Source organism: Bradyrhizobium sp. CB82 (assembly GCF_029714405.1).
Taxonomy (GTDB): Bacteria; Pseudomonadota; Alphaproteobacteria; order Rhizobiales; family Xanthobacteraceae; genus Bradyrhizobium.
This window is the reverse complement of the sequence record NZ_CP121650.1, coordinates 2458416-2515761: the sequence shown is the minus strand read 5'-3', so window position 1 is coordinate 2515761 and position 57346 is coordinate 2458416. Positions and strand designations below refer to the sequence as shown.

General features: G+C 65.1%; 48 protein-coding genes, 1 other RNA gene and 2 pseudogenes (1 of these 51 running past the window's edge). 20 read left to right on the top strand and 31 right to left on the bottom strand.

Annotated features, from left to right (window positions below):
* Positions 1-185: 185 nt before the first annotated feature.
* Positions 186-1604: an FAD-linked oxidase C-terminal domain-containing protein gene (locus QA640_RS12185; RefSeq protein WP_283040863.1), complete on the bottom strand. Its 1419-nt coding sequence runs from the start codon at positions 1602-1604 to the stop codon at positions 186-188.
* A 215-nt stretch (positions 1605-1819) separates the two neighbouring features.
* Between QA640_RS12185 and QA640_RS12180 the strand changes: the two genes are divergently transcribed.
* Positions 1820-2326, top strand: coding sequence for a thioesterase family protein (locus QA640_RS12180; protein ID WP_283040862.1), 507 nt, complete (start codon positions 1820-1822; stop codon positions 2324-2326).
* 153 nt (positions 2327-2479) lie between these two features.
* Here the strand turns inward: QA640_RS12180 and QA640_RS12175 are convergent, their stop codons facing one another.
* Positions 2480-2653 (bottom strand): DUF1328 domain-containing protein, encoded by a 174-nt coding sequence (locus tag QA640_RS12175; RefSeq protein WP_254103724.1) that lies wholly within the window; start codon positions 2651-2653, stop codon positions 2480-2482.
* Positions 2654-2907: 254 nt separating this feature from the next.
* On the opposite strand from QA640_RS12175, the gene QA640_RS12170 reads away from it, so the two are divergent.
* The 6 genes from QA640_RS12170 to QA640_RS12145 all read left to right on the top strand — a co-directional run bounded on the left by QA640_RS12170 (position 2908) and on the right by QA640_RS12145 (position 9061).
* Positions 2908-5481, top strand: a complete 2574-nt coding sequence (locus tag QA640_RS12170; RefSeq protein ID WP_283040861.1) for a UvrD-helicase domain-containing protein — start codon at positions 2908-2910, stop codon at positions 5479-5481.
* 91 nt (positions 5482-5572) lie between these two features.
* Positions 5573-5989: a hypothetical protein gene (locus QA640_RS12165; RefSeq protein WP_283040860.1), complete on the top strand. Its 417-nt coding sequence runs from the start codon at positions 5573-5575 to the stop codon at positions 5987-5989.
* Positions 5989-6651: an OmpA family protein gene (locus QA640_RS12160; RefSeq protein ID WP_283040858.1), complete on the top strand. Its 663-nt coding sequence runs from the start codon at positions 5989-5991 to the stop codon at positions 6649-6651. Before QA640_RS12165 ends, QA640_RS12160 begins: the two co-directional genes overlap by 1 nt.
* A gap of 170 nt (positions 6652-6821) precedes the next feature.
* Entirely contained in the window at positions 6822-7340 is a 519-nt protein-coding gene (locus QA640_RS12155) for an Mpo1-like protein (RefSeq protein ID WP_349253746.1), read from the top strand.
* Positions 7341-7372: 32 nt separating this feature from the next.
* Positions 7373-8404 (top strand): NAD-dependent epimerase/dehydratase family protein, encoded by a 1032-nt coding sequence (locus QA640_RS12150; protein WP_283040856.1) that lies wholly within the window; start codon positions 7373-7375, stop codon positions 8402-8404.
* 30 nt (positions 8405-8434) lie between these two features.
* Positions 8435-9061: an isoprenylcysteine carboxylmethyltransferase family protein gene (locus tag QA640_RS12145; protein WP_283040854.1), complete on the top strand. Its 627-nt coding sequence runs from the start codon at positions 8435-8437 to the stop codon at positions 9059-9061.
* A gap of 237 nt (positions 9062-9298) precedes the next feature.
* Here the strand turns inward: QA640_RS12145 and QA640_RS12140 are convergent, their stop codons facing one another.
* Positions 9299-10261 (bottom strand): LysM peptidoglycan-binding domain-containing protein, encoded by a 963-nt coding sequence (locus tag QA640_RS12140; RefSeq protein WP_283040853.1) that lies wholly within the window; start codon positions 10259-10261, stop codon positions 9299-9301.
* A gap of 290 nt (positions 10262-10551) precedes the next feature.
* Between QA640_RS12140 and QA640_RS12135 the strand changes: the two genes are divergently transcribed.
* On the top strand, positions 10552-11679 hold the full coding sequence (locus QA640_RS12135) for a threonine synthase (RefSeq protein ID WP_283040852.1): 1128 nt from the start codon (positions 10552-10554) through the stop codon (positions 11677-11679).
* A gap of 38 nt (positions 11680-11717) precedes the next feature.
* Here the strand turns inward: QA640_RS12135 and QA640_RS12130 are convergent, their stop codons facing one another.
* On the bottom strand, positions 11718-12437 hold the full coding sequence (locus QA640_RS12130; protein ID WP_283040851.1) for a hypothetical protein: 720 nt from the start codon (positions 12435-12437) through the stop codon (positions 11718-11720).
* Between the two features lie 278 nt (positions 12438-12715).
* On the opposite strand from QA640_RS12130, the gene QA640_RS12125 reads away from it, so the two are divergent.
* From QA640_RS12125 to QA640_RS12115, 3 genes are all read left to right on the top strand, one after another.
* Positions 12716-13639, top strand: coding sequence for an ABC transporter ATP-binding protein (locus tag QA640_RS12125; protein ID WP_283040850.1), 924 nt, complete (start codon positions 12716-12718; stop codon positions 13637-13639).
* The gene (locus tag QA640_RS12120; protein ID WP_254103712.1) at positions 13636-14397 is read left to right on the top strand and encodes an ABC transporter permease; all 762 of its coding nucleotides are present in this window, start codon (positions 13636-13638) and stop codon (positions 14395-14397) included. Before QA640_RS12125 ends, QA640_RS12120 begins: the two co-directional genes overlap by 4 nt.
* A 297-nt stretch (positions 14398-14694) precedes the next feature.
* Positions 14695-15474, top strand: a complete 780-nt coding sequence (locus QA640_RS12115) for a L,D-transpeptidase (protein ID WP_283040849.1) — start codon at positions 14695-14697, stop codon at positions 15472-15474.
* On the opposite strand, the gene QA640_RS12110 is transcribed toward QA640_RS12115, so the two are convergent.
* On the bottom strand, positions 15465-15626 hold the full coding sequence (locus tag QA640_RS12110; RefSeq protein WP_283040848.1) for a hypothetical protein: 162 nt from the start codon (positions 15624-15626) through the stop codon (positions 15465-15467). The two genes, QA640_RS12115 and QA640_RS12110, sit on opposite strands and share 10 nt — an antisense overlap.
* Positions 15627-15817: 191 nt before the next feature.
* Here QA640_RS12110 and QA640_RS12105 point away from each other — a divergent pair, with 191 nt between their 5' ends.
* Complete coding sequence (locus QA640_RS12105; protein ID WP_283040847.1) at positions 15818-16753, top strand: glycerophosphodiester phosphodiesterase; 936 nt, start codon at positions 15818-15820, stop codon at positions 16751-16753.
* A gap of 131 nt (positions 16754-16884) precedes the next feature.
* Here the strand turns inward: QA640_RS12105 and QA640_RS12100 are convergent, their stop codons facing one another.
* Positions 16885-19164 (bottom strand): fused MFS/spermidine synthase, encoded by a 2280-nt coding sequence (locus QA640_RS12100; RefSeq protein ID WP_283040846.1) that lies wholly within the window; start codon positions 19162-19164, stop codon positions 16885-16887.
* Between the two features lie 164 nt (positions 19165-19328).
* Here QA640_RS12100 and QA640_RS12095 point away from each other — a divergent pair, with 164 nt between their 5' ends.
* Positions 19329-20936: an NAD(P)/FAD-dependent oxidoreductase gene (locus QA640_RS12095; protein ID WP_283040845.1), complete on the top strand. Its 1608-nt coding sequence runs from the start codon at positions 19329-19331 to the stop codon at positions 20934-20936.
* 202 nt (positions 20937-21138) lie between these two features.
* Entirely contained in the window at positions 21139-21699 is a 561-nt protein-coding gene (locus QA640_RS12090; RefSeq protein WP_283040844.1) for a sugar O-acetyltransferase, read from the top strand.
* A gap of 147 nt (positions 21700-21846) precedes the next feature.
* On the opposite strand, the gene QA640_RS12085 is transcribed toward QA640_RS12090, so the two are convergent.
* Entirely contained in the window at positions 21847-22011 is a 165-nt protein-coding gene (locus QA640_RS12085; RefSeq protein ID WP_283040843.1) for a Flp family type IVb pilin, read from the bottom strand.
* A gap of 160 nt (positions 22012-22171) precedes the next feature.
* Here QA640_RS12085 and QA640_RS12080 point away from each other — a divergent pair, with 160 nt between their 5' ends.
* Complete coding sequence (locus QA640_RS12080; RefSeq protein ID WP_283042775.1) at positions 22172-23068, top strand: 50S ribosomal protein L11 methyltransferase; 897 nt, start codon at positions 22172-22174, stop codon at positions 23066-23068.
* Positions 23069-23170: 102 nt separating this feature from the next.
* Here the strand turns inward: QA640_RS12080 and QA640_RS12075 are convergent, their stop codons facing one another.
* Positions 23171-23353 carry a hypothetical protein gene (locus tag QA640_RS12075; RefSeq protein ID WP_283040842.1) on the bottom strand — a complete coding sequence of 61 codons (183 nt, stop codon included), beginning with the start codon at positions 23351-23353 and terminating at the stop codon, positions 23171-23173.
* A gap of 186 nt (positions 23354-23539) precedes the next feature.
* On the opposite strand from QA640_RS12075, the gene QA640_RS12070 reads away from it, so the two are divergent.
* Positions 23540-25366 (top strand): aminopeptidase P family protein, encoded by a 1827-nt coding sequence (locus tag QA640_RS12070; RefSeq protein WP_283040841.1) that lies wholly within the window; start codon positions 23540-23542, stop codon positions 25364-25366.
* A gap of 159 nt (positions 25367-25525) precedes the next feature.
* Positions 25526-25744, top strand: a pseudogene (locus tag QA640_RS12065) (MFS transporter); the annotation flags it as partial.
* 196 nt (positions 25745-25940) lie between these two features.
* On the opposite strand, the gene ligA reads toward QA640_RS12065, so the two are convergent.
* On the bottom strand, positions 25941-28094 hold the full coding sequence (ligA, locus tag QA640_RS12060) for an NAD-dependent DNA ligase LigA (protein WP_283042774.1): 2154 nt from the start codon (positions 28092-28094) through the stop codon (positions 25941-25943).
* A 121-nt stretch (positions 28095-28215) separates the two neighbouring features.
* Between ligA and QA640_RS12055 the strand changes: the two are divergent.
* Positions 28216-28458, top strand: a pseudogene (locus QA640_RS12055) (GIY-YIG nuclease family protein).
* Positions 28459-28608: 150 nt separating this feature from the next.
* On the opposite strand, the gene recN reads toward QA640_RS12055, so the two are convergent.
* The 18 genes from recN to rsmH form a co-directional block, all read right to left on the bottom strand.
* Positions 28609-30297 carry a DNA repair protein RecN gene (recN, locus tag QA640_RS12050; RefSeq protein ID WP_283040840.1) on the bottom strand — a complete coding sequence of 563 codons (1689 nt, stop codon included), beginning with the start codon at positions 30295-30297 and terminating at the stop codon, positions 28609-28611.
* A gap of 16 nt (positions 30298-30313) precedes the next feature.
* Entirely contained in the window at positions 30314-31213 is a 900-nt protein-coding gene (locus tag QA640_RS12045; RefSeq protein WP_283040839.1) for an outer membrane protein assembly factor BamD, read from the bottom strand.
* Positions 31214-31456: 243 nt separating this feature from the next.
* Positions 31457-32419 carry a UDP-3-O-acyl-N-acetylglucosamine deacetylase gene (lpxC, locus tag QA640_RS12040; RefSeq protein ID WP_283040838.1) on the bottom strand — a complete coding sequence of 321 codons (963 nt, stop codon included), beginning with the start codon at positions 32417-32419 and terminating at the stop codon, positions 31457-31459.
* 360 nt (positions 32420-32779) lie between these two features.
* On the bottom strand, positions 32780-34567 hold the full coding sequence (gene ftsZ, locus QA640_RS12035) for a cell division protein FtsZ (protein ID WP_283040837.1): 1788 nt from the start codon (positions 34565-34567) through the stop codon (positions 32780-32782).
* An 87-nt stretch (positions 34568-34654) separates the two neighbouring features.
* Entirely contained in the window at positions 34655-35974 is a 1320-nt protein-coding gene (ftsA, locus tag QA640_RS12030; RefSeq protein WP_283040836.1) for a cell division protein FtsA, read from the bottom strand.
* Positions 35971-37020 (bottom strand): FtsQ-type POTRA domain-containing protein, encoded by a 1050-nt coding sequence (locus tag QA640_RS12025; RefSeq protein ID WP_283040835.1) that lies wholly within the window; start codon positions 37018-37020, stop codon positions 35971-35973. Before QA640_RS12025 ends, ftsA begins: the two co-directional genes overlap by 4 nt.
* 346 nt (positions 37021-37366) lie before the next feature.
* A complete protein-coding gene (locus QA640_RS12020) occupies positions 37367-38353 on the bottom strand; it encodes a D-alanine--D-alanine ligase (RefSeq protein ID WP_283040834.1) in 987 nt (328 codons plus the stop codon).
* Between the two features lie 123 nt (positions 38354-38476).
* Positions 38477-39394 carry a UDP-N-acetylmuramate dehydrogenase gene (murB, locus tag QA640_RS12015; protein WP_283040833.1) on the bottom strand — a complete coding sequence of 306 codons (918 nt, stop codon included), beginning with the start codon at positions 39392-39394 and terminating at the stop codon, positions 38477-38479.
* Between the two features lie 8 nt (positions 39395-39402).
* Positions 39403-40806 carry a UDP-N-acetylmuramate--L-alanine ligase gene (gene murC / locus QA640_RS12010; protein ID WP_283040832.1) on the bottom strand — a complete coding sequence of 468 codons (1404 nt, stop codon included), beginning with the start codon at positions 40804-40806 and terminating at the stop codon, positions 39403-39405.
* Between the two features lie 150 nt (positions 40807-40956).
* Positions 40957-42057, bottom strand: a complete 1101-nt coding sequence (murG, locus tag QA640_RS12005; protein WP_283040831.1) for an undecaprenyldiphospho-muramoylpentapeptide beta-N-acetylglucosaminyltransferase — start codon at positions 42055-42057, stop codon at positions 40957-40959.
* Between the two features lie 114 nt (positions 42058-42171).
* On the bottom strand, positions 42172-43323 hold the full coding sequence (ftsW, locus tag QA640_RS12000; protein WP_283040830.1) for a putative lipid II flippase FtsW: 1152 nt from the start codon (positions 43321-43323) through the stop codon (positions 42172-42174).
* Positions 43324-43564: 241 nt separating this feature from the next.
* Positions 43565-44965 carry a UDP-N-acetylmuramoyl-L-alanine--D-glutamate ligase gene (gene murD, locus QA640_RS11995; protein WP_283040829.1) on the bottom strand — a complete coding sequence of 467 codons (1401 nt, stop codon included), beginning with the start codon at positions 44963-44965 and terminating at the stop codon, positions 43565-43567.
* Between the two features lie 7 nt (positions 44966-44972).
* A complete protein-coding gene (gene mraY, locus QA640_RS11990) occupies positions 44973-46076 on the bottom strand; it encodes a phospho-N-acetylmuramoyl-pentapeptide-transferase (protein ID WP_283040828.1) in 1104 nt (367 codons plus the stop codon).
* A 144-nt stretch (positions 46077-46220) separates the two neighbouring features.
* Positions 46221-47600, bottom strand: a complete 1380-nt coding sequence (gene murF, locus QA640_RS11985) for a UDP-N-acetylmuramoyl-tripeptide--D-alanyl-D-alanine ligase (RefSeq protein WP_283040827.1) — start codon at positions 47598-47600, stop codon at positions 46221-46223.
* The gene (locus tag QA640_RS11980) at positions 47597-49069 is read right to left on the bottom strand and encodes a UDP-N-acetylmuramoyl-L-alanyl-D-glutamate--2,6-diaminopimelate ligase (protein WP_283040826.1); all 1473 of its coding nucleotides are present in this window, start codon (positions 49067-49069) and stop codon (positions 47597-47599) included. The genes murF and QA640_RS11980 overlap by 4 nt, the downstream gene beginning before the upstream one ends.
* Before the next feature lie 56 nt (positions 49070-49125).
* A complete protein-coding gene (locus QA640_RS11975; RefSeq protein ID WP_283040825.1) occupies positions 49126-50889 on the bottom strand; it encodes a penicillin-binding protein 2 in 1764 nt (587 codons plus the stop codon).
* On the bottom strand, positions 50886-51278 hold the full coding sequence (locus QA640_RS11970; protein ID WP_283040824.1) for a hypothetical protein: 393 nt from the start codon (positions 51276-51278) through the stop codon (positions 50886-50888). The genes QA640_RS11975 and QA640_RS11970 overlap by 4 nt, the downstream gene beginning before the upstream one ends.
* A 3-nt stretch (positions 51279-51281) precedes the next feature.
* Positions 51282-52271, bottom strand: coding sequence for a 16S rRNA (cytosine(1402)-N(4))-methyltransferase RsmH (gene rsmH, locus QA640_RS11965; RefSeq protein ID WP_283040823.1), 990 nt, complete (start codon positions 52269-52271; stop codon positions 51282-51284).
* A gap of 512 nt (positions 52272-52783) precedes the next feature.
* Here rsmH and QA640_RS11960 point away from each other — a divergent pair.
* The gene (locus QA640_RS11960; protein WP_283040822.1) at positions 52784-53566 is read left to right on the top strand and encodes an N-acetylmuramoyl-L-alanine amidase; all 783 of its coding nucleotides are present in this window, start codon (positions 52784-52786) and stop codon (positions 53564-53566) included.
* A gap of 204 nt (positions 53567-53770) precedes the next feature.
* On the opposite strand, the gene QA640_RS11955 is transcribed toward QA640_RS11960, so the two are convergent.
* Positions 53771-55003 carry an RNA polymerase sigma factor gene (locus QA640_RS11955; protein WP_283040821.1) on the bottom strand — a complete coding sequence of 411 codons (1233 nt, stop codon included), beginning with the start codon at positions 55001-55003 and terminating at the stop codon, positions 53771-53773.
* A 21-nt stretch (positions 55004-55024) separates the two neighbouring features.
* Positions 55025-55378: a YciI family protein gene (locus QA640_RS11950; RefSeq protein ID WP_283042773.1), complete on the bottom strand. Its 354-nt coding sequence runs from the start codon at positions 55376-55378 to the stop codon at positions 55025-55027.
* 148 nt (positions 55379-55526) lie between these two features.
* Here QA640_RS11950 and rnpB point away from each other — a divergent pair.
* Positions 55527-55958, top strand: an RNA gene (gene rnpB, locus QA640_RS11945) — RNase P RNA component class A.
* Positions 55959-56120: 162 nt separating this feature from the next.
* Here rnpB and QA640_RS11940 read toward each other — a convergent pair.
* Positions 56121-56837, bottom strand: coding sequence for an alpha/beta hydrolase (locus tag QA640_RS11940; RefSeq protein WP_283040820.1), 717 nt, complete (start codon positions 56835-56837; stop codon positions 56121-56123).
* A 78-nt stretch (positions 56838-56915) separates the two neighbouring features.
* A protein-coding gene (locus QA640_RS11935; RefSeq protein ID WP_283040819.1) for a DUF983 domain-containing protein crosses the window boundary here: on the bottom strand, positions 56916-57346 show its 3' portion. The gene runs 10 nt beyond the window's last position; only the last 431 of its 441 coding nucleotides appear in the window; its start codon lies beyond the right edge, outside the window; it ends in the stop codon at positions 56916-56918.

Here is a 57346-nt window from a genome sequence, read left to right as displayed (position 1 = left end):
TTCCCGAACGCCGGCGGAGCATGCCCTTTCCTAGGCCTGCGGAGTCGCAAGACCCTCATGGTGAGGAGCGCGGAACGCGCATCTCCGGACGGTGCTTCGCATCGCCGGGCGAACCATGAGGCCCGGATCTCACCCGCGGCCATCCTTCGAGACCCCCGCTTGCAGCGGGCTCCTCAGGCATAGAGTTACGCCGCCGGCACGATCTTGCCGGGATTGAAGATGTTCTGCGGATCGAGCGCCTTCTTCAGCGCGCGCATCGCGTCGAGCGCTTCGGGACCGAGCTCGGCCTTGAGGTATTTCTGCTTGCCCTGCCCGATGCCGTGCTCGCCGGTGCAGGTGCCGCCCATCGCTTGCGCACGCTCGATCAGGCGGTGCATGAACTCCTCGCCGCGCGCCATCTCGTCGGCATTGTCGACGTCGCAGAGCAGCGAGCAGTGGAAATTGCCGTCACCGACATGGCCGACGATCGGCGACAAGAGGTTGAGCCGCTTCAAATCCTCCTCGGTCTCGGTGACGCAATCCGCAAGTCGCGAGATCGGCACGCAGACGTCGGTCGCGACCACGCCGGCGCCGGGGCGCAGCGCTTTCACCGACCAATAGGCATCGTGCCGCGCCTGCCACAGCTTGGTGCGATCCTCGGGCTTGGTGGTCCAGGAGAATTCGCCGCCGCCGCAATCCTTGGCGATCTCGCCGAAGGCTTTCGACTGCTCGGCAACCTCGATCTCGCTGCCGTGGAATTCGAGCAGCAAGAGCGGCGTCTCCGGCAGCGTCAGCTTCGAATAGGCGTTGCACGCCTTCACCTGCGCGGCGTTGAGCAGCTCGATGCGCGCCACGGGAATGCCGGTCTGGATCGCGAGGATCACCGCCTGGCAGGCGCCATGCACGGTTTCGAAGGAGACGGCGCCGGCCGCGATCATCTCGGGGATGCCGCGCAGGCGGATGGTGAGCTCCGAGATGATGCCGAGCGTGCCTTCGGCACCGATGAAGAGATGCGTCAGGTCGTAGCCTGCGGAGGATTTCTTCGCGCGCGTGCCTGTCGTGATGATCTCGCCGTCGCCGCGCACGACTTTCAGCGCCAGCACACTCTCACGAATGGTCCCGTAGCGGACCGCATTGGTGCCGGAGGCGCGCGTCGAGGCCATGCCGCCGAGCGAGGCATCCGCGCCAGGATCGATCGGGAAGAACAGGCCCTGGTCGCGCAGATGCTCGTTCAGCGCCTTGCGCGTCACACCGGGCTCGATCACGCAGTCGAGGTCCTCGGCATGCACCGCAAGCACCTTGTTCATGTCGCGCAGGTCGATGCAGATGCCGCCCGCCGGCGCGTTGACCTGGCCCTCGAGCGAGGTGCCGGTGCCGAACGCGATCACGGGCACGCCGTTCTTGGCGCAGATCCGCACCACGTCCTGGATGTCTTTGGTCTCCTGCGCCATCACCACGCCATCCGGCGGCTGGTTGGCGAGCCAGGTCGTGGTGTGACCGTGCTGCTCGCGCACGGCCTGCGAGGTGATGAAGCGATTGCCGAAGCGCGCGGTGAGCGCTTCCAGCGCGCCGGCCAGGGCTTTCGGCTCAGGCCGCGGCGGATTATTGGTGATGGTCGTACCCACGGACATTCCTCCCGACTAACTAAAGCGCGATGAAATCAGGATGAATCGTCATCGCGCTTTCGGTTATTGTTTGAGCATGATCTCCGCGCAAACGCGTTCCGCGTTTGTCGCGAGGGAAAACCGCTGCACACTTTTCCGGATCATGCTCCAAGGACCGTGGCAAAGGACATATGACCGGTCAAGTCAAGCGACCGGATGCATGGCAGGAAGGACAGATGACAAAGCCTGTCGCTCACGCGCCCAAGATCGAGCCGTTCCGTTCCTCGATCATGCAGATCGAGCCGCAATGGATTGACTATAACGGCCACCTCAACATGGCCTATTACAACGTGATGTTCGACCGGGCGATCGACCAGCTCTGGCTGAAGCTCGGGATCGGGCCGACCTATATGAAGGAGCGTCACGGCTCGACCTTCACCGCCGAGTGCCATGTGCGCTACTTGCGTGAAATCCACCTCGGCGATCCCGTGCAGATCGCGGTATGGCTGCTGGACGCCGACGACAAGCGGCTGCATACCTTCGAGGAGCTGCGCCATGCCACCGAGGGCTGGGTTTCCGCCACGTCCGAGAACATGTCGCTACACATCGACATGGCGTCACGAAAGGTGGCGCCCTTCCCGGCCGACATTCGCCAACGCATCGCCTCCGTGGTCAAGGACCACAGCGCGGTGCCGCGGCCCGAGGGCATCGGCAGAAACGTCGCGATGCCCTCGAAACGGTAAGCGCGCGGCACCTACTGCCTCATACTCTAACTCCTCATCCTGGGAGCCCGCGAAGCGGGCGTCTCGAAGGATGTAGGCCAGGGTTCGGGCCTCATGGTTCGAGACGCGCTTCGCGCGCCTCACCATGAGGGGCTTATGACGCGATAAAGCCACCTAGACCCTGGTGCGGCCGCGGGCCAATCCGAACACGGCCGAGATCAGGAACAGCACGACCGCAATGAAGAAGATGACCTTGGCGATTTCGATCGAAGCGCCGGCGATGCCACCGAAGCCCAGGATACCGGCGATCAGTGCGATAACCAAAAACGTCACAACCCAGCCAAGCATGGTCAAAACCTCCGTCTCGATGTTTGTCCGCGATCCGGCGCGGGCCTCGCGCCACGCCTCGTTTGGACAGACAATCTCGGGCGCGAAACGAAGGTTCCTGGCTGAGGGGGCGGAAATTCGCCCGGAGGGCAGGAACAAATCGGCCCTTGGCGCACGTGGAAAACCCCTCGCCGCCGCCCCATATTGGGGCTAATCCCTGTTATGAAGGCTCCCTTCCGCCACCCCGCGGTGCCATCGTGGGGCCACTGATTCGCATGACCGAGCCGAGCAAAATCACCTCTCACGGCGTTCCCGACCACCAGCCCGCGGCCGGCGGCATTGCCGCGCGCGCCCGTGCCTCGGTAGGCCCGAAATATCTGAGCGGCCTCAATCCCGAGCAGCGCGACGCCGTGGAGACGCTGGACGGCCCCGTGCTGGTGCTCGCCGGCGCCGGCACCGGCAAGACGCGCGTGCTTACCACGCGCATCGCCCATATCCTGAGCCAGGGCCGCGCGCGCCCCGGCGAGATCCTGTCGGTGACCTTCACCAACAAGGCCGCGCGCGAGATGAAGCACCGCCTCGGCCAGATGCTGGGACAGGCGGTCGAAGGCATGCCGTGGCTCGGCACCTTCCACTCGATCGGCGGCCGGATCCTGCGGACACACGCCGAGCTCGCGCAGCTCAAGTCGAATTTCACCGTGCTCGATGTCGACGATCAGGTGCGGCTGTTGAAGCAGCTCCTGCAAGCCGAAAACATCGACGACAAGCGCTGGCCGGCGCGCATGCTGGCCGGCCTGATCGACGGCTGGAAGAACCGCGGGCTGAACCCGACGCAGGTGCCGTCGGGCGAAGCCGCGATGTTCGCCAACGGCAAGGGCGGCAAGCTCTATGCGAGCTATCAGGAGCGGCTGAAGATCCTGAACGCTGCCGATTTCGGCGATCTGCTGCTGGAGAACATCCGCATCTTCCGTGAGCACCCGGATATCCTCCGGCAGTACCAGCAGCGTTTCAAATACATCCTGGTCGACGAATACCAGGACACCAACGTCGCGCAGTATCTGTGGCTGCGGCTGTTGTCGCAGGCGCCGGCGGCGAAGCCATCCCCACAAGCCGTCATTCCGGGGCAGGCCGAAGGCCTGAACCCGGAATCTGGAAATGAGTCCACCGATCGAGATTCCGGATTCGATGCTCCGCATCGCACCGGAATGACGGTGGCGGCGGCGGCGCCCACCAAAAACATCTGCTGTGTCGGCGACGACGACCAGTCGATCTATGGCTGGCGCGGCGCGGAGGTCGACAACATCCTACGCTTCGAGCACGATTTTCCTGGCGCCAAGGTCATCCGCCTCGAGCGCAATTACCGCTCGACCGGCCACATCCTTGCCGCCGCCTCGCATCTGATTGCGCACAACGAAGGCCGGCTCGGCAAGACGCTGCGCACCGAGGATGAGGACGGCGAGAAGGTCACCGTCACCGGCGCCTGGGATTCGGAAGAGGAGGCCCGCGGCATCGGCGAGGAGATCGAGCAGCTCCAGCGCCAGGGCGAGAAGCTCAACGAGATCGCGATCCTGGTCCGCGCATCCTACCAGATGCGCGAGTTCGAAGATCGTTTCGTCACGCTCGGCCTGCCCTATCGCGTGATCGGCGGCCCGCGCTTCTATGAGCGCGCCGAAATCCGCGATGCGCTCGCCTACTTGCGCGTGATCAATTCGCCGGCCGACGATCTCGCCTTCGAGCGCATCGTCAACACGCCGAAGCGCGGGCTAGGCGATGCCACCGTGCAGATGCTGCATGACCACGCCCGCAAGCGCCGCATTCCGCTGTTCGAGGCGGCGCGCGCCGTGGTCGAGACCGACGAGCTGAAGCCGAAGGCACGCGGCTCCTTGCGCGATCTCGTCACGCAATTCGACCGCTGGCGCGCCCAGCGCGAGGTGACCACACACACCGATCTCGCCCAGATCGTGCTCGACGAGAGCGGCTATACCGAGATGTGGCAGAAGGACCGCTCGGCGGACGCCGCGGGCCGGCTCGAAAACCTCAAGGAGCTCGTGCGCTCGATGGAGGAGTTCGAGAACCTGCAAGGATTCCTCGAGCACATCTCGCTGGTAATGGATCGCGACGGCGGCACCGAGGAAGACGCGGTGTCGCTGATGACTCTGCATTCGGCCAAGGGGCTCGAATTCGACAACGTGTTCCTGCCGGGCTGGGAGGAAGGCCTGTTCCCGAGCCAGCGCACCCTCGACGAACAGGGCCGCGCCGGCCTGGAGGAAGAGCGCCGGCTCGGCCATGTCGGCCTGACCCGCGCCCGCCGCCGCGCAAAACTCTATTTTGCGACCAACCGCCGGATCCACGGCACCTGGTCGACCACGATCCCCTCACGTTTCCTCGACGAATTGCCGGCGGCCAATGTCGAGATCACGGAATCCAAGGGCGGATCGGCCTGGGGCGGCACCGGCGGTTACGGCGCCTCGCGGTTCGACGACATGGAAGCGTTTGGCTCGAGCTATTCGACGCCGGGCTGGCAGCGCGCCCAAGCTCATCGCGACCGTGGCCAGGGCGGCCGCAACGGCGGCGGTCGCGGCGGCTTCGAGGAAGAGCCCTCGCCGTTTTCCTCCGCGCCCGATTTCGGCGGCAGTTTTTCGTCGCGCCGCCGCGGCCCGATGACGATCGAGGGCGAGCTGGTGGCAAAATCCACCGGCACGACGTCCGAATTCTCGATTGGCGACCGCGTCTTCCACGAGAAATTCGGCTACGGCCGGGTTGCCAAGATCGACGGCAACAAGCTCACCATCGCTTTCGACAAGGCCGGCGAGAAGAAGGTCGTGGACAGTTTCGTGCAGCGGGCGTGAGGCCGCGCCCTGTTGCGGCGGCGTTACGCCGCCGGCTTTCCTTGCTCCACGCCCCTTGACCATGGCGAACTTCCCCGTATCAGATGCGGCCATGGCCCGGGGCTTCATTACACTCGCCGTACTTGGATTTGGCATGCCGTCGCTGGCGACGGCGGAGACGATGAGCTTTGGCGATGCGATCGGCATGCTGGCCAAAAGCTGCGGTGCGGAGATCGTGGCCAATTGCCGCGGCGTGAACCCGGATTCGACGCGGCTGAAGGAATGCCTGTCGCGCAACCGGGATGTGCTGTCGCCGCAGTGCCAGACCGATTATCTCGCGGCCTTCGACGCCATCCAGAAGCGGGTCGCCGCCCGCGTGACCGTGGCGAATGCGTGCCAGCGCGAGATCGTCAAGGTGTGCGGCGGCTCGACCAAGGAGACCAGCAAGTCGATTCCCTGCCTGATCTCGACGCCCAAGGGGGTCAGCAACAACTGCCTGAAGGCGGTGGACGACGCGGGGTATCGCTGATGCGCGCGGCCGGGCTCACCCTGCAATCGATCGGCTTCGCGCTCGCCCTGGCGCTCGCGGCAGTCCCCGTGGGCGCGCAGACGGCGCCGCCGACCCGCGACGACATCGTCGCCAAGCTCAACCATTTCGAAACTGCCCCCGATCTCGACCTCGCGGCGCTGAAGCCGCAGGTGATGGAGAGGGCCAAGACGCGGATCAAGAACGATCCGGGCCCGGTGAATCGTCCGCTGATCGCGCCTGACCTTGCGAGCCTGCCCGCTTTCAATACGCCAATCCAGTTCGACGACGACACGCCGATCATCCAGCCCTCGTCCTACCAGACGGTCGGCCGTATCGCGGATGCGCTGGTTCACGCCTCGCTGCTGCCCTACACCTTCCTGATCGTCGGCCATGTCGAATCCAATTCGAAGACGCGGGAAGCCAATGCGATCCTGAGCCAGCGCCGTGCGGATGCGATCCGCGACGTGCTGGTCAACACGTTCAAGATTTCCGCCAAGCGCATCCAGTCGATCGGCCTTGGCGAGGAGCAATTCCTCGACCGCGCGCGCCCGACCTCGGCCGCAAACGGGCAGATGCAGATCCTGACGCTTGCAAAACTCCCCGACGAGCCTGCGGTGCCCAAACCTGCGGCACCGGCCAAGAAGCCGGCCAAAAAGCGCTAATCGATCGCGTCTGGGGCATGCTCGGAACCCCTTGAACCCCTGACTGTTTTTACGCGCACTCGCCGCCTCGAATGCCTGCTCTGCGCGACAAATGGGCCGGTTTGTACAGGGGACAAGCAGATGCTATAGGCTTGTCGCTTCCTCCGACCTGCATCCTCAGTGAGACCAAGATGGGTGGCTTTTTTCAGCGCCAACTTGCCGTTTATGTCGAGTACCATCGCGATCCCCGGAACACGGCGATGCATGTGATCGGTATCCTCCTGCTGTTCACGGGTGCCGTGATGCCGCTGACGCTGGTGAAGGTCCCGCTGTTCGGATTCGACCTCAGCCTTGCGGTGATCCTGGCGTTGCCGGTCCTCATTTATTGGCTGCTGCTGGATGTGGCGCTCGGCACAGGCATTCTGGCCGCGTCCATCGTGCTGTTTTCAATCGCGACGACCATTGCGGCGCAAGTCAGCACACTGACGATGTGGGCGATATTCGCCACGCTGGTGGCGCTCGGCTTCGCCGCGCAGGCCATCGGCCACAAGGTTTTCGAGGGGCGCGAGGCCTCGCTGTTCACCTTTCCGTCTCATCTTTTGCTCGGACCGATGTTTGTAATGGCAAAATTGTTCATTGCGTTGGGTTTTCGTCGTGACCTCGCCGCGATTCTCGCGCCTCTTCCGGCCAACTCCCTTTCAACCCGATAAGATTCCAGAGCGGAACAGCAGCAACCTTCTTCATGACTCTCGTACTGGTTACCGGTGGCAGCGGCTTCATCGGACATCATCTTGTAGAAGCGCTCCGCGGCAGGGGGCAGCGGGTGCGCGTTCTCGATGTGCGGCCGCCGGCCACGCCGTGTGCTGACGTCGACTACGTCGCGGGCTCGGTGCTCGACGGCGACGCGGTCGATCGCGCGCTCGCGGGCGTCGATCAGGTCTATCACCTCGCCGGCCTGCCTGGCATGTGGGTCGCCAACAAGCAGGATTTCCACGAGGTCAATTGCCGCGGCACCGAGGTCGTGCTGACGGCCGCGCAACTGCGCGGCGTATCGCGCTTCCTGCACTGCTCGACGGAATCGATCCTGTTCCCCTACTCGCAGCTCGCGGGCGTTCCTGCCGAGGAGGCGCTGCAGCCGGCCGACGCGATGCCGGGCGCCTATACGCGGTCGAAGTCGCTTGCCGAGCATTGCGCGGCAAAGGCCGCGGCGGCGGGCTTCCCGCTCGTCATCGGAACGCCGACAATGCCGATCGGGCCGGTCGATCACGATCTCACGCCACCGACCGCGATGCTGTGGTACTTCCTGCAAAAGAAAGTGCAGCCGCACATCAACTTCCTCGTCAACCTGGTCGATGTGCGCGACGTCGCCATGGGCCTCGTGCTCGCGATGGAGCGCGGCCGCATCGGGCAGCGCTATATTCTCGGCGGCGACTGCGTCCGGCTCGGGCAGATCCTGCGCATGATGTCGGTGATCAGCGGCCGCAAGCAGTACCCCATCGCGGTACCCGGCAGGCTCGCCGAGCTTTCGGCGATCATGCTGGAATACATCTCCGACCACGTCACACACCGGCCGCCCAACGGCACGGGCGAGGGCGTGCGCATCGCACTTGCCGCCAGCGACCTCTCGATCGACAAGGCGCGCACCGAGCTCGGCTATGCGCCGCGCCCGATCGAGCCGGTGCTGCGCGAAACCATCACCCATCTGCTCGCACGCGGCGGCCTGCAAACGCCGGCCGGCATCGAGCGTCACGCGCTCAGCTCGCGCGCGAGCTGAGCCCAAGCCCAGAAGCAAGAACCTTTCCGCATGTCCTTTGATTTCAGCAAGCTTCTCTCTTTCGCCTGGGGTGGCTGGACCACGACCTGGCCGACCAAACTGCTGGCGCTGATCTGGCTCGCCTGGCTTGCGAGCTGGGTGGGAGCATCGTTCTGGCAGGGCCGCACCAAGAAGCAGGTGATGACGCTGGACTCGCAACGCTATCGCCTGCCGATCCTGATCGGCGGCATCCTGTTCACGCCGTGGACCGCGGAAGTGCTGAACGAGAAACCGCTGTGGGTGTTCGGCGACACCGGCGTCTACATCGCAGCGCTCGTCGTGCTCGGCGGAATTTCCTTCACCTGGTGGGGACGTCTTCATCTCGGCAAGTTCTGGTCGAACACGATTACCCACAAGGAAGACCACCGCGTCATCGACACCGGCCCGTATGGCATCGTGCGTCATCCGATCTACACCGGCCTGATCGCCGGCATGCTCGCGACCGGTATCGCGGTCGGCACGGTGACGGCGATCCTCGGCGCCATCCTGATCTCGCTCGGCATGTGGCAGAAGGGCCGGATGGAAGAAGTCTTCCTGTCGAAGGAGCTCGGCGAAGACGCCTACGGCGCCTATTGCCGCCGCGTCCCGATGATCATTCCGTTCCTGTCGCCGCGGTAACATCTGCGCGCCGGCCGGCCGCCCGACATTCGGTTCCGACGGAACGAAGCACAACGAGGACGGCAGTCGCGAGATACCGTCATCCATCACGACAACGACTGACGAGAAGGGCCGCGGACCGGGCCCCTTTTTTTCTGCAGCCTTTTCGCGAGCGTCAGCTTACTGGCTCAGCGTATTGAGCTCAACGTACTGAGCTCAACGTACTGAGCTCAACGTACTGAGCTCAACGTACTGAGCTCAACGTACTGACTTGGGCGGGACTGACTTGGGCGGGGTGGCGGCGGCCTGCGCCGGCATGGCCGGCAGCAGATGGCGCGGGATGATGACGTCCTGAGCGGCGGCAAGCGGCGTGCTTTCGTACAACCCGTTGGCCTGTGCGATCGACCACACCGGCACGTGATATTGCGTGGCGATCCGCTCGAGCGTGTCCCCGGCCCGCATGGGCAGCTTCACGCCCGAGTCCCACAACTCAACCAGCGAGTCGCCGGGAACGAGATAGCGCAGTGGCACGGGATCGCCCTGTGCCTGCGCGGGCACGCGCGGCAATTGCGCGACCATGTCGACGATCTGGCGGTGGATGTCTTCAGACTTCTCGATGTTGATGTGCGTGACGCGCTTGTTCTGCTTCAGGTCGAAGCTCGCATAATGGCCGCGATAGCCGGGCTCCGCGACCACGTCGCCGCCGCCGAGCACGCTGTCGGACAGATAGATGTTGATGAAGCGCTCGACGTTGAGCGGCACGTTTCCGGTCGCATGCGCGGGATCGATGGTGATCACGAGGCTGACCGGAATCTTCTCCTCGGCAAACATCTCGGCAAAGATGATCGAGCACAGCCCGCCCATGGAATGCCCGATCAGCACGACCGGCGCAGGCTCTTCGCGGTAGGTGGAAATCGCACGCTGGGCCACCAGGCGGCAGATCGTGAATTCGTAGACGTCGGCCTTGAAGCCGGCTTCCGTCAGCCGCTCCGCGAGGCGGTCCATGCCGGTCGAGAAGATCGGCCCCAGCGCGCCTCGGAAGAGATAGACGCGCGGCGGTACCGGCTCGGCTTCAGTCGGCAGCGGCGGCGGCTGCGGCAGTGACGGTGCCACGATCGCGGCCGCCTTCTTCGGCTTGGCCGGCGAAGCGACCGCCATGGCTGTCGAGACGGCGAGCAACACGCCGGCCGCCAGCAGGACCACTCGCTTCAAAACAACCATTCGTCCTGCAACCCCACCGCGGAAAGGCGGACGCCTTCCCTATTCCGGCCTTACTGACCGCCGATTTGGCAGAATTTGGGGCACAAAGCTTGCCCAATTGCGCGCCGGGTTCGGCTCGCTATCGAGGCCGACGTCCCGCCTGGAGCAGCCATCCAGACGCGCCTTCCCGCAAATTGACAGCGATATCCGGTTTCGGCACCTAGAATCATTCAATCGAGCGGCCATCACGGGTCGCACCCGATGATCTGACCACGCGATCAGCGCCATCAAGCTCGCGCACGAGGCCACATATGACAAAGCCATCCTACATCGAACCGCTCAGCGGCACGCTCTATCCGCTGGACCAGCCGCGCTGGTGCTCCGACGACCGCAAGCCGCTGATGGTGACGCCGCTGCGCGGCATCTCGCGTGACGAGATCGATCGCAGCGTGCGCTCGCTGTGGCGCTATCGCGCGGCGCTGCCGGTCGATATCGCGAGCCCGATTTCCATGGGCGAAGGCTGCACGCCCATGGTCCAGAAGGAGTGGGGCGAGTTGAGGCCCTACTTCAAGCTCGAATGGTTCAACCCGACCGCCAGCTTCAAGGATCGCGGCACCACGGTGATGCTGTCCTTCATCCGCCAGCTCGGCGTGAATGCAGTCCTCGAGGACAGTTCGGGCAATGGCGGCGCGTCCGTGGCGGCCTATGGCGCGGCCGGCGGACTGAAGATCAAGATCCTGGCGCCCGCGTCGACCTCACCGATGAAGATCGCACAGGTGCGCGCTTACGGAGCGAACATCCAGCTCGTGGAAGGGCCGCGCGAGGAGTCGGAGGCGGAGGCCATCCGCCAATCCACCGAGACGTTCTATTCCAGCCACAATTGGCAACCCTTCTTCCTCGAAGGCACCAAATCTCTCGCCTACGAGATGTGGGAGGATTTCGGCTATTCGCCCCCCGACAACGTCGTCGTCCCCGTCGGCGCCGGCAGCAGCCTGCTCGGCTGCTATCTCGGCTTCAAGGAGCTGCTCGCGGCAGGGCAGATCGCACGGATGCCAAAACTGTTCGCCTCGCAGCCGCTGAACTGCTCACCTCTCGATGCGAGCTTCACGGCGGGTGTCGATACGCCGGTGGCGCGCGAGGTCCGCAAGACCATCGCCGAGGGCACCGCGATCAAGAGCCCGCTGCGGCTGCGTCAGATGGTGGCGGCACTGAAGGCAACGGGCGGCGGCACGGTGGCCGTCCCCGAAGAGGGCATCATCGCGGGGCTGAAGAAGCTCGCCATCACGGGCCTGTTTCCCGAGCCAACATCGGCAAGCGCCGCCGCAGCGCTCGACGAGCTTGCGCAGCGCGGCGCCATTCGTCCGAACGAGCGCACCGTCGTCGTCATCACGGGGACCGGGATCAAGGCGGCGTCGCTGATCACCGAGATCCTCGGCTAGCGCCGAGGCAGCGGAGCGAGACGCCCCGCGGGGCTCGCCTAGTTCCGCGCCGGCGCGGTGGCCGCGGCCGAACGCGCGACCGGCTTTGACATACCCGGCTGTGCCGTCGGGGCCGCGGGCGCACGCGAGCGCATCACCACGGCGTCGATCTCGGCGATCACGCGGCGCTGGATCATCTCGTTCTTGTCGATCGTGATGTGGCCTGCGCCGGAGCCGCGCACGTCGACATTGTCGAGCTTGCCGCGGAAGCCATCCGCTGCGCGCACCGGCTCGCCGGGACCATCGCCGATATAGAGGTTGATGTAGCGCTCGGCGCCGGTCGAGAGCTTGGTCTTGAACACGGAATCGAGGCCGATCGCGAGCTTCACGGGCACGCCGAGATGATTGAGCTTGGCGATCATGTCGGGCAGCGCGGTGGCGCCTGAGGAATGACCGACCAGGATGATGGTCCTCAGCCGGCCGGCCTTGTAGGCAGTGGCGGCCTCATCCGCGAGCGAGGACCAGGAGACGAAGTTCGCAACCGTCACCGGGATGCCCTGCGCCTCGAGCCGCGCGCCGATGGTGTCGAGACCGAGCGAGAAGATGTTGAGCACGCCGCGCAGCAGATAGACATGTGTGGTCGCGGCTGCCTGGCTCGGCGCTGCCTTGACGCTCGTCGGGCTCATGGCAACAGCTGACAGCAGGAGCAGGCACGTCGCCCACACACGGATGGCGGACAACTGGCTGACGCCGGCTGCGTAACGGCCGTTCGGTCTCATCGATTTCTTCCCTGGGAACAATACGCTTCGCAATCGGCCGGAATCGTAGCCATGGCCTGCTCGCAGACGCAACAAAGAGCCGCGTGAGCGATCATCTTAACCGCAGTCCGTGACTGTTGCGCAACAGTTGCCCGAAACCTGCCACTGAAGGGGCTGTTTTGGGACCATTTTTCCAAGGGGAATTGCGGCCGGGCAAGGGCGTTCTTATTTCAGAGCTCCGCTGACCAGCCCTCCAGGGGCGGGTTCCAGCTCCCCCCTCCCCCAGCCCTCCGGCAATCATGTCCTCCATCATCTCCGTCGCCAACCTGTCGAAGACCTATGGGTCCGGTTTCAAGGCGCTGAAGAACGTCGATCTCGACATCAAGCGCGGTGAGATTTTTGCACTGCTCGGCCCCAACGGCGCCGGCAAGACCACGCTGATCTCGATTATCTGCGGCATCGCCAATTCGAGCGAAGGCAAGGTCATGGTCGGCGGCGAGGACATCGTCAGCTCCTGGCGCAAGGTGCGCTCGCTGATCGGCCTGGTGCCGCAGGAGCTGCACACCGACGCATTCGAGAGCGTGTGGGCAACGGTGAGCTTTTCCCGCGGCCTGTTCGGCAAGCCGAAGAACCCGGCCCATATCGAGAAGGTGCTGAGGGATCTGTCGCTCTGGGACAAGAAGGACAACAAGATCATCACGCTCTCCGGCGGCATGAAGCGCCGCGTGATGATCGCCAAGGCGCTGTCGCACGAGCCGCAGATCCTGTTCCTGGACGAGCCCACCGCCGGCGTCGACGTCGAACTGCGCAAGGGCATGTGGGAAGTGGTGCGGACCCTACAGCAGTCCGGCGTCACCATCATCCTCACCACCCACTACATCGAGGAAGCCGAGGAGATGGCCGACCGCATCGGCGTCATCAACAAGGGCGAGATCGTGCTGGTCGAGGACAAGGCCACCCTGATGCAGAAGCTCGGCAAGAAACGGCTGACGCTGCATCTGCAGAACAAGCTCAGCTCGCTGCCGGAAAGCCTCGCCCATTACAAGCTCGACCTCTGCGACAGCGGCGCGACACTCGTCTACGACTACGACACCAAGGGAGAGCGCACCGGCATCACCAGCCTGCTCGGCGACCTCCGCAGCGCCGGGATCCGCTTCTCCGACCTCGACACGACGCAATCGTCTCTCGAGGACATCTTCGTCGACCTCGTGAGGACGTCATGAATTTGCACGCCGTTCGCGCCATCTATCTGTTCGAAATGGCGCGCACCTGGCGCACGCTGCTGCAAAGCATCGTCTCGCCAGTGGTCTCGACCTCGCTCTACTTCGTGGTATTCGGTGCTGCGATCGGCTCGCGCATCGACCATGTCGAGGGCGTGAGCTACGGCACGTTCATCGTGCCGGGCCTCGTGATGCTGTCGGTCTTGACCCAGAGCATCGCCAACGCCTCCTTCGGCATCTACTTCCCGAAATTCGTCGGCACGATCTACGAGATCCTCTCCGCGCCGATCTCCTATTTCGAGATCGTACTCGGCTATGTCGGGGCGGCCGCGACCAAGTCGATCATCCTCGGCCTGATCATTCTCGCAACCGCCGGGCTTTTCGTACCGCTGCATATCCACCATCCGATCTGGATGCTGACCTTCCTTGTGCTGACCGCGGTGACCTTCAGCCTGTTCGGTTTCATCATCGGCATCTGGGCCGACGGCTTCGAAAAGCTCCAGATGATTCCGATGCTGGTGGTGACCCCGCTCACCTTCCTCGGCGGCAGCTTTTATTCGGTCAACATGCTGCCGTCGGGTTGGCGCACGGTCGCGCTGCTCAATCCGGTGGTCTATCTGATCTCCGGCTTCCGCTGGAGTTTTTACGAGATCGCCGATGTCAGCGTCGCCTTGAGCATCGGCATGACTGCCGCCTTCCTGGTAATCTGCCTGGTCATGATCGGCTGGATCTTCCGCACCGGCTATCGGCTGAAGAATTGACCCGAAGAGCCTCGAAGGCTGGAGCCGGAAGGTAAACGCGGTCGCGTTGATGTGAACCTTGTTCATCTTGATTGGTTGGCGCCGACGGCGGACGAGGCGCGCCTGCCGCGACCGGCTCGCGAAAATGTCAGCGCCGGCGGCGCGGATTTGTCATGCCGCAGCCTTGCTTACGCCCGGCGCCGCGTTAACGATCGCTCGGGCAGGCCACTGGAACCAAAACCTGATTGCGGGCATAGTACATGCCGGGGGACGGAGAGCCGCGGCGCTTGCGCGAACAGGCCGGAGGCCAGAAGTAGAATGCGTACCTTGTTTATTGCAATCACCTCATTGATGCTTTTCAGCGCGAGCATCGCGCAGGCCAAGGTCGACATCACCATCGACAAGGACAATCAGCGGATGACCGTCGCGGTCGACGGCGTCACGCGCTATCACTGGCCGGTCTCCACCGGCATTCCCTCCCGCGAGACGCCGAGCGGCAGTTTTCGCGCCTTCCGCATGGAAGAGGATCACTACTCCAAGGAGTTCGACGACGCGCCGATGCCGCACTCGATCTTCTTCACCAAGATCGGGCATGCGATCCACGGCACCGACTCGGTCGGTCGGCTCGGCACGCCGGCGTCCCATGGCTGCGTGCGGCTGTCGCGCGAGAACGCCTCGACGCTCTACGCGTTGGTGCAGGAGCAGGGCGTGCTCAACACTACGGTGACGCTGACCGGCTCGGCGCAGGTGGCCTTGATGCGCAACCCGCACGGCCGGGGCACCGATACGGTGGCGCGCGCGGCGCTGCCGAACGGCGACCAGTACAGCGCGGTCGGCGAGCCCGTCGACCTGACGCCGCAGGCGCAGCCTGGCCGCCGCGTCATGCTGCAGGACGACGGCTATATCTATCCGGCCGATGGTAGCGACACCGGCGCGCGCTATCCGGCGCCGCGCGGCTCGCGCCAGGTCTATGGTGCGCAGGTCTATCAGCCGCAGCAACAGTACCAGACCTACGATCCAAGCTACGGCCAGCAGGGCTACTATTATCAGCAGCCCCGCCAGTATTATCAGCCGCGCACCTACTATTATCAGAACTGACGGCCGAGGCGGCGGGCCGCTACCTGAACGCGCCTTCGCCGCGCGCGATCATCCTGCGCAACCTGTCCGCAAAGGCGCGCGACCGGCTCGAGGATCTCGGGGCCGGTCGCAGCGACGTCGTCCTCGCGGCGCGTGGGAAGTGCGATTGCCACCAGCCGCTTCGCGGTAACACGCTATCTGGCCGGCAAGCGCACGGCCGCGTAAGCTCGCGAAATCCTGTACTGGTCCCGCCTGCCGAAAGGTGGTTCAAACGTTCCGTTTCCCCCTTGCCCTGCGTGCCCCGATGGCATCCCCTGCTCTGACGATCCTGACGGCTTTTTGTGCTCTCATCGCTGGACGGGCCATGGCACTCGATTCGACCTTCGATCTCGAAGCGCATCGCGGCGGGCGCGCGCTGCTGCCGGAAAACACCCTGCCCGCCTTCGCCAACGCGCTGTCGATGGGCGTCGACACGCTGGAGCTCGACGTCGGCATCACAGCGGACGGCGAGGTCGTCGTGTCGCATGAGCGCGGCCTCAATCCGGATCTCGCGCGCGACGCTCAAGGCGGCTACATCGCCGCGCCCGGCACGCCGTTCGTCAAGCTGCGGCTCGACGAGGTCAGGACGTATGACGTCGGCCAGATCCGCCCCGACAGCGCCTATGCCAAGCAGTTCCCCGAGCAGCGCGCGGTGCAGGGGACGCGGATTCCGATCCTGAAAGAGGTGTTCGCGCTTGTCGAAAAATCCGGCAACACGCGCGTGCGCTTCAACATCGAGACCAAGATCGATCCGAACCATCCGGACGAGTCGCCCGATCCACAGGCCTTTGTCACGCGGCTCCTCGGCGTTATCGACGCCGCGGGGTTTTCGGGCCGCGTCATGATCCAGTCCTTCGACTGGCGGACGCTGCTTCTGGTCCAAAAGCAGGCGCCGAAAATTCCGACGGTCTATCTGACGCTGCAGCGCGGCTCGGCGCCGACCCATGCGCTCGACAGGGCCACCGACTGGACGGCGGGCTTCAATCCGGCCGATCACGGCGGTTCGCTGCCGCGCACGATCAAGGCGGCCGGCGGCGCGGTCTGGTCACCCTATTTCGGCGACGTGAACGCGGGGCAAGTGGCAGAAGCTCACAAGCTCGGCTTGCGCGTCGTGGTCTGGACCGTCAACAAGGCGGACGACATGGCGCGGATGATCGAGATCGGCGTCGACGGCATCATCTCCGATCGCCCCGACCTGTTGCGGCGAGTCGCCGGCGAAAAAGGCATCGCGCTGCCCGCAGGGACGCCGGTTAGTCCGTAAGTTCGCATGAACTCGCGTCCCGGACGCGCCGCGTCATGAAATGACGCGACGCGGAGCCATAGTGCGTCGTAGCGCGCGTGAACGCGCTTATGGCGCTGCATTGCGTTCGGGGCACGAGTCTTGCGGCCGCGCTATTCTCCATCCCGCAGACGCCGATACAGCGCGCCGATGATGTTGGAGTAGTCATCGGTCCAGACCCGCACCTTCTCGTCGGCGTCGGTCTCCTCCCATTGTTTGGAGGAGGCCAGCTTGCCGACATCGGCCTCCTCGCGCGCGGAGATGACGACGTCGGTCGAGAAGATGTAATCGGCGTCGCGCCCGGAGTCCTCGTTGTAGACCCAGCTCTTGAGATCGTTGGCATCGGCAATGCCGACCACCACCGGCTCGAGATCGAGATGACGGTTGGAGATGTGCATCACGACCGCGCCGTGCGGGGCGAGCTTGTCCTTGTAGATCTTCATCGCTTCTTCGGTCGCAAGATGGATCGGGATCGCGTCCGAGGAGTAGGCGTCGACGATGATGAGGTCGTAGAGGCCGTCGGGCTCCCTGGCGAAGGTCAGCCGCGCATCGCCGATCACCGGCTTCAGGCCCGGCGCGCAGCTCGAGATGTAGCGAAAATATTTGGGATCGCTCGCGGTATCGACCATGGTCTGGTCGATCTCGAAGAACTTCCAGCTTTCGCCCGGCTCGGCGGCACAGGCGAGCGTGCCGGAGCCGACGCCGATCGCGGCGACCTTCAGCGGCGCGCCCTTGCGCTCGCGTAGAGCGGTGATGGCCTGACCGATGCCGCCGTCATTGTGGTAGTAGGTGATCGGCTCGGGCCGCCCCTCGACCGGCGTGCCGTCATTGTTGCGGAAGCGCTCGGCACCATGGATCGTGGTGCCATGCATCAGCACGTGGAAATAGCCGCCGGGCGTTACCACGATCTTGTGCACGCCGAAGAAGCTGCGCACGGTCTCGACGCGGCCTTCATCAGCGGGATAGACGCGGGTCAGCGCCAGCGCGAGCACGATCGTCGCAAAGATCTTCCAGCGGTTGGCATTGAGCGCGAGCGCCAGAAGCGCTGCGAGTAGGCCGACGCCGCCGGCGATCCAGACGCGGTGATCCTCGAACCAGGTCGTGACCTCGCCGGTTGAATAGGACGGCGCCACCAGCGCGAGCGCGGCCGCGGCGAGCACGAGCCAGTACCACTTCATGACCGGAGCAAGCCGCTCGCCAGCCGATGGCCGGCATAGAGCGGCGAGCGCGATCAGGATCGGATATTCGGCGACCCAGGAGAAGGTGAAGGGCGCAACGAGACCTGCGAACAGGCCGCCGATCATGCCGCCGAACGACAGCGCAACATAGAATCCGGTGAGATATTTTGCGGCAGGCCGGGTGCGCGCCAGCTCGCCATGACAGGCCATCGCGATGAGGAAGAAGCAGAGTTGGTGGCCGCCGAGCGTCAGCAACAGGTTCTGCTCGCCGCCGAAGGCCAGCAGCATCACGGCGCCGGCAATCGCCAGCGGCTGGAGCATCAACATCCATTTGTGCGGCAACAGCGGCCGCGACTGGAACACCAGCACCCAGGTCAAGAGGTAAAGCGATAGCGGCACCACCCAGAGAAGCGGTGCGGCGGCGACGTCGGTCGAGATATGCGCGGTCACCGCGATCAGCAGGCCGGAAGGCACCGCGGCAAGGAAGATCCAGCGCGCGCGAACGGACCAGCTTGGCGCCGGCGAACTTGTGTCCTCGGTTCGCGCATCGGCCGCGGCCAGCGCCGGCGAGCGCAACAGCAGCACGCCGCAGCCCGCGATCAGCAGGATCAAGAGACCATAGCCACCGGTCCAGAGCCAATTCTGGATGCGCAGCGTGAACATCGGCTCCAGCAGCACCGGATAGGACAACAGAGCCAGGAAGCTGCCGATGTTGGAGGCCGAATAGAGGAAATAGGGATCGGGGCCATCAGGGTGGCCGGTGCGGACGAACCAGGCCTGCAAGAGCGGATTGTTGGCTGCGAGCGCGAAGAACGGCAGCCCGATCGACACAGCGAACAAGCCGAGCAGCCAGAACGCATAGCCCGAGGTCGGCGGCTCGCCGAACGAATGCGCGATCCCGAGCGGCAGCGTCAGCAGCGCCACCGCCAGCAGCACGAGATGGATGGCGACCGGAATCGCGCGGTTCCTGATCTGCATCAGGAAATGCGCATAGGCGTAGCCCGCGAGCAGCAGCGACTGGAAGAACACCATCGCCACCGACCACACCGCAGGCGAGCCGCCGAGCCGCGGCAGCACCATTTTCGTGAACAGCGGCTGCACCGAGAACAGCAGCAGCGCGCTGACGAAGATCGCGGCGGTGTAGACCGTCAGCACCAGCCGGCTGCGCGAGGCGGACGGCTGCTCGGTGACGGCGGATGGCACGATCGAATCCATGAAAGCTCCGGCAAAGCTCCGGCGGGCGCCGGAGGCGCGCAATGGAGCACAAGGCGCATGAACGGGCAATAAATGCTGGGACTGTCGCGACAGGGAATGCCTGATATACAGGCGTCATTTCCTGGACCGCATCCGCGGCGACAGTGGACAATGTTGAAGCTTTCATGACCGAAACCGACGTCGTCATCATCGGCGCTGGCCATAACGGCCTCACCTGCGCGGCCTATCTCGCGATGGCGGGGCTACGGGTGGCAGTTGTCGAGCAGCGCAAGGTGGTGGGCGGTGCGGCGGTGACCGAGGAGTTCCACCCCGGTTTCAGGAATTCGGTTGCGGCCTATACGGTGAGCCTGCTCAATCCGCAGGTCATCAGCGATCTCAAGCTCGCCGAACAGGGCCTGCGCATCGTCGAACGGCGAGCGCAGAATTTTCTGCCCGCGGCCGATGGCAGCCATCTCCTCACCGGCGAGGGCCGAACGAAGGATTCCGTGGCGCGGCTCAGTGCGCATGATGCCGAGGCGCTTGACGGCTTTTCGCGCGAGCTCGAGACCATCGCCGACGTGCTGCGCCAGTTCGTGCTGCGCGCGCCGCCGAATCTGCTCGACGGCTTCGGTCCGGGCGCGATCCGCGAGAGCGTCAACGCGCTGCAAAGCGCCAACATCCTGCGCCGCTTGAGCCTGGAGCAGAGCCGCAGCCTGCTCGACCTGTTCACGCGGTCAGCCGGCGAGATGCTGGACGAGCGTTTCGAACACGATCTCGTCAAGGCGCTGTTCGGCTTCGACGCCATCGTCGGCAACTACGCAAGCCCTTATGCGGCCGGCTCGGCCTACGTGATGTTGCACCACGCCTTCGGCGAGGTGAACGGCAAGAAAGGCGTCTGGGGTCACGCCATCGGCGGCATGGGCGCGATCACGCAGGCCATGGCGCGCGCGGCACGCGACCGGGGCGTCGCGATCCAAACGGATGCCGGCGTGCGCGAGGTGATCGTCGAGCGCGACCGCGCCGCGGGCGTCGTGCTCGAGAACGGCGAGAGCATCCGCGCGAAGTACGTTGCGTCGAACGTCAATCCAAAGCTGCTCTACACGCGCCTTGTCGCGGCGGACGCCCTGCCTGCCGACTTCCTCGCCCGCATCCGGCACTGGAAGAACGGCTCCGGCACCTTCCGCATGAACGTGGCGCTCGACCGCCTGCCGTCGTTCACGGCACTCCCCGGCGAGGGCGATCATCTGACCTCCGGCATCATCATCGCGCCGAGTCTCGCCTATATGGATCGCGCTTATCTGGATGCGCGTGCGCAGGGCTGGAGCAGCTCGCCCATCGTGGAGATGCTGATCCCCTCGACGCTCGACGACACGCTCGCGCCTGAGGGAAAACACGTCGCCAGCCTGTTCTGCCAGCACGTCGCACCGGAACTCCCCAACGGCAGGTCCTGGGACGACCACCGCGAGGAGGTCGCCGACCTCATGATCGCGACGGTCGACAAATACGCGCCGGGCTTTGCGGCGAGCGTCCTCGGCCGCCAGATCCTCTCCCCGCTCGACCTCGAGCGGCAATTCGGCCTGCTCGGCGGCGACATCTTCCACGGCGCGCTGACGCTGAACCAGTTGTTCTCGGCCCGCCCGATGCTGGGACATGCCGACTACCGCGGGCCGCTGAAGGGCCTTTATCACTGCGGCTCCGGCGCCCATCCCGGCGGCGGCGTGACCGGCGCCCCCGGCCACAATGCTGCGCGGGTGATCCTGAGAGATCACCGCTCGCTGTTCCCAAGCCGTTGATAGGCGTGTGGATAGCCTGTGCACAGGCCTGTCCGGCATGCGGGGAAAAGTAGCGCGAGGGTCGCAAAAGCCCTGAGGACCAAGCCGGGGATAATCTGAGGGCAAATTCGGGATATCCCTGTGGACCAATCGGTGGACAAACCGTGGATCGAGACAGGGAATCCTATGGGCATGCTCGACTGTAGACCGGGGGAAACAACGCATGGCGCATGACGACGGCACCAGGATCGTTTATCGGCGGACGCCGGAATCAGCGGCCATGTCGGCAAACATCAAACGCGCGATGGCGATCACCGCCAGGCTCAACCGTTTGACGTTCAACGACGCAGACGAAGTCCGGGCCCTGTTCAGTGAACTCACCGGCAGGAAGGTGGACGACGGCTTCTTGTTGATCCCACCATTCTATACCGCCGGCGGGGACGAAATCCGCGTCGGGCGAAATGTCTTCGTCAATCAGAACTGCACGTTCTACGACCTTGGCGGCCTCGACATCGCGGACGATGTGATGATCGGGCCGAACGTGAGCATCATCACGACGGGCCATCCCCTCGATCCTACGCAGCGCCGCGCCGCTACGATCGGAAAGCCCATCGTGATCGAGAGAAACGTCTGGATCGCGGCAGGAGCAACTGTCATCGGCGGGGTGACAGTCGGCGAAAACTCGGTTGTGGCCGCGGGGGCGGTCGTCACCAGGGACATTCCTCCGAATACCCTTGTCGCCGGAAATCCGGCCCGGGTCATTCGTTCGATCGGCCATGACTGAAGGAACTCCGCCAGCGGCCGTGAGCGAAGCGTCGGACCGAGACACTGCCGCCGCCAAAAACGACTTCGCCCGCAAGGGGCATTCCCCGCGGGCGTCGGCCGCTGTCTTGAATGAAAAAAGCCCCCGCTCGGAAAACGGAGGCGGAAATTACTTCAAGGAGCTGCTTACTGAACCGAACTTGTCATTGATGCTGGTGCCCAGGCCGTTGACCACGGTAATGATCGCCAGGGCAATGCCGGCTGCGATCAGACCGTATTCGATCGCGGTGGCGCCGGACTCATCGGACCAGAACTTTTGAACCATGCGCTTCAAGATTTGCCTCCAATTTCCAATTGCGTTGGCTGCACCCAACATCCGGCAATCTACGGAGCAGAACCTAAAGTTGAATAAACGCAGCCATCACAAGTTTTGAGATGAAGCGCGACGAAAACGTGTCAAATTGGACCGAATTAAGCGAGTAGATCTGAAGCCAATGTCCCCCACCCCCACCCCAACTCACCGGGCGAGCCTTGCGATCGGCGACGAGGCTGCCGCCAAGCGCGTCGTCGACGTCCTGACCGAGATCTTTTTCGATGGCGACGCGGCGGTCGCGGCATTCGAGCAGCCGGACGGGCGCTGGGACGTCACGCTGCACTTCGCGGATGCGCCGGATCAGGAGTTCCTTAAGGGGATCATCACTGAAACGGCCGGCCCCGGGATTGCGGACACGCTGGTGTTCGACAGCGTCGAGGCCAAGGATTGGGTCAAAGCAAGCCTTTCGGATCTGGTGCCCGTTCCGGCCGGACGCTTCGTCGTCCATGGCGGCCACGACCGCGACCGCGTGCCGCCGAACAAGCTTGCCATCGAGATTGAGGCGGCCCTGGCCTTCGGCACCGGCCATCACGGCACGACGCGCGGCTGTTTACTGTTGCTTGACCACGTTTTGAAAGGTTCCCGGCCGAAGCGCATGCTCGACCTCGGCACAGGGACCGGCGTGCTGGCGATCGCGGCGGCCAAGGCGCTGCATCGCGCGGTGCTGGCGAGCGACATCGACCCGCCCTCGGTGCGCGTGGCTCGCGAGAACGCAGGTCTGAACGAGGCCGGTCACCACGTGCATGCGATTCGTGCTACCGGCTTTGCCGCGCCCGATTTTGCCAAGTGGGCCCCGTTCGACCTGGTGCTGGCCAACATCCTCGCCAATCCCCTGCGGCAATTGGCGGGCCCGATGGCGCGGCACCTTGCACCTCGCGCACACGTCATCCTGTCCGGGCTCCTGACGCCCCAGGCCCCCGCCGTCATCGCCGCCTACCGCGCGCGCGGCCTCGTGCCGGTGCGGCACTTGCGGATCGAGGGCTGGAGCAGCCTGCTGCTGCGGAAGTGTAGCTTGTAGGGCGGGCAAAGCGAAGCGTGCCCCCCAATTCTGCCGAGGTCGGGGAAAAATGGTGGGCACGGCGCTTCGCGCCTTTGCCCACGTACGTCGATGCGTCGCTCGCTATTCCGCCGGCTTGTCGTCGCGGCGGATGGGCGCGCGCTCCTCGCGCAAGATCCGCTTGGCGCGGCGCTCGGCGAAGCGATCGATCAGCTGGTAGAGGACGCCGCGCGGCTTCTCTGGCTCAGAGGATGACGGTCCGCGGCGGACCGGAGGTGAGATCTTTTCAAACGAAAACGCAGGCATCGTGTGTCCCCTCGCCGTTGAGATGAACCACTTGCTCATTTTGCCCTGTCAACCGGACGAAGCGCGGAAGCCGCATCCTTTACTCCACTCGACGCGAATGGAACTTCGCAAGCACAGCCTATGCCAATGCACGGCGATTGCGTCCACATTGCGGAGCAATCCCCGTCACCCTAAGATAGTCACAGCATGTTCGAAGCTCACTTCCAGACATTCGAGGAGCCGGAGGCCGGCGTCGCATTGAGCGCGCGGCTTGCGGCATTTCGCGAAGAACTCGCCCGCCGCAAGCTCACCGGCTTCGTCGTTCCGCGCGCCGACCAGCAGCAGAATGAATATGTGGCACCGTCGGAGGAGCGGCTGGCCTGGCTCACCGGCTTCACCGGCTCGGCGGGACTGGCGGTCGTGCTGCCGCAAGAGGCGGCGGTGTTCGTCGACGGCCGCTATACGCTGCAAGCGGCCAAGCAGGTCGATGCAAAGGCCTGGGCGGTCGAGTCGCTGATCGAACCGCCGCCGGAAAGCTGGCTGTCCGCACATCTGAAGTCCGGCGACCGCCTAGGATTTGACCCGTGGCTGCACACTTTTGCGGCAGCCGAGCGCCTGTCCGCCGCCTGCGCCAAGGCCGGCGCCGAGCTGGTGGCGGTCGACTCGAATCCGGTTGACGCCGTCTGGCAGGACCGGCCGCCCGCGCCGATCGCGCCGGTCGTGGTTCACGCCCTGCAACATGCAGGGGTCGCGGAGGCGGAGAAACTCTCCCAGATCCGCGGCGAGATCGGCAAGCTCGGCGCCGATGCGCTGGTGCTGTCCGACAGCCATGCGGTGGCGTGGAGCTTCAACATCCGCGGCGGTGACGTCGCGCACACACCCTTGCCGCTGTCCTACGCCTTGGTGCCGAAGGACGGCCGGCCGACCGTGTTCATCGACCACCGCAAACTCTCCAACCTGACACGCGACCATCTCGAACAGTCCGCCGACGTGCGCGAGCCGGATGCACTGACGCCGACACTGATGGCGCTCGCCACGAGCGGCGCGGCGATCGCGCTGGACAATGCAACAGCCGCCGACGCGCTCAGCCGGCTGATCGCGAGCAGCGGCGGCAAGCCGTTGCGCGGCGCCGATCCGGTGACGCTGCTGAAGGCGGTCAAGAACAGCACTGAGATCGCAGGCACGAAGACCGCGCACCGGCGCGACGCGGTGGCGCTGGCGCGTTTCCTCGCCTTCATCGATCGCGAGGCGCCCTCGGGCAAGCTCACCGAGATCGACGCCGTGGAGGTGCTGGAAACCTTCCGGCGCGACACCGGCGCCTTGAGGGATGTGTCGTTCCCGACCATTTCCGGAACGGGCCCGAACGGCGCCATCGTACATTACCGCGTCACCCGCAAGAGCAACCGCCGGATCGCACGCGGCGATCTTCTCCTGATCGATTCCGGCGCGCAGTATGAAGACGGCACCACCGACGTCACGCGCACCATGGCCGTCGGCGAGCCGACCGCGGAGATGCGCGACCGCTTTACCCGCGTGCTGCGTGGCCATATCGCGATCGCGCGCGCGGTGTTTCCTGACGGCACCACCGGCGCGCAGCTCGATACGCTGGCCCGGCAATATCTCTGGGCCGCCGGTGTCGATTTCGAGCATGGCACCGGCCACGGCGTCGGTAGCTATCTCTCCGTGCATGAGGGGCCTGCCCGCATTTCGAAACTCGGCACCACGCCGCTCAAGCGCGGCATGATCCTTTCCAACGAGCCCGGCTACTACAAGACCGACGGCTTCGGCATCCGGATCGAGAATCTCGAGCTGGTGGTTGCCACCGACATCGCCGGCGCCGAGAAGCCGATGAACGCCTTCGAGACGCTGACGCTGGCGCCGATCGACCGCCGGCTGATTGAGGTAGCGATGCTGAGCCGGGACGAGCGCGACTGGCTGAACGCCTACCACGCCCGCGTCAGGGCGGAAGTGCGGCCCGCGCTCGATGAGGCGACCAAGGTGTGGCTCGATGAGGCGACGACGGAGCTGAAATAGCGCTGCATAGCTCTGTCGCGTTCGGCGCAATTCTCGTCCCAACCTCCGCTGTCATTCCCCGCGAAAGCGGGGAATCCAGTATTCCAGAGACAGCAGTCGCATACGGAGACGCCGCGGCGTACTGGATCGCCCGGTCAAGCCGGGCGATGACACCTCCCATTGGGCGGGGCCACCGGCATGGTGAGCCGCGCCATCATCCGCGATCTCTACGATCGCGAACGCGTCGGCGCGATGATCAGCCTCGTCATTGCCGTCATGATGATCGCGCAGATGCTCTCGCCCCTGACCGGCGGCCTGATCGAGACCGCCTTCGGCTGGCGCGCGATCTTCTACGCCGTAACAGGAGGCGCGCTCGCAATCGCCGTCGGCGTCGCGCTGACGCTGAAGAGAGCGGGATGATGTGACGCTGTCGCCCTGGCCGACAGTCACTGCAACGATCTCGATGTCATCCCCCGTGCAGGCGGGTGATCCAGTACGCCGCGACTTCTCCGTATCCAACTACTGCTTCTGGAATACCGGATTCCCCGCCTTCGCGGGGAATGACAGCGGAATGAGAGGCGCGAGCGCCAGAACCTCACTCGCCGATCAGTTTCAACCACTCGTCTTCAGTCAGCACCTTGACGCCGTGTTTGTTGGCGTCCGCGAGCTTCGAGCCCGCACCGGGGCCGGCGACGACGAGGTCAGTTTTCTTCGACACCGATCCCGACACTTTCGCGCCCAGCCGTTCCGCCGTCGCCTTGGCCTCATCCCGCGTCATGCGCTCCAACGAGCCCGTGAACACCACGGTCTTGCCGGCGACGGGCGAATTGCTCTTCGGCTTGGCGGCGTCGACGATGTCGACTTCGCCGGTCAGCCGCTCGACGATGCCGCGATTGTGGCTCTCGCCGAAATAGTCGGCGATGCTCTTGATCACGGTGTCGCCGATCTGGTCGAGCGCATCCATATCGGCAATTGCCTCCTCGTCGCCGTTGGCGACCTTGAGGCAGGCGTCGTGGAAGGCGTCCCAGGAGCCATAGCCGCGCGCCAGCGCCAAGGCCGTGGTCTCGCCGACATGGCGCATGCCGAGCGCATAGATGAAACGCTCCAGCGCGATGTTGCGCCGGCTCTCGATGGCGCCGAAGAGGTTGCGCACCGAGGTCTCGCCATAACCCTCGATCTCCTCCAGCTTCAGCTTCGCGTTGCGCTTCTGGAGCGTGAAGATGTCGGCGGGCTCCTTCACAAAACCTTCGTCGAAGAAGTACTGAAGCTGCTTTTCGCCGAGACCGTCGATGTCGAACGCCCGCCGCGACACGAACAGCTTCAAGTGCTCGATCTTCTGATAGGGACAGGCGAACTCGCCGGTGCACCGGGCGCGCGCGCCCTCCTCGCCCGTCGCCGTCTCCTCGCGCACCACATCGGTGTGCAGCGGGCACGGGCACTTCTTCGGGAAGTGGAATTCCTTCGCATTCTTCGGCCGCTTGTCGATGACGACATCCACGACTTGCGGGATGACGTCGCCGGCGCGCTGGATCACGACGGTGTCGCCGATCCGGATGTCCCGGCCCTCGCGCAAGGTCTCGCCCTTGTTGCCGATGCCCTTGATGTAATCCTCATTGTGCAGCGTCACGTTCTGCACGATCACGCCGCCGACGCCGACCGGCTCAAGCTTGCCGACCGGGGTGAACGAGCCGGTGCGGCCGACCTGGATCTCGATGTCGCGCAGCACCGTCATGGCGCGCTCGGCCGGAAACTTGTGCGCAATGCCCCAGCGCGGCGTGCGCGACACGAAGCCGAGCCGTTCCTGCCAGTCGATGCGGTCGACCTTGTAGACGACGCCGTCGATGTCGTAGTCGAGCTCGGCGCGCTGCTCCTCGATTGAATGATGAAATGCGAGCAACTCCTCGACGGAGTGACAGAGTTTGGTCAGCGGATTTGTCTTGAAGCCGCAGCGCTCGAACCAGTGAATCATGCCGCTCTGCGTGCCCTCAGGCATCGCGCTCATCTGCCCCCACGCATAGGCAAAGAAGCCGAGCGGGCGCGAGGCGGTAATGCCGGGGTCCTTCTGCCGCAGCGAACCCGCGGCCGAGTTGCGCGGATTGGCGAAGATGGTGTCGCCGGCAGCCTTTTGCCGTTCATTGAGCGCGAGGAATGCGTTCTTGGTCATGTAGACCTCGCCGCGCACCTCGCAGATGTCGGGGACGTTGCGGCCTTTGAGCTTCTTCGGCACGTCCTCGAGCGTTCGGATGTTGGCGGTGACGTCCTCTCCTTCTGCGCCGTCGCCGCGCGTCGCCGCAGTGACGAGCTCGCCGCCCTCATAGCGCAGCGACATCGAGAGCCCGTCGATCTTGGGCTCGGCAGAGAAATCGACCCGATCATCGGCAAGCTTCAGGAAGCGCGCGATGCGGCCGACGAAATCGCGCACGTCTTCTTCCGCAAATGCGTTGTCGAGTGACAGCATCGGCACCGAGTGCCGCACCTTCTTGAAGCGTCCGGACGGCGCCGCGCCGATCTTCTGCGACGGCGACTCCGCGCTGACGAATTCAGGGAAGCGCTTCTCGATCGCGTTGAAGCGCTGGCGCAGCGCGTCGTATTCGGCGTCGGTGATCGTCGGCGCGTCGTCCTGATAGTAGCGCTTGTCGTGCCCCTCGAGTTCAAGGGCAAGCCGCATATGCTCGACCTTGGCCTGCGCCTTGGTGAGATCGGCGACGTCAGGAAGCGTCTTCGCTTTGGATTTTGCTGTTCTTGCCATCATACTGAAGGTTCTTGCTCGTCGTTCCGCGATCGTCCGAAGGACCAGACCCGGAACCTCGAGGTTCCGGGTTCGCACTTCATGCGCCCGGGAATGACGATCGTAGAGGGGCGGGGGGCTCATGGCGTACTACGTCTATATTCTAGCAAGCCGTCGAGATGGGGCAATCTACGGCGGCATAACCAATGATCTCGTACGCCGGATCAACGAGCATCGAATCAAGGCCGTTCCGGGCTTTACGGCCAAATACAACATCACGCAGCTGGTTGGTTTGAGACCTATGACGATCCGGTCACGGCGATAACGCCGCGAGAAAGAGCTCAAGAATTGGAAGAGGGCCTGGAAGGTTAAATTGATCGAATAGGACAATCCCAACTGGAGTGATCTTTACGATTCGATCTCCGCCTAGAGCCGTCATTCCGTGACGGTCCGCGGGGCGGAGCCCGGAATCTCGTGCCACAACATCTGGATTCCGGGTTCGCGCTTCCGCGCGCCCCGGAATGACGGCGCAAGACTAAGCCGTTGCGGCCCTGAGCAGGCGTTCCGCAGCCGCCCTCGCCTCCGCCGTGATCTCCGCTCCCGCCAGCATCCGCGCGATCTCCTCGCGGCGGTGGTCGGCGGCCAGCGCGTTGACGCGGGTGGCGACGCGCTTGCCCTTGTCGAGGGCATCCTTGGAAATCAGCAGATGCAGGTCGGCGCGGGCGGCGACCTGCGGGGCGTGGGTCACGGCCATCACCTGCACCTGGCCGGCAAGCCGCGCGAGCCGCGCGCCGATGGCATCGGCCACCGCGCCGCCGACACCGGTGTCGATTTCGTCGAACACCAGGGTCGGCGCCGAGCCGCGGTCGGACAGCACGACCTTCAGCGCCAGCAAGAAGCGCGACAACTCGCCGCCGGAGGCGACCTTCATCATCGGCCCCGGCTTGGTGCCCGGATTGGTCTGCACCCAGAACTCGACGCGGTCGAATCCCTGCGGTCCCGGCGCACGCTCATCCGTCTCGACCTGGGTCATGAATTTCGCGCGTTCGAGCTTGAGCGGGGCGAGTTCGGCGTTGACGGCCTTGTTGAGCTTGTCTGCCGATTTCTGGCGTGCAGCCGAGAGCTTCTTGGCAGCAGCAGCATAGCGCGCATCGGCCTCGATCGCGGCCTGCTCGAGCTTCTTCAACTGTTCGGCGCCGGCGTCGATCAGCCTGACATCGGCCGCGTATTTCGCGGCAAGCGCTGCCAGGCCATCGACCGGCGTCGAGTATTTGCGCGAGGCGGCGCGCAGCGCGAACAGCCGCTCCTCGATGCGCTCGAGCTCCAAGGGGTCGAAATCGGTTGCGGCGAGCGCCGCGGAAAGATGCTGGTCGGCCTCCTCCAACGAATTGATCGCGGCGTCGATCGCCTTCACCGCGGGCTCGACCAGCGCCGGCGAATTGACGCCACGGCGCTCCAGCCTTCGCACCGCCGCCGAAAGAGCCGCGACCGGCGAATTGTGACCGCCGACGATTTCCTGCGCCTCTCGCAGGTCGGAGGCGATCTTCTCGCCCTGCATCATGGTGGTACGGCGGGAGGCGAGCGAAGTCTCCTCCCCGTCCTTGGGCGCAAGCTGCTTCAGTTCGTCCGAGGCATGGCGCAGATAATCTGCCTCGCGCGCCGCGCGCTCCATGCCGGCGCGATGCTCCTCGAGCGCGGTGTTGGCGGTGCGGCGCGCATCCCACAGCGCTTCGACGGCGGTGACGTCGTTCTCGAGGCCGGCGAAGGCATCGAGCAGGCGGCGATGGGTGGAGGCATCGACCAGCGCGCGCTCGTCATGCTGGCCATGGATCTCGACCAGCGCAGCGCCGACCGCCTTGAGCGTCTGCACGCTGATCGACTGGTCGTTGATGAAGGCACGGGTGCGGCCGTCGGCGAACTGCACGCGACGCAGGATCATCTCGCAGGAATCTGCAAAACTGGCGTCCTCGAGCCCGTTCTCGGCGAGAATCTTGGTCGCGGGATGGGCCGTCGGCACGTCGAACACGGCCGTGACCTGCCCCTGCTCCGCGCCGTGGCGCACGAGGCCGGCATCGCCGCGGCCGCCGAGCGCCAGCGCAAAGGCATCGAGCAGGATGGATTTTCCCGCGCCGGTCTCGCCGGTCAAAACCGCAAGGCCGGTCGCGAATTCGATATCGAGCCGTTCGATCAGGACGATGTCACGGATCGACAGACGCGCCAGCATGGAACCCCAAAATTTCCTAGCCGCCGAGGCCCATCTTCTTGAAGGTCCGGCTGATCCAGGACCCCTGATTCTCGCTCGGCTCGAGACCGCCGGATTTTACAAGATTATAGGCGTCCTTGTACCAGCGGCTGTCAGGAAAATTGTGCCCGAGCACGGCAGCCGCGGTCTGCGCCTCGCCGACGATGCCGATCGCCATATAGGCCTCGGTCAGGCGGTAGAGCGCCTCCTCGACATGGCGCGTGGTCTGGTACTGTGTGACCACCGTTTTGTAGCGGTTGATCGCGGCCGTGAAGTCGCGCTTCTGCGCGTAATAGCGGCCGATGGACATCTCCTTGCCGGCGAGCTGGTCGCGCGCGCCCTCGATCTTGGCCTTGGCGCTGGTCGCATATTCGGAGTTCGGATATTTGCGCACCACCTCTTCGAGCGAGGCGATCGCCTTCTCGGTGCGGGTCTGGTCGCGGCTGATGTCGGGAATCTGGTCGTAATGGGAGGCCGCGATCAGATATTGCGCGTAGGCCGCGTCCGGGCTGCCGGGATGCAGGGTGACGTAACGGCTTGCAGAGCCGATGCAGCCGTCGTAGTCGCCGGCCTGGTAGGACGCGTAGGCCGACATCAGAAGCGACTTCCGGGCGAGGTCCGAATAGGGGTGCTGCCGGTCGACCTCCTCGAACTTCTTGTTCGCCGCCTTGATGTCTTTTTTCTCGTTCATGAGGTACAGGCCCTCATTGTAGAGCTTGTCGGCCGGCTCCTCGACGAAGGTGTCGTCCTTGGCGGTGAACTTGTCCCACAGCTCGCCCGTGCCGCAGCCTCCGAGCGGCAGCGCGAGCGCGAGAAACGCGGCGGCCTGCAGCAACCGTCGCGCCGAGGGCGCGAGCGAAGCCGTGAGTGATTCGCGCGTCATACGCTGTGCTGACATGAATTTAAGACCTGACGCCCTGTGATGCGCTGCCCGCCACGCCATGACCCTGCCATGGCCGCGAAACCTGCCGTACAAGCTTCGGCGCCCTGCCATGCGACCCAAGCCGATATAACCCAAAACGATCGTTAACGTCCCGGATAGGCAGGCATTTCGCCCGGATTAAGGCGACGTGCACTGAAGCTAGTCGATCATGGTTACCAGGAAATGCTCGGCCGGGCCAAAGCGGCCGGAAGCGGCCCTTCAGGACACGTCCGGCCCGTAGGCGGCGGCAATCCGGCCACCCACGATACCGCTGCCGACCTCGACCACGGGACGCGTGGTGCGGCGAGCCGCCTCACCTTCGACCACCCGCCAGGCGGTCCGATCGGCGAGGAGCGCAGTCAGGACGGCATGGTTGAGCTTGTGGCCGCCGCGGACCGAGCGATAGGCGCCGAGCAGCGGCAGGCCGGCCAGCGCCAGGTCCCCCACCACGTCCAGAACCTTATGGCGCACGCATTCGTCGGCGTAGCGCAGGCCTTCAGAATTCAGCAGCCGCTCCTCGTCGAACACGACCGTGTTCTCGAACGAGGCGCCGCGCGCGAAGCCCGCGCTCCAGAGACGCGCCTGATCGCACATCAGACCGAAGGTGCGGGCCCGCGCGATCTCGCGACGGAACCGCTCCGGGCTGAGCTCGAACGTATAGGCCTGCCGGCCGATCACGGGATTGGCGAAATTGATCTCGACCTCGGCGCGGAAGCCGCCCGCGTAAGGCCGCAGCTCGCCAAAGGAATCGCCGATGGCAACCGAGACCGGCTTCAAAATCTGGATGAACCGGCGCTGCGCCGGCTGGCTGACGATACCGGCCTGGTCGATCGCCGCGACGAACGCCGCCGCGCTGCCGTCCATGATCGGAACTTCCGGACCGTCGATCTCGATAGTGGCGTTGTCCACACCCATGCCACGCAGTGCAGCAAGCACGTGCTCGGCCGTCGACACCAATGCGCCGTCGCGATCGCCAAGAACGGTCGCGAAATCGGTTGCGATGACCTGCTCGGCGGTAGCCTGCACTTCGCGGTCGCAGCCTTCGAGGCCGGTGCGGACAAAAGCCAAGCCTGCGTCGACAGGTGCAGGCCCCAAGGTCAGCGTGACAGGAAGACCGGAATGTACGCCTACGCCAACCACGGTGGCCTGCGCGCGGAGCGTTGTTTGCCGGCTAAATCTCATCGGGAACTGCCCACCCTACGACCCACTGCGACTTATACTCGACCGAACTGGCCGTCCGAGGCACCAGCTCGAATCTCCGTATCCCCAAGTCACGCGCAAACCATAGTCACTGCCCCAAACAAACCAACTCACGCTTTTTTACCGATTGTTACCCCAACTCTGCCGCATTCAGGCGTGGCGTGAACCAATTTGCGCCACGTTTGGAGCCGGTTTCGGCAACTTTATCCGACCACGGAATACATAATTAATCATTTAAAAACAGTCAGTTATTCCCGCAACCGGGGATTCTGCGCACCAAAACCAAAGGTCCCGGCGAACATTTCGCCGGGACCTTTTTCCTCGCCTCGATTGTAACAATCCTCAGGTTGCCTGCCGGCGCAGGAAGGCCGGAATATCAAGATGGTCGTCTCCCTGTGGCGCCGGTGCAACAGGTGCCGGGCGGCCATGGACGTCCAAACCTTGCGGCGCGGGCCGACGAGCATACTCCGATACCGGCTCGCTGGCCGCGATCTGCTGAGCCACGCTGCGCTGCGGCTTGCGGTCGGGCAGTGGCGGCATCGTGGGACCCGCGGTGCGGGCAGTGACCGGCGGCTCGCTCTCCTCGTCGCGACGGCCGAGGCCAACATTGGCAAGGCGCTGCAACAGCGACAGGCGGGTCTTCTGGGTCGGCTCGTCCTCGGTCTCGCGGCCCTGGCGAATCTCGGCCTGGGCCGGCATCGGCAGGTCCTCGAGGCGCGGCATCCGCGGCGCCCGCAGCGGCGGACGCTCAGCCTGCGGCGGGATGAAGGTCTCGGGCGTCATCGGCTCGTGCATCGCGACGGGTGCGGCTTCCGGCTCGGGGAACAGCGATGGCTTCTGCGCGATCGGGCGCACGGTGACATCGCCATAGGTCTGGGGCGCCGGGGCATGGGGCACTTCGGGCGCCACCGCGGCAGCAATCGCAGCCAGCGCGGCGCGCTCGACATTGGGACGCGGCGCCATGGGGGCGGCAGCGACCGGCGCGGCCGCGGCCGGCGGGACCTGCGCTTCCAGCTTCTGGGCGCGCTCGGCGAGCCGCTGATTGTCCGCGCGCAGCCGCGCGGTGAGATCGGCGAGCCGGGTTTCGGCCGCGGCAGCCGGAGCCTGCGGGGCGGCAACGGTGACGGCCGGTGCGCTCGAGGCCTGGCTGTTGCGGGCGATCGCCGCCTGCTCGATGCCGGTGGCGACGACGGAGACGCGGATCAGGCCGTCGAGGGCTTCGTCGAAGGTGGCGCCGACGATGATGTTGGCGTCCTGGTCGACCTCCTCGCGGATGCGGGTCGCAGCTTCGTCGACCTCGAACAGGGTGAGGTCCTTGCCGCCGGTGATCGAGATCAGGAGGCCCTTGGCACCCTTCATCGAGCTGTCGTCGATCAGCGGATTGGCGATCGCCGCTTCCGCCGCAGTCAGCGCGCGCTTGTCGCCGGAGGCTTCGCCCGTGCCCATCATCGCCTTGCCCATCTCACGCATCACGGCGCGGACGTCGGCGAAGTCGAGGTTGATCAGGCCTTCCTTCACCATCAGGTCGGTGATGCAGGCAACGCCCGAATAGAGCACCTGGTCGGCCATCGCGAAGGCGTCGGCGAAGGTGGTCTTCTCGTTGGCGACCCGGAACAGGTTCTGGTTCGGGATGATCAGGAGAGTATCGACGACCTTGTGCAGCTCGTTGATGCCCGCTTCCGCCGTGCGCATGCGGCGGCCGCCTTCGAAGTGGAAAGGTTTGGTCACCACGCCGACGGTGAGGATGCCCATGTCGCGCGCGGTCTTGGCGATCACCGGAGCGGCTCCCGTGCCGGTGCCGCCGCCCATGCCGGCGGTGACGAACACCATGTTGGCGCCCGAGAGATGGTCGCGAAGCTCATCGATCACCTCTTCCGCGGCCGCCGCACCGACGTTCGGCTGCGAGCCGGCGCCGAGGCCCTGCGTGACCTGCGTGCCCATCTGCACGATGCGCTGCGCCTTCGACATCGTCAGCGCCTGCGCGTCGGTGTTGGCGACCACGAAGTCGACGCCCTGAAGGCCCGCCGTGATCATGTTGTTGACGGCGTTGCCGCCGGCGCCGCCGACGCCGAACACGGTGATCCGCGGCTTCAATTCGTGAATATCAGGAACGTTGATACTGATGGTCATGGTTGCCTCTCGATCACGCGCGCGTGGGTTCGCCCCGGCCGGCGGCCGCGGGAGTTGGTGAAAATCCGGGAACGTGGAAACGAGTCATCAGAAGCCCTCGCGAAGCCATCGTCCGACCTTTCCGAAATAGCCGCCGGTCCCTGTCTTGATCTGCCGCGTATGCCGCGGTTCGACATGTTCAAGATGAACATATTGCGGGTAGACCAGGAGCCCGGCGGGCACCGCGAAGGCGGCGTTCTTCGCCTCATTGGGCAGCCGGCCGAAGCCGAGCGGTCGGCCGATCCGCACGGGACGGCCGAGAATTTGCGTGCCGAGTTCGACGAGCCCGGTGAGCTGCGAGGCGCCGCCGCTGAGAACGATGCGGCCATTCGGCTCGGCCGCGAAGGGCGATTCCTTCAGCTTGTCGCGAACCATCTCGAAGATTTCTTCGGCCCGGTGCTTGACGATGTTGGCAATGGTGGCGCGGGAGACGATCTGCGGCAGATCCTGCTCGTCGCCGGCGGTCGGCACCGACATCAGCTCGCGCGAGTCCGATCCGCCGGTGATGACCGTGCCGTAGAGCGTCTTGATCCGTTCGGCATCGGCGATGGTCGCCGACAGTCCGCGCGCCAGGTCCATCGTGATATGATGGCCGCCGACCGCAAAGCCGGCCGCATGCACGAAGCGGCCGCCGGAATAGACGGCGATGGTCGTGGTGCCCGCGCCCATCTCGACGACGGCGGCGCCAAGATCGGCCTCGTCGTCGGTCAGCACGGAGAGGCCGGCAACATAGGGGCTCGCCGCCATGGCTTCGACGTTGATGTGGCAGCGTTCCACTGCAAGCATCAGGTTGCGAGCCACGGCGGCGTCGCAGGTCACGACGTTCATGTCGACGCCGAATTGGCGCGCGACCATGCCGCGGGCATCGCGGATGCCCTTGACGCCGTCGAGCGTGTAGCCGACGGGGAGCGCATGCAACACAGTGCGGCCCTCGCCGGTGGCATGGCGCATGCCGGTGGAGGTGACGCGACTGACGTCGGCCGGCGTGACCGCGCCGCCGCGGATGTCGGCGGCGGCCTCGACCATGTGCCCGGCGAGCCGGCCGCCGGAGACCGACAGCAGCACGGATTCGACTCGCACCTTGGCCATCTTCTCCGCAAGCCCCACGGCCTGACGCACCGCCTGCTCGCATTCGCCGAGATCGATCACCGAACCTGCCTTCATGCCGCGCGCCTGGATCTGGCTGTAGCCGGTCAATTCCACCGCATGGGTGCGGCCGCGCAGGGCCTCGCTCGGCGCGGACGGCTTCAGCCGCGCGATCATGCAGGCGATCTTGCTGGTGCCGATGTCGAGACAGGCGACGAGCCCGGCGCGCTTGTGCGGCATCGGGCGGGTCTTCGGCGTCTGGGTGCGATCGAGACCGGTCATGCGGAGTCACCGGCCTTCTTCTTGGATTTCTTGTCCTTGAACAGCTCTTCGCGCGCCTTCGCGGCGTCGTCGGAGAGCTGCACCACGAGACGATCGGGCAGACGCATGTCGACGGCGACGATGTCCTTGGAGAACAGCTTCTCCTCCTTGTCGAGCTTGGACAGGGCGGCAAGCGCGTTGCCGACGTCCTGCTCTGGAAGCCGCACATCGAGGCCGTCCTTCAACCGCAGATTCCAGCGGCGCTCGCCGATGAAGATCGCCGCCTTGGTCACCGACTGCACCTGCGGATAGCGCGCGAGCAGCGCGAGGAAATCGCGCGCCTGGGTGGCGGCGCCCTTGCCGACCACGAGCGGCAGCGTCAGGAAACCGCGCGAAACGTAAGGCTCGAGTACGGCGCCGTCGTCGGCAATCACGGAGAGCCGGCCCGCTTCCTGCCAAAGCGCAAACGCCTTGCGCTCGGTGATGTCGATCTGGAGCTGGCCCGGGTAGAGCTTCAGCACGGTCGCGTCCGCGATCCACGGATTGGCCTTGAGCTTGTCGCGCAGGCCGTCGGCATCGAGGAACAGCAGCGAGGAGCGGCCGCTGACGCCGCCGACGGCGAGGATCTCGTCCTGGCTGAGCTGCTTGCGGCCGTTGATGACGACGGACGTGATGCGGAAGCCGGCAGAATTGGCCAGCGCATTGCGGACATCGCTGACCGCGGTGATGAAATCCTGGAGATGGCCGCCCTTGACGATGCCGAGGCCGGTAGCGCCGGCAAGCAGGATGACGGTCAGGCAGATGCCCACCCGGCGCGGCAGGAAGCGTTCGACCAGTGCGACGATGCGCGGTGTCGGCTCGCGGTCGGGAACGGCCTTGAAATTGGCCTTGGCGCGGGCGCGCTTGTCCAGGAGCTTTTCTTCCCGTTTTGCCTGAAGCCTGTCGTGGCGCCTCTGTTCGATCCACTCGCGCAGAAGCACGACCGCTCCGATAGCGGCCGCCTTCAGGTCAGCTTGGGGCCTCAGCGATCGCCGTACCGACCGAGTGAGGCTGCCTGCACCATCCATTGCACGAGCTCGTCAACAGTTAGCCCGCGGAAATTTCGCGGGGTCTGGCGCCCATGACGTCTCGGACCTGCCGGCCGGGTGGTCTTCAGCAGAAGAAGCCTCTCCCCTTCAAAGCGTTGGCTTGCTACGGGAACACCCGCGACAGCCCACGCGCCGGCAGCGAAAACGCCATATGCGCCGCCAGCGTTAACCTTCGGACTTCCTGGTAAACAAAAGGTAAAATTCGTTAACGGCCGGAGCTTTTTGCCGCGTTTTGTGAGGTATTTATGCCGCAATGTCCGGCATTTTACCGATTTTGGGTTCCAAAACGGGCCGTTTCGCCCGGCCTGCCGTTAACCAAACCTAATTATTTCCGCACGCGCCGCTCGGCGAGTTCGATCAGATCACGCAGGAAGTCGACGAACTCGATTCCTTGCGCCTTCAGCGCCTTGGGATAGAGCGAGGATTTGGTGAGGCCCGGCAGCGTGTTGGTCTCGAGATAGACCAGGCCCTTGTCCGACACGATGAAGTCCGAACGGGAATAGCCGGTGCAGGACATCGCCCGATGCGCCCGCATCGCCTGGTCCTTCAGCGCCGCGGTAACCTCGGGCGAAAAGCGGCCGGGGCAGATCTCCTGGGTCGACGAGAGCAGGTACTTTGCCGCATAGTCGAAATTGCCCTCGCCCGGGATGATCTCGATCGGCGGCAGCGACATCATCGAGCCGTCCGGCCGCTCCAGCACGCCGCAGGTCGCCTCGATCCCGGCGATGTAGGGCTCGATCACGTACTCTTCATGCTTCGCAGCGTTGCGGACAGCGACGAGATCCTGCTTGGCGTTGACGAAGATCAGGCCGTAGCTCGAACCATCGCGCGCCGGCTTTGCGATCAGCCTGCCGTATTCGGCAAAAGCCTCGTCTATGTCTTCCAGCGCGATGCCGCTCGGCGGCGTCACGCCGCCGAGCGCGGCAAATTGCTTGGCGGCGATCTTGTCGAAGGCGAGATGCGAGGATGCCGAGCCCGATCCGGTGAAGGGCACGGCGCGCGTTTCGCACATCACCTGCAATTCGCCGTTCTCGGCGCGGCCGCCATGTAGCGCGAGCACCAGCACGCGATCCTCGGCCTTGGCCCGGTCGAGCGCCTGCTCGAGCGGAACGCCGCGCGTGCCCGGATTGAATTCGTCCTCGAAGGGACGGGCGTGTTCGGCGAGCTGCTTCGACTGGACGACATGCACCTTGTCCTGGACATCCCAGAACCAGAGATCGGCTTCGGGCAATGCCTGATGCAGGGCCTGCGCACTTGCGACCGAGACCAGACGCTCCCTGTTGGAGCCGCCGAAGAGAATGGTGATGCGCATGTGTTCAGTCACCTTGCTTCTGTCATTCCGGGGCGATGCGTAGCATCGAACCCGGAATCGCGAGATTCTCAGGTGCGCAACTGCGCACCATAGTTGCGCTTCGCGCCGCCGGAATGACGGCGATCAGGGAACCCCGATCCTTTTGATTTCCCAGTGTAGCTCGATTCCCGAGTTTGCCTTCACGCGTTCGCGCACGGTCTCGCCCAGCGTCTCGATGTCGTGGCCGGTCGCATCGCCCGTGTTGATCAGGAAATTGCAGTGCATCTCCGACACCTGCGCGCCGCCGACGCGCAGGCCGCGGCAGCCGGCGGCGTCGATCAGCTTCCAGGCGGAGTGGCCGGGCGGATTCTTGAAGGTCGAGCCGCCGGTTTTTTCGCGGATCGGCTGCGCGGTCTCGCGATGGTTTTGCACCTCCGCCATGCGGGCGCGAATCGCCTCCACGTCCTTGATGACGCCGCGAAAGCGCGCGGAAGTGAAGATGATCGAGGGATCAACGCCGCTGCTGCGATAGACGAACTTCATGTCGGCATTGGAGAAGATGTGCTTCTTCCCGTCGCGACCGACGCCGGTCGCCTCGATCAACACGTCCTTGGTCTCGCCGCCATTGGCGCCTGCATTCATGCGCAGCGCGCCGCCGATCGTGCCGGGAATGCCGAAGAGAAATTCGAGCCCGCCGACACAGGCGCTCGCCGCCACTTCCGCAACGCGCTTGTCGAGCGCGGCAGCCCCCGCGGTGACGATGTCGTCGCTCGCGCTCGCATCGCCAAAGGCGCGCGGCGCAAGACGGATCACGACGCCGGACATGCCGCCATCGCGCACGATGAGATTTGAGCCGACGCCGACGACGTAGACCGGAATGTCTGTTGAAACACGCGCGAGGAAATAAGCGAGATCGTCCTCATCGGCCGGCGTGAACAACACCTGCGCCGGACCGCCGACGCGAAACCAGGTGAGCTCGGCCAGCGACTGGTTCGCCAGCAGCCGCCCTCGCAGGTCAGGCATCGCGGCTTTGAGTTCGGGCGTGATGTCGGGGAAGCTCATGCGATTGCTCACCCCAGCGCCTTCAGCTCATTGGGCAGCGCATACGCCCATTGTGTGATGTTGCCGGCGCCCAGGCACACGACCAGATCGCCTGACTTCGCCACGCCCTTGACGATGCTCGCGAGATCCGAGGATGCCGGCAGCGGGATCACCTGGCGATGGCCGTGGGCGCGCAGGCCGGCGACGAAATGATCGCGGTCGATGCCTTCGATCGGCGTCTCACCTGCGGGATAGACCTCGGCGACAACAACCGCGTCCGCATCGTTGAAGCAGGTGCAGAATTCCTCGAACAGCGATTGCAGGCGGGTGAAGCGGTGCGGCTGCACCACGGCGAGGATCTTCCCATTGGTGGATTCGCGCGCCGCCTTCAGCACCGCGGAAATCTCGACGGGATGGTGTCCGTAATCGTCGATCACGGTGATGCCGTTCCACTCGCCCGTCTTGGTGAAGCGGCGCTTCACGCCGCCGAAGTTGGCCATCGCCTTGCGGATCGCATCGTCGGAGACGCCGAGCTCATGCGCCACCGCGATCGCGGCGGTCGCGTTGGAGGCGTTGTGACGTCCCGGCATCGGCAGCATGAGATCCGCGATCTCATGCACGGCACCGCTCTTGCGATCGCGGATCGCGATCTTGAATTTCGATCCACCGCCCATCGGCGTGAGGTCGACGAGCCGCGCGTCGGCCTGCGGGTTCTCGCCATAGGTGATGATGCGGCGGTCCTCGACCTTGCCGATCAGACTCTGCACGGTCGGATGATCGATGCACATCACGGCAAAGCCGTAGAACGGCAGGTTCTCGACGAAATGGCGGAACGCATCCTGCACGGCTTCGAACGTCTTGAAGTGATCGAGATGCTCGGGATCGACATTGGTGACAACAGCGACATCCGTCGGCAGCTTCAAGAAGGTGCCGTCGCTCTCGTCCGCTTCCACCACCATCCAGTCGCCGGCACCTAACCGCGCATTCGAGCCATAGGCGTTGATGATGCCGCCGTTGATCACGGTCGGATCGAGACCGCCGGCGTCGAGCAATGTTGCGACCATCGTGGTCGTCGTGGTCTTGCCATGGGTGCCGGCAATCGCGACGCAGCTCTTCAGCCGCATCAATTCGGCCAACATCTCGGCACGGCGCACCACCGGAATGCGCTGGGCGCGCGCCGCCATCAATTCCGGATTGTCACGCTTGATCGCGGAGGAGACCACGACGACGTCGGCGCCGTCGACGTTCTCGGCCTTGTGGCCAACCGAGACCTTTGCGCCCTTCTTGCGCAGCCGCTCGAGATTGTAATTGTCGGAGGCGTCCGAGCCCTGCACGGTGTAGCCGAGATTGACCAGCACCTCGGCAATGCCGCTCATACCGATACCGCCGATCCCGACGAAGTGGATGGCTCCGATCCCGCGCGGCAGTCTCATGTGGGTTCCTCAGGGTCATCGTCCGCGAATGCGGACGATCCAGTACTCCGCGCCGCCCGAGATTCAAATCAGCGGCGCCGGATACTGGATGCCCCGCTTTCGCGGGGCATGACAAGGGGCATTTTTGGTCATTCCGAGGCAGAACAGGCGTCAGAGTCCGGCGACTTTGACCACGAGATCGGCCAGCCGCTCGGCGGCGTCGAGCCGGCCGGCGCCGCGGGCAGCCTCGGCCATGGCGGCGAGGCGCGCGGGCTCAACGGCGAAAGCGGAGATTTCGGCGGCCAGCCGATCGGAGGTGAACTCGGTCTGGGGAATGCGCAAGCCGCCGTTGACCCGGGCGAGCACGCCGGCATTGGCGAACTGGTCCTGGTCGATCGACCCGGGCAGCGGTACCAGGATCGAGGGCCGCCCGATTGCGGCGAGCTCGGCGACCGTGCCGGCGCCGGAGCGCGACACGACGAGATGATTGGAGGCAAGCCGCGCCGGCAGATCGGTGAAGAACGGCGCGAGCTCGGCGTTGATCTTGAGCTTGTCGTAGACCGCCCGCACCCGCGTCATGTCCTCTTCGCGGACCTGCTGGGTGAGGATCAGCCGGCTCCACAGGTTCGGCTCGAGCCGCTCGATCGCACCCGGCACGATGTCGGCCATGATGCGCGCGCCCTGGCTGCCGCCGACGACGAGCAGGCGGAGTGGCCCATTCGGCTCCGGCCGCATGTATTTCACCGCGGCAGCTGCGAGAATCGCCGGACGCATCGGCGTGCCAACGGTCGTGGTCTTCGGCGCCAATGCAGGATCACGGTCGAGCACGCCCGGCAGGGACGTCGCGATGGCGCGAACGTGGCGCGCAAGGAAACGGTTGGCGCGGCCGAGCACCGCGTTGGCATCGTGGATGATGCCTGGCACGCCGGCGAGCCTGGCTGCGATCAATGGTGGCAGCGTCGGATAGCCTCCGAAGCCAACCACTGCGACGGGCTTCGACCGGCGCATCAGATTGAAGGCCGACAGCGTGCCGGCAGCGAGCGTGAGGCCGGCATGGGCAAGCTGCAGCGGATTGCGGCCGCGCGCGGTCTCGCTGGCCACGACGTCAATCATGTCCTTGCTGAACAGCCCGCTGTAACGAAGCGCTCGCGCGTCCGTGACGAGGCGCACGCGAAACCCGCGCCGGACCAATTCGACGCCGAGCGCTTCGGCCGGGAACAGATGGCCGCCGGTGCCGCCCGCGGCGAGAAGAATCAGGGGGGAGGTGTCCATGACGGATGATTTTACAGGGTCTCACCCGTCATTGCGAGCGAAGCGAAGCAATCCAGACTGTCACCGCGTAGGCAGTCTGGATTGCTTCGTCGCTTCGCTCCTCGCAATGACGGTTCACGCGTAGCTGCGCATCGCCTCGGCGTGGCCGATCGACTCGACCTCGGTGCGCGGCCGCAACCGCGTCAGCGCCAACATCATGCCGACACCATAGGCGAGCGTCACGATCGAGGAGCCGCCGTAAGAGATGAACGGCAGCGTCATGCCCTTGGCAGGGATCAGTTGCAGATTGACAGACATGTTGATCGCGGCCTGCACACCGAACAGGATGGCAAGGCCGGAGGCCGCGAAGCGCGAGAACATGTCCTCATTGGCATAGGCGCGCGACAGCGTGCGGATGACGATGAAGGCGAACAGCGCCAGCATCGCAAGGCACAGGATGATGCCGAACTCCTCGGCGGCGACCGCGAACACGAAGTCGGTGTGGCTGTCCGGCAGGCTGCGCTTGGCAATGCCCTCGCCCGGCCCTAAGCCGAACCAGCCGCCGTTGTAGAAGGCTTCCATCGCGGTATCGACCTGGAAGGTATCGCCGGAAGCCGGATTCATGAACCGCTTGATGCGCCCGGCGACGTGGGGAACGAAGAGATAGGCGCTGAACAGGCCGGCGGAGGCGGCGCCCGCGAGCCCGAACACCCAGATCATGCGCATGCCCGCGATGAAGAACAGCGCGCCCCACACCATCAGGATCAGCATGGTCTGGCCGAAATCGGGCTCCATGACGAGGAGCGAGACCAGCATCAACAGCAGCACCAGCGCCATCGAAGTCGCCGGCATTTCCGGCCGCTTGGTCGATTCCGCGAACAGCCAGGCGGCGATGACGACGAAGGACGGTTTTGCGGCCTCGGAGGCCTGGATGTTGACGCCGAGCAGCGTGATCCAGCGCCGCGAGCCCTTCACCTCGGGACCGACGGCGAGCGTCACCACGATCAGGATGATGCTAATCGCGAAGATGATCAGCGCGCTCCGCCGGATCGCGCGCGGCGACAGAAACGACACGCCGATCAGGACGACGAAGGACGGAGCCAAGAACATTACGTGCCGGCTGAAGAAGTGGAAGGGATCGAGCCCGATGCGGGTCGCAACCGGCGGGCTCGCTGCCAGCGACAGGATTACCCCGGTCAGCATCAGCGCCAGGATGACGCCGAGCAGCGGCTTGTCGACGGTCCACCACCACTCGGAAAAGGGGGTGCGTTCTTCACGGGAGAGCATGGCGGCCGACTTTCGGACAGAGATCAGCCCATTGGTCGCCGAGGTTGGTTACCGGGGGGTTAAGGAATTGCGGATGTTTGTGGATGAACTCCGCCGATGCCACAAACACACTGTCATGCCACGGCTTGACCGGGGCATCCAGTACGCCGCGGCCTCTCGGTTCAATCACGGCCGCCTCTGGAGTACTGGGTCGCCCGGTCAAGCCGGGCGACGACAGCGGAGATTGTAGAGCCGACGTGCCCTACACCACCGCTTTCACGCCGGGCAGCGCCTGGACCAGCTCGCGGAACTTCGCGCCGCGGATCTCGAAATTGCGGTACTGGTCGAACGAGGCGCAGGCGGGCGAGAGCAGCACGACGGCCTCGTTGAGGCCTGAGGCTTCGGCGTCGCGCGCCGCGTGCTCGACCGCAACGTCCAGCGTCTGGCTGATCTCGTGCGGCACCTGGCTGCCAAGCGTGCCGGAAAACTCCTGCGCGGCCTCGCCGATCAGATAGGCCTTTCGGATGCGCGGGAAGAAGCCCGTGAGGCTGGTGATGCCGCCCATCTTCGGCTTGCCGCCGGCGATCCAGAAGATGTCGGCAAAGGACGACAGCGCGTGCGCGGCGGCATCCGCGTTGGTGCCCTTGGAGTCGTTGACGAACAGCACGTTGCCGCGACGCCCGACCTGCTCCATGCGATGCGCAAGGCCCGGGAAGCTGCGCAGGCCGTTCTGCAAGACATCGAGGCTGATGCCCATGGAGAGCGCGGCGGCGGAGGCGCAGGCGGCGTTCTGCGCATTGTGCAGGCCGCGCAGCGAGCCGATGCCGCCGAGCCTTGCGACCTCGCTGCGCGCGCCGCCCGAGGCGCGCAGAACCGTGCCGTGCTCGACATAGATTCCGGAGGCTAGCGGATTCCTGACGGAGATGCGCACCACATTCTTGCCGGCGCGGTCGAGCCGGTCGGCGATGTCGCGGCACCAGCCGTCGTCGACGCCGACGATGGAGGTGCCGTTTGCTTGCACGCCGGCGACGAGACGCTCCTTCACCTCGGCATAGTGCTGGATGGTGCCGTGGCGATCGATGTGGTCCTCGCTGACATTGAGCAAAATGCCGGCGGAGGGATCGAGCGACGGCGTGAGGTCGATCTGGTAGGACGACATCTCGACAACATGGACGCGGCCCATGCGCGGCGGCCCCAGCGACAGGATCGCGGTGCCGATATTGCCGCCCATCTGGGTGTCGTAGCCGGCCACCTTGGTGAGATGCGCGATCAGCGCCGTGGTGGTCGACTTGCCGTTGGTGCCGGTGATGGCGACGAACGGCGCGTTCGGCGCGTGGCGCCGCCGCTCGCGGCAGAACAGCTCGATGTCGCCGATCACCTCGACGCCGGCCTCGCGCGCTTTCAGCACGCTCCAGTGCGGCGCAGGATGGGTGAGCGGCACGCCGGGCGCGAGCACCAGCGCCGAAAAATTCGCCCACGGGACACTGCGCAGATCGGCGGTGATGAAACCTTCCTGCGCGGCCTTGGCGAGATTGTCGGCGCTGTCGTCGCCGGCGATCACCTCGGCGCCACCGGCTTTCAGCGCGTGGCAGCTTGCAAGACCCGAGCCGCCGAGGCCGAAGACCGCGACCGTCTTGCCGGCAAAGGACGTGACCGGGATCATCGATCGATCACCGCAGCTTCAGCGTGGAGAGGCCGGCCAGCGCCAGCATCACCGAGATGATCCAGAAGCGGATCACGATCTGCGGCTCAGTCCAGCCGAGCTGCTCGAAGTGGTGATGGATCGGCGCCATCTTGAAGATGCGTTTTCCGGTCAGCTTGAACGAGACGACCTGCACGATCACCGAGACGGCCTCGAGGACGAACAGGCCGCCGATCACGGCGAGCACGATCTCGTGCTTCACCGCAACGGCGATCGAGCCGAGCATGCCGCCGAGGGCAAGCGAGCCGGTGTCGCCCATGAAGATGGAGGCCGGCGGCGCGTTGAACCAGAGGAAGCCGAGCCCCGCACCCAATAGCGCGCCGCAGAGCACCGCGAGCTCGCCGGTGCCCGCGACATATTTGATCTGAAGGTAGTCGGCGAACACGGCGTTACCGGCGAGATAGGCGATCATGGCGAAGCTCGCGGTCGCGATCATCACCGGCACGATGGCGAGGCCATCGAGGCCGTCAGTGAGGTTCACTGCGTTGCCGGCGCCGACGATGACGAAGGCGCCGAAGATCACGAAGAACCAGCCGAAGTGCAGCACGACGTCCTTGAAGAAGGGAATCGCCAGCGCGGTGGAGGAGGGATCGCGGTTGAGCCGCACCAGCGCGTAGCAGGCGACCAGCGCGATGATCGCCTCGATCAGCAGGCGGAGCTTGCCGCCGAACCCGCTCGTCGTCTGCTTGGTCACCTTCAGGTAATCGTCATAGAAGCCGACGAAGCCGAAGCCGAGCGTCACCGCGAGCACAATCCAGACATAGGGATTGAGCGGGTTGGCCCACAGCACCGTGCCGACCGTGAGGCCGGACAGGATCATCAGCCCGCCCATGGTGGGCGTGCCTTTCTTGGCTAGATGCGATTGCGGGCCATCGACCCGGATCGGCTGGCCCTTGCCCTGGCGGATGCGCAAATGATCGATGATCCACGGCCCGAACAGGAACACGAACAGCGCGCCGGTGACGACGGCACCGCCGGTGCGGAACGTGATGTAGCGGAAGACGTTCAGCAGGGTGCGAAACGCACCAAAACTTGGAAACGTGTTGGACAGCTCGATCAGCCAGTAAAACATTCAGACAGTCCTATACCGCCTCTTCGCGTGCGGCCCTGCCGGAAAGCGCTTTTGGCGCATTCGCCGGCCCTCATGATGTGGTCGGGCGCCCCTCAAAAACCGGACGGCCGGGGATGGTGGGATCAGACACGGCGCTTAACCAGTTTACGCCTTTGCCTGCAAGGCGGCCACTAGCCCCGGCACAAACTTGTTGACCCAGAACATCTTCTTGCTGCCCTTGACAACCACGACATCGCCTGCCTTCAGCAGATCCGCAACATCTCGCGGGGCCAACGTGACGGGGTCGTCATGCCAGCCAAGGCCCTTGGCCGGCGGCAGCTTCTGGTAGAGATGATGCATCAAGGGACCGACGCAGTAGACGCCGTCGATGCCGTCGAGATGTTTTGCAAGGCTGACGTGATAGGACGGCGCGTCAGTTCCGAGCTCGAGCATGTCGCCGATCACGGCGATGCGGCGACCGCCGGTCATGTGGCGCGCCTTGAGGCTTTCCAGAGCCGCGGCCATGCTGGCCGGATTGCCGTTGAAGCTGTCGTCGATCACGGTGACGCCGCCGACGGTCTGCTCGACGCCGCGGCCGGTCATGATGCCGACGCCATCGAGCCTTGCCGCGAACGCAGCCGCATCGAGATCGGCTGCATGAATCGACGCCAGCGCGGCCAGCGCATTGTGGACGCGGTGCGGCGCGCCGGGCGTGAGACTGAAGTCGATCTCCTTGCCGCCGACCAGCGCCCTCACCTGCCAGCTTTCGCCCTGTGGCGTATACCCGACCTCGCGCACCTCGGCGGCGTCGCCGAAGCGGATGACCTTGCCACGCCATTCGGGTGCGGCGATATCGGCCGGCAGCACCAGCACGCCGTCGTTCGGCAGGCCCAATGCAATCGAGACCTTCTCGCGCCGGATCGCTTCGAGCGAGCCGAGCTTTTCCAGATGCACCGGCTGCACGTTGACGACCAGCGCCACCGTCGGCCGTGTCAGCCCGCTCAGCCGCGCGATCTCGCCGCTCTGGTTCATGCCCATCTCGACGACCCAGAGGCTGGCATCAGGCCCCGCATTGCACAGCGTCAGCGGCACGCCCCAGAAATTGTTGAAGCTGGACGGGCTCGCATAGGCGTTCGGATAGGCCGCGAGATATTCCTTGGTGCTGGTCTTGCCGGCGCTGCCCGTGAGCCCGATGACCGGCCCCGCAAAGCGGGCGCGGGCGGTACGCGCGAGGCCCCAGAGGCCGTCGATCAGCGTGTCCTTGACGACGAGCTGCGGGATGCGGATGCCCGCGATCTCGTGCGGCACGATCATCGCGACCGCGCCCGAGGCTTCGGCCTTGTCGGCAAATTCCCAGCCGTCGCGCGCGCTGGCGAAGGCCGAGATGAAGCCGCCGCTCGGCGTGCCGCTCAGCGCGACGAACAGGCTGCCCGGCTTCACCAGTCGGCTGTCCTGGGTGACGAAATCGATGGCCGTGTCGGGGAAGGATCCTGCGATCCCCAACGCACGCGCCACCTCGGCAACCGTCCACAATGGCGCGCTCATGCAACCCTCGTCGCTAATGCGGCGGCGACCGCTTCGTGATCGCTGAACGGCAGCACATCGCCGCCGATGATCTGCCCGGTCTCGTGGCCCTTGCCGGCGATCAGCAGCGCATCGCCCGGCTCGAGCTCCTCGATCGCTGCGCGGATCGCAGCGGCGCGATCACCGATCTCCTTCGCGCCCTTTGCAGCTGCGAGGATCGCGGCGCGAATGGCTTCCGGCTTTTCGCTGCGCGGATTGTCGTCCGTGATGATGACGCCGTCGGCATTGTCGGCCGCGATCGCGCCCATGATCGGCCGCTTGCCGGCATCGCGATCGCCGCCGGCGCCGAACACGACGATCAGCTTGCGCTTCGCATAAGGCCGCAGCGCCTGAAGTGCCTTGACCAATGCATCCGGCTTGTGGGCGTAGTCGACGAAGATCGGCGCGCCGTTGCGCTCGCCGACGAGCTCGAGCCGACCCTTGGCGCCTTCGAGATGTTCGAGGCTCGCAAACACATTCGCCGCATCGCTGCCGGTGCCGATCGCAAGGCCAGCGGCGACCAGCGCGTTTTCGATCTGGAAAGCGCCGACCAGCGGCAGCCTGATCGAGTACGCCTTGCCGCGATGCTCGATTGCGAGCGCTTGCGAAAAGCCTTCGACCTTGGCATCGACGAGACGGACGCCCTCGCCTGCCCCGTCGCCGTTGCGGCCGACCGCCATCACGCGCAAGCCGCGCGATGTCGCGGCTTCGATCGCCTCGGCCGAGCAATCATGATCGGCGGAGATCACGGCCGCGCCACCCGGCGGAACCAGATCGCGGAACAACCGCAGCTTCGCTGCAAGATAGTGCGCGACTGAGGGGTGATAATCCATGTGGTCGCGCGAGAGATTGGTGAAGCCGCCCGCCGCGACGCGCACGCCGTCGAGGCGGTATTGATCGAGCCCGTGCGAGGACGCTTCGAACGCAAGATGCGTGACGCCATCACGCGCGATCTCATCGAGCTGCCGGTGCAGTTCGATCGGATCTGGCGTCGTCAGCGACCCATAGACGGTACGTTTCGGCGAGACGAGACCGATGGTCCCGATGCTCGCAGAGACGTGGCCGAGCCGCTCCCAGATCTGCCGCGTGAAGGCCGCGACCGACGTCTTGCCGCTGGTGCCGGTCACCGCCGCGATGGTCGCAGGCTGGGCGGGAAAGAATTTTGCCGCCGCCAGCGCCAGCGCGCGGCGTGGATTGGAGACCACGATGAACGGCGCCTTGCAGCCGGCCGGTGCGTGGTCGCCGGCGACCGCCACCGCGCCCGCGGCAACGGCAGCATCGATGAAGCGCGCGCCGTCGGTCTTGCTGCCCGCAAGCGCGAAGAAGAAATCGCCTGGCTTGACCACGCGGCTGTCGAGCGCAAGCCCGGTCACATCCAGCGCCGCGACAGCGGGCTCGATTGCGGCATCATTGCCCAGACAATCCTGACCTAAGAGGTCGCGCAGTTTCATGGCCTTCCAGTCGAGTAGCGGGGTCCGGGGCCGACTCGGGGCAGCCTGGGTACGGCTTACTGGGTTGTCCTGGATGCTGCAAGAATAAGGCGGTCGGACGGCGGCAGGTCGAAACGGGGCTCGATTCCGAGCAGCGGTGCGATACGGGCGATGACGTTGCCCGCAGTCGGAACGGCGTTCCAGCCCGACGTGATGAACCCGTAGGTTTCCTTGAGCGGCTGCGGCTCATCGAGCATGATCAGGAGCTGATACTTCGGCTTGTCCGCCGGAAGGATCGCGGTAAAGGCGGTCAGCACCCTCTTCTTGGCATAACGGCCATTGACGACCTTCTCCGCGGTACCGGTCTTGCCGCCGATATAGTAGCCTTTCACATCGGCCTTGCGTGCAGTTCCGACTTCCGCGTTCAGCCGCATCAGGAAACGCATCTTTTCAGAGGTCTCCGGCTTGATCACGCGCTTGGCGATGGCCCGCGCTTCCTCCTCGGAACGTTTGAGGAAGGTCGGGGGAATCAGCAGGCCACCGTTCGCAAGGGCGCTGACGCCCATTACGGCCTGCAACGGAGCGACCGCCATGCCGTGGCCAAATGCGATGGTGATGGTGTTCAACTCGCTCCAGCGCCGCGGCAGGATGGGCGAGGCACTCTCCGGCAGCTCGGTGCGCAGCCGCTCGAGCTGACCCATCTTGCGCAGGAACGCCTTGTGCGCCTCCACACCTTGCGACAGCGCGATGCGTGCCGCGCCGACGTTGGACGAGAAGGTAAAGACCTCCTTCATGGAAAGGAAACGGCCCTTCGGCTCATCGTCATGGATCGCGAACTTGCCGTAGTGCAGCGCCCCTCGCGCGTCCCACATCGAGTTGAGATCATATTTGCCGGTGTCGAGCGCCATCGCGAGCGTGAAGGCCTTGAAGGTCGAGCCCATCTCGTAGACGCCTGTGGTCAGGCGGTTGATGCGATCGGGGTCGTGGGCTTCCTTGGGATTGTTCGGGTCGAAATCCGGCACCGACACCATCGCCACGATCTCGCCGGTATTGACGTTGGTGACGAGGCCGGAGGCGGCCTTGGCGTGGAACTTCTCCTTCGCCTTGAGCAGCTCGTCGCGCAGCGCATGCTCGACGCGCAAGTCGACCGACAGCTCGATCGGCTTTTGCAGGCGGTCAGTGGCAAAGCCCGCACGGTGGAGGTCGGCGAGCCCGTTGTTGTCGAGCCACTTCTCCATGCCGGCGATGCCCTGGTTGTCGATGTTGACGAGACCGATGAGGTGGGCGACCTCGTTGCCGGTCGGATAGACGCGCTTGTTCTCGCGCAGGAAGCCGATGCCGGGAATGCCGAGCTTGTGGATCTCCTGCTGTTGCTTCGGCGTGATCTCCCGCTTCAGCCAGACGAAACCCTTTCGCGAGGACAGGCGCTCGCGCACCTCGGCCTCGTCGAGGTCAGGCACGGTGGCAGTCAGGAGTTCGATCGCCTCGTCCTTGTCGATGATGCGGCGCGGCTCCCCGAACAGGCTCGGCGCCTTGACGTCGGTGGCGAGAATCTCGCCGTTGCGATCGACGATGTCGGGCCGCGCGGTCGCAACCACGTCCTGCGCCCCGCCGCGGCGGGCGCTGTGGACGTCGGCACCGATGGCGAACATCACGAGACGGCCGCCGATGAGCACATAGACGACCGAAAACGCCAGGATCGCAAGGCCGACGCGCGCGCGCGCCTTGGCTGCGCGATCGACGTTGCGCCCGTAGAGCAGGCTGCGGACCAGCCGCTGACGCCAAGGCTCACTTGACCGTTCCGAAGGCTTTGCGGGTTTGCCCGGAGCGGCAGCGCTCATTGCTTGTCCTCCGGCTGCGGCACCGAACCCGTGACCGTGTCGGCATCGGTCGCCGCTTCAATGGTGTTGATCATGGCGCCGATCGGATCGGGCTCGCCCGGCTTGACGAGCCGCGGCGGACGATCCGGCAAGTTCTTCAGCTGGTCGTATTGCGTGCCGTTGACGGGCTTGAGCGACAGATGCCGCTCGGCAAGTCCTTGCAGCCGCAGCGGCGCATCGAGCTTGGCCCATTCGGAGCGCAGCGCGGCGATGGCATCGCGCTGCTCGCGGATGTCGGCATGCAGCCGCAGCACCCGCTCGGTGCGGGCGGTGGACTCCATCTTGATCCGGTAGACATAGGCCGCGGCGAAGATCAGCGCGCCGATGACGAGGAGGTGGATGATGCGCATGCGCTAGCCACCCCTCATGACGTCGGAAAGGCGCGGCCAGGACGATGACTCGCCCTCGGCATGCGCGGCAGCCGCGGTCCGCTCGGCGGCGCGCAGCTTCGCGGAACGCGCGCGCGGATTATGCGCGATTTCCGCCTCGCCCGCGACGACGGGACGCCGCGTCAGAAGCCGGAAGCTCGGCGGCAGCTGCGCGACCTCCGGCAGATGCCGCGAGCCGCCGCCGGTCTTGGCGCGCTCGCTGAGGAAATTCTTGACGATGCGGTCTTCCAGCGAATGGAAGGACACCACGACCAGCCGACCGCCGGGCCTCAGCACGCGTTCGGCAGCCGCGAGAGCGGTCTCCAGCTCTTCGAGCTCTTCATTGACGAAGATGCGCAGGCCCTGGAACGTCCGCGTCGCCGGATGGATGTCGCCGGGCTTCGAGCGTACGACCCTTCCAACGAGATCGGCGAGCGCGCGCGTGGTCGTGATCGGCGCTTCCTGACGTGCCATGACGATGGCGCGCGCGACCTTGCGCGAATGCCGCTCCTCGCCGAAGAGATAGATGATGTCCGCAAGGTCGCTTTCGGATGCCTTTGCGACCACGTCCGCGGCTGTCGGCCCCGCCTGGCCCATCCGCATGTCGAGCGGGCCGTCGAGCCGGAACGAGAAGCCGCGGCCGGCCTGGTCGAGCTGCATCGAGGAGACGCCGACGTCCATGACGACGCCGTCGACAGCGCCAACGCCTTGCGCGGCGCAGACCTCGGCGAGGTTCGAGAAGCGGTCTTCGACGAGCGTCAGGCGCCCGCCAGACCGGTCGACCAGATCAAAGCCACCGGCGATCGCCGTGCGATCGCGGTCGATGCCGACGACACGGGTTCCCGGCACATCCAGGATGGCGCGGCTGTAGCCGCCGCCACCGAAGGTCGCATCGACATAGACGCCGCGCTCGCGCGGCGCGAGATGCTCGATCGCCTCGCGGCCGAGAACGGGAATGTGGTCAGCCGGGCTCATGTGCCCGGCTCGCTCGGCGCGCGGGCGAGAACGACGGGTAACCCGCCCATCACGTCTGTTCCGCTTCGCGGCGGTTCCACGGCTCGACCCCTGTACGGCGCGTTCGCCCAGCCCGGCGGTCCCAGGCTGCAGACCCTGTTTTCCGCATGGAATTTGTCGGGCAGCCATGGGATTTCGAGCAAAAAACGCGTTGGCCGCCTCCGGACGCGGGGCGGCTCTTCACCTCTCAGTAACGGCCCTTAGCGTTAAGAAAGCGTTGATGGTTCGATTACAAGTCAAAAAGGTAATATTCGTGGTGATGCGTCATCCACACACCTGCCGCAAAATGCGCCCGTTAACCGACACCGGCGATTGCGCGGCCGCAAGGGTAAAGGAATAGTAAAGTGAAGGGCTTGAAGAGCCCGCCGCTCTCGTCCGATTGAGCCTCAATAATGTCGTCTGGTTCGTCCGCGTCACCGGGATCTGATTCGAAGCGTCAACGCGTACTCCCGGTTCCCAAGGCCGCGGCGAGCATGCGGACGTTCGACCCCGATTCCTCCATCGTCTCCGACATCATCCCCTCTCCGAACTACGGCGAGCGCAACAAGGGCCGCCTGCCGGACATGATCCTGTTGCACTACACCGGCATGCCCGATGTCGAGGGTGCGCTGGCGCGGCTCTGCACGGCGGGCACCGAGGTCTCGGCTCACTACGTCGTGCTGGAGGACGGCCGCATCGTGCAATGCGTGCCGGAGAGCAAGCGCGCCTGGCACGCCGGTGTCTCGTCATGGGCGGGCGAGGACGACGTCAACTCCTGCTCGATCGGCATTGAGATCGTCAATCGCGGTCATGACTGGGGCTATCCGGAGTTCCCGCTGCGTCAGATTGCCGCCGTGATCGCGCTCTGCCGCGGCATCATGCTTCGCCGCAAGGTGGCCCCGCACCGGGTGCTCGGCCATTCGGATGTGGCGCCAGCACGCAAGAAGGATCCCGGCGAGAAATTCCCGTGGCATTCGCTGGCCAATTCCGGAGTCGGTCACTGGGTGACGCCGGCGCCGATCGTGCGCGGCGAGAGCGTGATGCTCGGCACCATCAGCGACGAGGTGCTGAGCCTGCAGCAGGCGCTTGCGAAATACGGCTACGGCGTTCCGCTCACCGGCAAGTACGATGCGACGACGATGGAGGTCGTCACCGCCTTCCAGCGCCATTTCCGCCCGGCGCGGCTGGACGGCGTCGCCGATCACTCGACACTATCGACCTTGCAGGCACTGCTGGCGAGTTTGCCGGCCGAAGGTACGACCATCGCATCGAAGTGACGGCGAGGTAGACCCTCGCCATGAGGAGCCGCGCTTGCGTGGCGTCTCGAAGGGCGAGGCCGAGAGCCGGGCCTTCATCCTTCGAGACGCGCGTTCCGCGCTCCTCAGGATGAGGAACTGACAGTCTGGATTGCTTTCCCGCTTCAGCGCAAAATTGCTCCGCAATTTTGTCGCGAGCTCCTCGCAAATGACGAAGTGTGGCGACTACGCGAGTTCCCTCATCCGTCGCGCATACAGCCTCCGCAGCGGCTCGAGCTGCGTCGCCGCCGTCGCCGCGACATATGCCTCGCGCGCCTCTTGCTTCCGGCCCAGCCTTCGCAGCAAATCCGCGCGCACCGCAGGCAGCAGCTCATAGCCGTCGAGCCCGCCGCGCGCTGCAATCGCGCCGACGAGGTCGAGCGCACGTGCCGGGCCGTCGACCATCGACACGGCTGCCGCATGGTTTAACTCGATCACTGGAGACGGGTTGATCCGTAGCAGCACTTCGTAGAGTCCGGCGATTTGCGGCCAGTCAGTCTCCGCATAACTCGGCGCCCGCGCGTGGAGCGCGGCAATCGCTGCCTGCACGGCGTAGGGCTGCGGTCGGCCTGGCACGCGCAGCGCATCGTCGACCAGACGCAAGCCTTCCTCGATCTGCGCACGGTCCCACAGCGTACGGTCCTGATCCTCCAGCAGCACGATGTCGCCGGCGGACGTCTCGCGCCCGGCGCGGCGCGCATCGTGCAGCAGCATCAGCGACAGCAGGCCCTTGATACCAGCACGATCAGGCATCAGGCAGTCGAGCAATCGGCCGAGCCGGATCGCCTCGACCGCAAGATCCGGCCGCATCAGGTCCGCGCCCGACGTCGCAACATAGCCTTCGGTGAAGACGAGGTAGATCACGGCGAGCACACCGTTGAGACGCAGCTCCAGCGCGTCGCGCTCCGGTACCTCGTAGGGAATGCCGGCGAGCCTGATCTTCTGCTTGGCACGGACGAGCCGCTGTCCCATTGCCTCCTCGCTGACCAGAAAGGCGCGCGCGACCTGCGCCGTGGTGAGCCCGCATACCGTGCGCAGCGTCAGCGCGACCTGGACTTCGGGCGCGAACGCGGGATGACAGCAGGTGAAGATCAGCCGCAGCATATCGTCGTCGAGCATCGACGCTGGCTCGTCGGGCGCTTGCGCATTCAGCGCGAGCTCATGCACGAGCGCCTGCTGCTTGCCGCGAAATGCCGCCCGGCGGCGGATGCGATCGATCGCCTTGTTGCGTCCGACATTGACGAGCCAGGCGCGCGGATTATCGGGCAACTCGCGCGCAGACCAGCGCTCCAGTGCGACTGCAAAGGCGTCCTGGAGCGCGTCCTCGGCGAGATCGAAATCACCGACGAGGCGGATCAGCGTGGCCAGCGCCCGCCCCGCCTCGTCGCGGAAAATGGTTTCGATCTTGGAAGGGGTCATGCGCCGATACGCACTACGCCGTCACTTGTCATACACCCAGATCGGACGCACCTCGATCGAGCCGGTGCGCGCGCCGGGGATCCGCGCCGCGATCGCGATCGCCGCATCGAGATCCTTGGCCTCGACGAGATAGTAGCCGCCGAGCTGCTCGCGCGTCTCCGCAAACGGGCCGTCGGTCGTCAGCGTCTTGCCGTCGCGCACGCGCACGGTCGTCGCGGTCGTGGTCGGCTGCAACCGGTCGCCGGCCTTGAAGTTGCCGCTCTGGATGATGCCTTGCGTGAAGGTCTGATATTCGGCCATCATCTTCTGGCTGGTTGCAGCGTCGTTCTTCGCGTACTCGACCTCGTTCTGGTAGATCATCAGCAGATACTGCATCGCTTCACTCCTGTTGCTCGGCTGGATCGCCGACATCCGGTCGAACGGGGCAAACATCAAACGACATCTTCAGGATAAATTATTTTGCATGTCGTGCGGAACGATATCGCCTTGACGAAACCGTCATAAATGCCCATTGCGTACACCGTCAGTCGGCCGGACGGCCGCTCCGGCAAGTGTCGAAAGGCCGCCGGGGAGGAAAGTCCGGGCTCCCTTGACATGCGGTGCCGGATAACGTCCGGCGGGGGCGACCCCAGGGAAAGTGCCACAGAGAACGAACCGCCCCGCCGTCGCCCTTCGGGGCTCAGGCGAGGCAAGGGTGAAAAGGTGCGGTAAGAGCGCACCGCGGTTCCGGCAACGGAGCCGGCATGGCAAACCCCACCGGGAGCAAAACCGAATAGGGACGGCTTGAGCGGGCTGTTCGCGAAAGCGATAACGCCGCGGGGCGATGTCAGGCCCGCCGTCCGGGTAGGTTGCTCGAGGCCATGTGCAAACATGGCCCCAGAGGAATGGCCGTCACGTATCGCTTGCGCAAGCTGGCGGTGCCCTACAGAACCCGGCTTACAGGCCGGCTGATATCTTGCAACGAGGGGCCTGGCGCTAACGTGCCGGGCCCCTCACCAATTTCGATGGTCGTCATTCCGGGGCGTGCGCAGCACGAACCCGGAATCCATGGGCGGCTGAGCTGGTGGAGGAATGGACTCCGGGCTCTCGCTTCGCGAGCCCCGGAATGACGGAGGCACTAGCCGACGATTTCGTTCAACACACCCATCAACGCCTCCGGCGCTGTGACGTTCGGCGCGTGGCTCGCGTCGAGCTCGAAATAGCGCCAGCCCTCCTCGTTCTTCGTGCGCTTGGCGAACTGCCCGAACACGTCGCCAGGCGGAATGCGTGTGCAATAGATGTAGCTGCGCGGCATCGCGGGCTCGCCGTGTTCGAGCCTCAAGCGCGTCTCGAAACATTTGAGCGGCATGTTAATGCGGCGCGCGTTGAGCCAGTCGAGATCGGCTTGCGGCGTATCCGGCGGCGGTGGGTTGGGCGGAATGCGGTAACCATCGCCGGAGCTTGCTGACTTGCGCATCGACTCGCGCCCGGCGTCGTTGAGATCGAACAGCGACTGGCCATCGCGCGGCACGAAGGCGTCGAGATAGATCAGTTGCGACACGCGATCGCGCGCGCGATCGGCGACGCCGGTCGCGACCATGCCGCCATAGCTGTGGCCGAGCAGCACGATGTCGCTGAGGTCGTCGAACTTGATGACGTTGACGATGTCCTGGATATGCGTCTCCAGGTCGATCGAATGATTCGCGAGATGCGACCGCTCACCGAGGCCCGTGTAGGTCGGCGTCACCAGGCGATGGCCGGCCTGCACCATCAGCGGATGCATCTTCCTCCAGGCCCACCCGCCGGACCAGGCGCCATGACAAAGCAGGAAGGTTTTGGGCGAGCGTGCGGTCATCGGCGTTTCCATCGTTTTTTTGTTTGGTACGATGGAGTGTAGCGGCCGGCCAGGCGATGTAAACGTCGCGACGAATGCTCAGGCAGCTCGCGGTGTGGGTTTGGCCTTCACGAGCACAGGCGCGAGCCGACCGGCTTCGCGCCGCCGCTTGGCTTCCTCAAAGCCGTGCATGCCGATTTGCCATTGCAGTCCGACGATGGCGCCCTTGGTCGGCTGCAACAAAGCGAGCGAAGCAAACAGCGTCACCGGCAGCCACACTGCCAATTGCAGCCAGACTGGCGGTGCATAAGCCGTCTCGATCGCGAGGATCGCCGGCACCACGAGATGGCCGACCACGACGATGACGAGATAGGCGGGCAAATCATCGGCGCGATGGTGAAACAGCTCTTCGCCACAGACATCGCAGCTGTCGGCGATTTTCAGGAAGCGCTTGAACACGTGGCCCTCGCCGCAATGCGGACACCTGCCGCGAAAGCCCCGCCACATCGCCTTCGCCAGAGAGACCGAAC

What these genes read in the sequence shown, in the direction of transcription:
- QA640_RS12180 (WP_283040862.1), top strand. Translation starts at nt 1,820, where the DNA reads ATGACAAAGCCTGTCGCTCACGCGCCCAAGATCGAGCCGTTCCGTTCC.
- QA640_RS12175 (WP_254103724.1), bottom strand. Translation starts at nt 2,653, where the DNA reads ATGCTTGGCTGGGTTGTGACGTTTTTGGTTATCGCACTGATCGCCGGT.
- QA640_RS12170 (WP_283040861.1), top strand. Translation starts at nt 2,908, where the DNA reads ATGACCGAGCCGAGCAAAATCACCTCTCACGGCGTTCCCGACCACCAG.
- QA640_RS12165 (WP_283040860.1), top strand. Translation starts at nt 5,573, where the DNA reads ATGGCCCGGGGCTTCATTACACTCGCCGTACTTGGATTTGGCATGCCG.
- QA640_RS12160 (WP_283040858.1), top strand. Translation starts at nt 5,989, where the DNA reads ATGCGCGCGGCCGGGCTCACCCTGCAATCGATCGGCTTCGCGCTCGCC.
- QA640_RS12155 (WP_349253746.1), top strand. Translation starts at nt 6,822, where the DNA reads ATGGGTGGCTTTTTTCAGCGCCAACTTGCCGTTTATGTCGAGTACCAT.
- QA640_RS12150 (WP_283040856.1), top strand. Translation starts at nt 7,373, where the DNA reads ATGACTCTCGTACTGGTTACCGGTGGCAGCGGCTTCATCGGACATCAT.
- QA640_RS12145 (WP_283040854.1), top strand. Translation starts at nt 8,435, where the DNA reads ATGTCCTTTGATTTCAGCAAGCTTCTCTCTTTCGCCTGGGGTGGCTGG.
- QA640_RS12140 (WP_283040853.1), bottom strand. Translation starts at nt 10,261, where the DNA reads ATGGTTGTTTTGAAGCGAGTGGTCCTGCTGGCGGCCGGCGTGTTGCTC.
- QA640_RS12135 (WP_283040852.1), top strand. Translation starts at nt 10,552, where the DNA reads ATGACAAAGCCATCCTACATCGAACCGCTCAGCGGCACGCTCTATCCG.
- QA640_RS12130 (WP_283040851.1), bottom strand. Translation starts at nt 12,437, where the DNA reads ATGAGACCGAACGGCCGTTACGCAGCCGGCGTCAGCCAGTTGTCCGCC.
- QA640_RS12125 (WP_283040850.1), top strand. Translation starts at nt 12,716, where the DNA reads ATGTCCTCCATCATCTCCGTCGCCAACCTGTCGAAGACCTATGGGTCC.
- QA640_RS12120 (WP_254103712.1), top strand. Translation starts at nt 13,636, where the DNA reads ATGAATTTGCACGCCGTTCGCGCCATCTATCTGTTCGAAATGGCGCGC.
- QA640_RS12115 (WP_283040849.1), top strand. Translation starts at nt 14,695, where the DNA reads ATGCGTACCTTGTTTATTGCAATCACCTCATTGATGCTTTTCAGCGCG.
- QA640_RS12105 (WP_283040847.1), top strand. Translation starts at nt 15,818, where the DNA reads ATGGCACTCGATTCGACCTTCGATCTCGAAGCGCATCGCGGCGGGCGC.
- QA640_RS12100 (WP_283040846.1), bottom strand. Translation starts at nt 19,164, where the DNA reads ATGGATTCGATCGTGCCATCCGCCGTCACCGAGCAGCCGTCCGCCTCG.
- QA640_RS12095 (WP_283040845.1), top strand. Translation starts at nt 19,329, where the DNA reads ATGACCGAAACCGACGTCGTCATCATCGGCGCTGGCCATAACGGCCTC.
- QA640_RS12090 (WP_283040844.1), top strand. Translation starts at nt 21,139, where the DNA reads ATGGCGCATGACGACGGCACCAGGATCGTTTATCGGCGGACGCCGGAA.
- QA640_RS12080 (WP_283042775.1), top strand. Translation starts at nt 22,172, where the DNA reads ATGTCCCCCACCCCCACCCCAACTCACCGGGCGAGCCTTGCGATCGGC.
- QA640_RS12075 (WP_283040842.1), bottom strand. Translation starts at nt 23,353, where the DNA reads ATGCCTGCGTTTTCGTTTGAAAAGATCTCACCTCCGGTCCGCCGCGGA.
- QA640_RS12070 (WP_283040841.1), top strand. Translation starts at nt 23,540, where the DNA reads ATGTTCGAAGCTCACTTCCAGACATTCGAGGAGCCGGAGGCCGGCGTC.
- ligA (WP_283042774.1), bottom strand. Translation starts at nt 28,094, where the DNA reads ATGGCAAGAACAGCAAAATCCAAAGCGAAGACGCTTCCTGACGTCGCC.
- recN (WP_283040840.1), bottom strand. Translation starts at nt 30,297, where the DNA reads ATGCTGGCGCGTCTGTCGATCCGTGACATCGTCCTGATCGAACGGCTC.
- QA640_RS12045 (WP_283040839.1), bottom strand. Translation starts at nt 31,213, where the DNA reads ATGTCAGCACAGCGTATGACGCGCGAATCACTCACGGCTTCGCTCGCG.
- lpxC (WP_283040838.1), bottom strand. Translation starts at nt 32,419, where the DNA reads ATGAGATTTAGCCGGCAAACAACGCTCCGCGCGCAGGCCACCGTGGTT.
- ftsZ (WP_283040837.1), bottom strand. Translation starts at nt 34,567, where the DNA reads ATGACCATCAGTATCAACGTTCCTGATATTCACGAATTGAAGCCGCGG.
- ftsA (WP_283040836.1), bottom strand. Translation starts at nt 35,974, where the DNA reads ATGACCGGTCTCGATCGCACCCAGACGCCGAAGACCCGCCCGATGCCG.
- QA640_RS12025 (WP_283040835.1), bottom strand. Translation starts at nt 37,020, where the DNA reads ATGGATGGTGCAGGCAGCCTCACTCGGTCGGTACGGCGATCGCTGAGG.
- QA640_RS12020 (WP_283040834.1), bottom strand. Translation starts at nt 38,353, where the DNA reads ATGCGCATCACCATTCTCTTCGGCGGCTCCAACAGGGAGCGTCTGGTC.
- murB (WP_283040833.1), bottom strand. Translation starts at nt 39,394, where the DNA reads ATGAGCTTCCCCGACATCACGCCCGAACTCAAAGCCGCGATGCCTGAC.
- murC (WP_283040832.1), bottom strand. Translation starts at nt 40,806, where the DNA reads ATGAGACTGCCGCGCGGGATCGGAGCCATCCACTTCGTCGGGATCGGC.
- murG (WP_283040831.1), bottom strand. Translation starts at nt 42,057, where the DNA reads ATGGACACCTCCCCCCTGATTCTTCTCGCCGCGGGCGGCACCGGCGGC.
- ftsW (WP_283040830.1), bottom strand. Translation starts at nt 43,323, where the DNA reads ATGCTCTCCCGTGAAGAACGCACCCCCTTTTCCGAGTGGTGGTGGACC.
- murD (WP_283040829.1), bottom strand. Translation starts at nt 44,965, where the DNA reads ATGATCCCGGTCACGTCCTTTGCCGGCAAGACGGTCGCGGTCTTCGGC.
- mraY (WP_283040828.1), bottom strand. Translation starts at nt 46,076, where the DNA reads ATGTTTTACTGGCTGATCGAGCTGTCCAACACGTTTCCAAGTTTTGGT.
- murF (WP_283040827.1), bottom strand. Translation starts at nt 47,600, where the DNA reads ATGAGCGCGCCATTGTGGACGGTTGCCGAGGTGGCGCGTGCGTTGGGG.
- QA640_RS11980 (WP_283040826.1), bottom strand. Translation starts at nt 49,069, where the DNA reads ATGAAACTGCGCGACCTCTTAGGTCAGGATTGTCTGGGCAATGATGCC.
- QA640_RS11975 (WP_283040825.1), bottom strand. Translation starts at nt 50,889, where the DNA reads ATGAGCGCTGCCGCTCCGGGCAAACCCGCAAAGCCTTCGGAACGGTCA.
- QA640_RS11970 (WP_283040824.1), bottom strand. Translation starts at nt 51,278, where the DNA reads ATGCGCATCATCCACCTCCTCGTCATCGGCGCGCTGATCTTCGCCGCG.
- rsmH (WP_283040823.1), bottom strand. Translation starts at nt 52,271, where the DNA reads ATGAGCCCGGCTGACCACATTCCCGTTCTCGGCCGCGAGGCGATCGAG.
- QA640_RS11960 (WP_283040822.1), top strand. Translation starts at nt 52,784, where the DNA reads ATGCGGACGTTCGACCCCGATTCCTCCATCGTCTCCGACATCATCCCC.
- QA640_RS11955 (WP_283040821.1), bottom strand. Translation starts at nt 55,003, where the DNA reads ATGACCCCTTCCAAGATCGAAACCATTTTCCGCGACGAGGCGGGGCGG.
- QA640_RS11950 (WP_283042773.1), bottom strand. Translation starts at nt 55,378, where the DNA reads ATGCAGTATCTGCTGATGATCTACCAGAACGAGGTCGAGTACGCGAAG.
- QA640_RS11940 (WP_283040820.1), bottom strand. Translation starts at nt 56,837, where the DNA reads ATGACCGCACGCTCGCCCAAAACCTTCCTGCTTTGTCATGGCGCCTGG.